Origin of the sequence: Pseudomonas crudilactis, assembly GCF_013433315.1 — a bacterium.
Taxonomy (GTDB): Bacteria; Pseudomonadota; Gammaproteobacteria; order Pseudomonadales; family Pseudomonadaceae; genus Aquipseudomonas; species Aquipseudomonas crudilactis.
Map to the genome: position 1 here is coordinate 1 of NZ_WXVV01000013.1, position 57309 is coordinate 57309.

Below are 57309 nucleotides of genomic sequence, written 5' to 3' on the forward strand. Positions count from 1 at the left end.
GTACTACGTGGCGGGCGATGCGCCGGTGAAGGGCAAGCCGATGCGTGATATCACCCCGGCTGCTCAGTAATTCAGTTACACCGCATCAAGGCTGATCGCGAGCAGGCTCACGCCTACATCGATCTCCAGTGAACACAAACTCTGTGGACACTGGAGATTAACTGTAGGAGTGAGCCTGCTCGCGAAGGGGCCCTCACATTCAGCACAAATTCCCGCGCTGCACAGTAAATCCCCCTACACCCCCTCTTCACTTGATCCTACCCCCACGCAGGCCTACTCTAGACCTCGCGCAACCGTTTCACCCCCTCCCCGCCGCTGCTCTACCGCTTCCCCCTGACAAGGAGGTTCCCGAATGTTCGATTTCCACCCCCAGCTCAAGCAGCGCTTCGCTGCCTTGCGCACGGGCGCCGAGTTTTTTTCCCTGCGATACGTACGCGAATCCGGTCAGTACCTGTCGGTGCGTAAAAACGTTGCCGAACCACCGAGCCTGAGCCGTGACGAAGGCGCGATGCTTACCGTGCGCGTCAATGGCGTTGAGGCCTATGCGGCAACCAACGACCTGTCGCAACAAGGTCTGCAAGCCGCCCTCGAACGCGCCGAGCAGCAAGCGCGCCGGCTCAAGCCGCACGCACTGCTCGACCTGCGCGATCAGCCAGTGTCCAGCGATCGCGCTGATTACTTTTCACCCAATCTCGAACAAGCCTTCCCGTCCCTGAGCGAATGTTTTGAGCTGCTCGGCGCAGAATCCGCCTCGGTGCCAAAGGATGAGCGCCTGGTGAACTGGCAAGTGAGCATTGGCATTACCCACGTCGAACAGATCTACCTGAGCAGCGCCGGGGCCGAGTTGCGCCAGGCCCAGCGCTTCGTCTATCCAGGCCTCGACGTCACCGCCTACGACGGCAACGACAGCCAGACCCGCAGCCTCGGCCGCGAGAACTTCGGCCAACAGGGCGGCGCTGATGTGATCAGCCGCTGCGGTCTGATCGGCGCCGGCCCGCAAGTCGCCGACCAGGCATTGCAACTGCTGCTCGCGCCGAACACCCCGCAAGGCCCGCGCGATCTGCTGTTGATGCCGGACCAGATGATGCTGCAGATCCACGAATCCATCGGTCACCCGTTGGAACTCGACCGCATCCTCGGCGACGAGCGCAATTACGCCGGCACCAGTTTCGTCAAAGCCAGCGACTTCGGCAGCCTGCAATACGGCTCGAAACTGCTCAACGTAACGTTCGATCCGGGTATTCCCGAAGAACTGGCCAGCTATGGCCACGATGACGACGGTACCAAGGCCAGCAAACAATTCCTGATCCGCGATGGCCTGTTGTTGCGTCCGCTGGGCGGGGCGCTGTCGCAGTTCCGCGCCGGTCTCGACGGCGTCGCCAACAGCCGCGCCTGTGGCTGGAACCGGCCGCCGATCGACCGCATGGCCAACCTCAATATCGAACCGGGCGATCAGCCGCTGAACAAGCTGATCGAAGGCATCGAGCACGGCATCCTGATGAGCACCAACCGTTCGTGGTCGATCGACGATGCGCGCAACAAATTCCAGTTCGGCTGTGAATGGGGCCAGTTGATCGAAAACGGTGAACTCAAAGGCGTGGTGAAAAACCCGAACTACCGGGCGATTTCCGCGCACTTCTGGAAAAGCCTGCGCGCCGTCGGCGACGCCAACACCGTCAAGGTGCTGGGCACGCCGAACTGCGGCAAGGGCGAACCGAACCAGGTGATCCGCGTCGGCCACGCTTCGCCGGCCTGCGTATTCAGCAACGTTGATGTGTTTGGGGGAGACGCCTGATGAGCATTTCGAAGAGTCAGTCCGACGCCTTCAAGGTCATGGTCGAGTGGCTGCGCGACAGCGTGCGCGAGCCGGAACAGTTCACCCTTAGCTATGCCGCCGAATCCTCGGCGTTTGTGCGTTTCAACCACGCCAAGGTGCGTCAGGCCGGGCAAGTGCAGCAGGCCAATATCGTCCTGAAGCTGATTAACGATGGTCGCCATGCCGATCTGCAAGTCACCCTGTCCGGTGATCAGGAAGGCGATCTGCAACGCCTCGCCGAAGGCCTACAACAACTGCGCGAAACCCTGCCGTTGCTGCCGCAGGATCCGTACCTGCTGCTCAATCACAACGGCTGGCAGAGCAAGAATGTGCAGGAACATCCGCTCCCGGACACTGAACAGGTTGTCGATGAGATCTGTACTGCCGCTGAAGGTCTGGACTTGGTTGGCTTCTATGCCGCCGGGCCGATCAGCCGTGGTTTTGCCAGTTCTTCGGGGGCGTTTGGCTGGCATCAGGCGAACAGTTTCAACTTTGACTTCAGCCTGTTCCACGACAACGGCGAAGCGGTGAAGGCCAGCTACGCCGGGCACGACTGGAGCAGCGAAGGCTTCGCCAAGCGCTTTGCTCAGGCGCGCGAGCAACTGGAATTTCTCGGTCGTCCGCTGCGCACCCTGGCACCGGGGCAATACCGCGCGTATCTGGCGCCAGCGGCGCTGGAAGAAATCATGGGCATGCTGAGCTGGGGCGGTTTCTCGGCGCAGTCGATCGCGAGCAAGAGCAGCCCATTGCAGAAGCTGTATGTCGGCGATCAGGCGTTCAGTCCGCTGGTGTCGCTGGATGAGAAAGTCAGCGAATCGTTGAGCCCGGCGTTTTCCGGCGAAGGTTATCCGCGCAGTGATTTGCGTTTGATCGTCGAAGGCAAGGCCGGTGATCAACTGGTTGGCTCGCGCAGTGCCGCCGAATATGGTTTGGCCGCCAACGGCGCTGGCGGCGGTGAAATGCCGAGTGCGTTGAACATGGCGGCGGGGGATCTGTCGCAAGCAGAGATCCTCAAGCAGTTGGGCACCGGGCTGTATATCAGCAACCTGTGGTACCTGAACTACTCGGATCAACCGGCCGCGCGCATGACCGGCATGACCCGCTTCGCGACCTTCTGGGTCGAGAACGGCGAGATCCAGGCGCCGGTCAGCACCATGCGTTTCGACGATAGCGCTTACAGCCTGCTGGGTTCGCAGCTGGAAGCGTTGACCGCCGAGCGTGAGTTGCTGCTGTCGGCGAGTACCTACAGCCAGCGCAATACTTCGTCGGCGTTGCTGCCGGGCGCGCTGGTCAGCCGTTTGACCTTGACCCTGTAAACGCAACACCTGTGGGAGCGAGCTTGCTCGCGAAGAGGCCATGTCATTCAACATTGATGGCGACTGACCTACCGCTTTCGCGAGCAAGCTCGCTCCCACACTGACCGCGCTCGACAATGGATATGCATTAACTCCAACGACAAGAGGTTCCATGCCCAACCGCCCGCCTCTCGACGCCATCACCGCCCGCTGGTTGCCGTGGGTCGTCGCTATCGCTTTCTTCATGCAGTCCCTCGACGGGACCATCCTCAACACCGCGCTGCCCGCCATGGCTCGCGATCTCGCCGAAGATCCGCTGCGCATGCAAGGCGTGGTCATCTCTTACATGCTCACCGTGGCATTGCTGATCCCGGCTTCAGGCTGGATCGCCGACCGCTTCGGCACCAAGAAAATCTTCTTCGGCGCGATTCTGCTGTTCAGTTTCGGCTCACTGCTCTGCGCGCTGTCGAGCAGCCTGAGCATGCTGATCGGCGCCCGGGTCATTCAGGGGCTGGGCGGTGCGCTGATGCTGCCGGTCGGGCGACTGGTGGTGCTGCGCGCCTATCCGCGCTCCGAACTGGTGCGGATCATGGGCTTCATCACCATCCCCGGCCTGCTCGGCCCGTTGATCGGCCCGACCATGGGCGGCTGGATGGTCGAATACCTGACGTGGCACTGGATCTTCCTGATCAACCTGCCGGTCGGCGTCATCGGTTGCTACGCGGTGTGGAAATTCATTCCCGACCTGCGCGGCACCGAGCGCACGCGCTTCGATAGTCTGGGTTTTCTGTTGTTCGGCGCGGCGATGATCCTGATCACCATCGCCATGGAAGGCCTTGGCGAGTTGCACTTGCCGCACCTGCGCGTGATGTTGCTACTGTTCGGCGGCATGGCCTGTCTGGCGGCATACTGGTTGCGCGCCGGGCACATCGAAAATCCGCTGTTCGCACCGTCACTGTTCAAGACCCGCACCTTTGCTGTGGGTATTCTCGGCAACCTTTTCGCCCGTCTGGGCAGCGGTGCACTGCCGTTTCTGGTGCCTTTGCTGCTGCAAGTGGCGCTGGGTTATTCACCGTCGCAAGCGGGAATGAGCATGCTGCCGCTGGCCGCTGCGGCGATGATCGCCAAGTGGGTGGCACGACCGCTGATCGAACGTCTCGGTTATCGCATCGTGCTGACCGGCAACACGCTGGCACTGGGGATCATGCTGGCGAGCATGGGTCTGGTCAGCGAGCAAACGCCGTATTGGCTGCTGCTGTGCCTGCTGGCGATTCTCGGCGCGATCAACTCGCTGCAATTTACCGCGATGAACACCGTGACGCTGATCGACCTCGACGATGCGAGCGCCAGCAGCGGCAACAGCTTGCTGTCGGTGGTGGCGCAGTTGTCATTGAGTCTGGGCGTTGCCTGCGCCGGTGCGTTGCTCGGCGGGTTCACCGCGGAGGTTGGTAACGATGGCGTCGAGACCGTGCTCGGTGCGTTCCAGCTGACCTTCGTCACCGTCGGCATCATGGCGATGCTGGCCGCGACGATCTTCTCGCAACTGTCGAAGGAAGACGGCCGCCGCGCCAAACGCCCGGAAGAACACATCGAACATTAACCACTGTTCGTCCAGAACTTTCGAAGAAAGTGGCACGGGGCTGCTACACTGCGCGACATTTTGTTTTGCAGGCCAGTCCCGTGACCACCATCGCCACCGCTTTTAATACTCTGCCGCTGTCCGCCGCCATGCTGGCTAACCTCGAATCCCTCGGTTATGCCCAGATGACGCCGATCCAGGCGCAGAGCTTGCCGGTGATCCTCAAGGGGATGGACCTGATCGCCCAGGCCAAGACCGGCAGCGGCAAGACCGCCGCGTTCGGCATCGGCCTGCTCAACCCGATCAACCCGCGCTACTTCGGTTGCCAGGCACTGGTGATCTGCCCGACGCGCGAGCTGGCCGACCAGGTCGCCAAGGAAATCCGTCGTCTGGCCCGTGCCGAAGACAACATCAAGGTCCTGACCCTGTGCGGCGGCGTGTCGTTTGGCCCGCAGATCGCTTCGCTGGAGCACGGCGCGCACATCATCGTCGGCACCCCGGGCCGCATCCAGCAGCACCTGCGCAAAGGTTCGCTGGTCCTTGATGGCCTGAACACTTTGATCCTCGACGAAGCCGACCGCATGCTCGACATGGGTTTCTACGACGCCATCGAAGACATCATCGTCAAGACCCCGGAGCGTCGTCAGACCCTGCTGTTCTCTGCCACGTACCCGGTGGGCATCAAGCAACTGGCGTCGAAATTCATGCGCGATCCGCAAACGGTGAAAGCCGAAGCGTTCCACGATGACACGCAGATCGAGCAGCGTTTCTACGAGATTTCCCCGGAAGACCGCATGAGCGCAGTGACCAAAGTCCTGCACCACTTCCGCCCGGCGTCCTGCGTGGCGTTCTGCTTCACCAAGCAGCAAGTGCAGGAAACCGTTGATCACCTGACCGCCAAAGGCATTTCCGCCGTCGGCCTGCACGGCGACCTGGAACAGCGTGACCGCGATCAGGTGCTGGCGATGTTCGCCAACCGCAGTACTTCGGTACTGGTCGCCACCGACGTGGCTGCCCGTGGTCTGGACATCGATGCGCTGGACATGGTGATCAACGTCGAACTCGCCCGCGATTCGGAAATCCACATTCACCGCGTTGGCCGTACCGGTCGTGCTGGCGAAAAAGGCATCGCGATCAGTCTGGTTGCTCCGGGTGAAGCGCACCGCGCGCAAGCCATCGAACAGCTGCAGAAATCACCGCTGAACTGGGATCAGGTCGATAACCTCAAGTCCCAGGGCCTCGCCCCATTGCAGCCGCCGATGACCACGCTGTGCATTGGTGCCGGTCGTAAAGACAAGGTTCGCCCGGGCGACATTCTGGGTGCATTGACTGGCGATGCCGGCATTCCCGGTGCACAGGTAGGCAAGATTGCGATTTTCGACTTCCAGGCTTATGTGGCCGTTGACCGCACCGTGGCCATGCAGGCCTTGCAGCGTTTGAACGACGGCAAGATCAAGGGCCGCTCGCTGCGCGTACGTATCTTGTAAGAACAACGTAACTCCCCTGTAGGAGCTGCCGCAGGCTGCGATCTTTTGACTTTGTTTTTTAAGAGCAAGATCAAAAGATCGCAGCCTGCGGCAGCTCCTACAGTTCGTTTTGTGGTGATATTTCAGAGGACACCGTTTTGCGCTCTACCGAAGTCGTGATCATTGGCGCTGGCGCCGCTGGGTTGATGTGTGCACTGACTGCCGCCGGGCGTGGGCGTCAGGTGTTGCTGCTCGACCACGCGAACAAGGCCGGCAAGAAAATCCTGATGTCGGGCGGTGGCCGCTGCAATTTCACCAACATGTACACCGAGCCGAACAATTTCCTCTCGCAGAACCCGCACTTCTGCAAATCCGCGCTGGCGCGCTACACCCAGTGGGATTTCATCGGCATGGTCGGCAAACACGCCGTGCCCTACCACGAGAAGAAACTCGGCCAGTTGTTCTGCGATAACAAATCCAGCGACATCCTCGAAATGCTCCTGACCGAGTGCGATCAGGCCGGTGTCGAACTGCATCTGGACACGTCGATCCAGACGATCGAGAAGGTCGAAAGCGGTTACCTGCTCGACACCACCCTCGGTCAGGTTCAATGCCAGTCGCTGGTGATCGCCACCGGCGGTCTGTCGATCCCGACGCTGGGTGCCACCGGTTTCGGTTATCAGGTCGCCAAACAGTTTGGCCATGAGTTGCTGCCGACCCGCGCCGGTCTGGTGCCGTTCACCATCACCGATCAGCTCAAGGAACTCTGCACCGAGCTGTCCGGGACGTCGGTGGATTGTCTGGTCAGCTGCAACGACCAGAGCTTTCGCGAGAACATCCTGTTTACTCACCGTGGCCTCAGTGGCCCGGCAATTTTGCAGATTTCTTCGTTCTGGGAACCCGGCGACACGGTGGAAATCAACCTGCTGCCAGATCACGACGCCGCGAGCTGGCTGCAACAGCAAGTGGCCGAGCGTCCGAACAGTGAACTGAAAACCCTGCTGGGTGAGATCTTCACCAAGAAGATGGCCAATCTGCTGGCGGACAACTGGTTCGTGTCCAAGCCGATGAAGCAGTACACCCACGCGGAACTGGCGGAAATCGCCGACAAACTCGGCAGCTGGAAAGTCGTGCCGGCGGGGACTGAGGGTTATCGCACGGCCGAAGTGACCCTCGGCGGCGTCGATACCCGCGAAGTTTCTTCCAAGACCATGGAATCACTGAAAAGCCCTGGTCTGTATTTCATCGGTGAAGTGCTCGACGTCACTGGCCATCTGGGCGGTTTCAACTTTCAGTGGGCCTGGGCCTCCGGTTACGCCGCCGCGCAGTACGCCTGACTCAGAGCCAAATACAAAACCCTGTATGAGTGAGCCTGCTCGCGATAGCGGTGAATCAGTCGATGAATTCATTGGCTGACACACCGCTATCGCGAGCAGGCTCACTCCTACAGTTGTTATGTGTGATGCAGTAAGGAACACTTTTTGCTGTCAGATGTGATCGGCGCCATTGCGTCGGCGTCATTACTGGCTCAATTTAGCGGCATCGCCTCGGAAGGCCTTCGCACTTCATGTCCTCGACCTCGTTTCGTCAGTCTTTGCGGCGCCTGTGGGCGCTGGATAAATTCAGCTACAGCGTGCGGGTGTTCATCGCCCTGACCGGCAGCATGGCGCTGTGTTGGTATCAGGATGAAATGGGCCTGCTGATCCCGTTATTCCTCGGCATTATCGCCAGCGCCCTGGCCGAAACCGACGACAGTTGGCAGGGCCGCCTCAACGCCCTCGCCGTGACACTGGTGTGTTTCAGCATCGCCGCGCTGTCGGTGGAATTGCTCTTCCCCTACCCGATCGTCTTTGCCATTGCCCTCGCGCTGGCCAGTTTTGGCCTGACCATGCTCGGTGCGCTCGGCGAGCGTTATGGCGCGATTGCTTCGGCGACGTTGATTTTGTCCGTATACACGATGATCGGCGTTGATCAACGCGGCGGCGCAGTCACTGATTTCTGGCACGAGCCGATGCTGCTGGTCGCCGGTGCGGCGTGGTACGGCTTGCTCTCGGTGTTGTGGCAGGCGATGTTTTCCAACCAGCCGGTGCAGCAGAGTCTGGCGCGGCTGTTCCGTGAACTGGGTTTTTACCTGAAGCTGAAATCGTCGCTGTTCGAGCCGATCCGACAGATGGACGTCGAAGCACGTCGCCTCGAACTGGCGCAGCAAAACGGCCGCGTGGTGGCTGCGCTGAACAGTGCCAAGGAAATCATCCTGCACCGCGTCGGCAATGGCCGCCCCGGCTCGAAGGTCAGCCGTTACCTGAAGCTGTACTTCCTCGCTCAGGACATCCACGAACGCGCCAGCTCCTCGCACTATCCGTACAACGCGCTGGCCGAAGCGTTCTTCCACAGCGACGTGCTGTTCCGCTGCCAGCGCCTGCTCCGTCAGCAGGGCAAGGCTTGCCGCGCACTGGCCGAATCGATCCAGATGCGCCAGCCATTTATTTATGACGCGAGTTTCGCCGAAGCCCTCAGTGACCTCGACGCCTCCCTCGAACACCTGCGCATCCAGAGCAACCCGGCGTGGCGCGGACTGCTGCGTTCGCTGCGCGCACTGGCCGCCAACCTCGGCACCCTCGACCGTTTGCTCAGCGACGCGAGCAATCCGGATGCCTTGGCCGATGCGACCGACAGCAGCCTGCTCGACCGTTCGCCGCGCAACCTCAAGGACGTCTGGATTCGCCTGCGCACGCAACTGACGCCGACTTCTCTGCTGTTCCGCCATGCCCTGCGCCTGCCATTGGCGCTGAGTATCGGCTACGGCATGGTGCACCTGATTCACCCGTCGCAGGGTTACTGGATCATCCTCACCACGCTGTTCGTCTGCCAGCCGAACTACGGCGCGACGCGGCGCAAACTCGGTCAGCGGATCTTCGGCACGGCCATCGGCCTGACCGTGGCGTGGGCGCTGTTCGATCTGTTCCCGAGCCCGTTGGTGCAGTCCTGCTTCGCCATCGCTGCCGGCGTGGTGTTCTTTACCAACCGCACCACCCGCTACACCCTGGCGACGGCGGCGATCACCATCATGGTGCTGTTCTGCTTCAACCAGGTCGGCGACGGTTACGGACTGTTCCTGCCACGCCTGTTCGATACGCTGCTGGGCAGCCTGATTGCCGGTCTGACGGTGTTCCTGTTCCTGCCGGACTGGCAGGGTCGACGCCTGAACAAAGTGCTGGCCAACACCCTGACCTGCAACAGCATCTACCTGCGCCAGATCATGCAGCAATACGCCGCCGGCAAGAGCGACGACCTCGCTTATCGTCTGGCCCGGCGTAATGCGCACAACGCCGATGCGGCACTGTCGACGACGTTGGCGAACATGCTCATGGAGCCGGGGCACTTCCGTAAGGAAGCGGATGTCGGATTCCGCTTTCTGGTGCTGTCGCACACCTTGCTGAGTTATCTGTCAGGGCTGGGCGCACATCGCGAGACGCAGTTGCCGGCGGATGTGCGTGAGCATTTGATTGATGGCGCCGGGGTGAAACTGGCGACGAGCATCGATGAAATCGCCCAAGGTCTGGCGAACAAGCAGCCGGTGGCGATTCAGAGTGACGAGGAAGAAGCGCTGGCCAATGAGCTGGAGCAGATGGCTGATGAGATTGATGAAGGACAGCGGTTGGTGCAAACGCAACTGGCGTTGATTTGCCGGCAGTTGGGGCCGTTGCGGACGTTGGCGGCGCATCTGATCAAGGACACCAATGAGGTTGGCGCTGGCTGAAAGGACGTCTTCGCGAGCAAGCTCGCTCCCACATGTGTTCTGTGTCGTTCACAAATCCAATGTGGGAGCGAGCTTGCTCGCGAAGAGGCCATCAGCCACACAAAAAATTCTGGATCAACCCTCACATGCCATGCTGGCGAAGCAACTTGTCATAACTCCCATCCGCCTTCATCGCCGCAATCGCCTTATCAAACCCTGCAACAATCTGCTCATGCTGCGGATTCTTCAGGCTCACCAGAATGTGCAGGCTGTTCTCACTCAACGGCTTGGGCAAAAACTCCACTGAATTGCGCACCTTGGCTGATTCGCGCGCCAGGTAATACTTCGCCACATACTCATCCTCCAGCGTCAGCTTGACCCGATCCGCCGCGAGCATGCGCACGGCCATGGCGAAGTTATGCACAGGGACTTTCTGCAACGCCGTGTCGGCATCGAACGGCGCCGAATAGGCGTAACCGCGCACCACCGCAATCGGATAGGTGTGCAACTGCTGCAGATTTGAGTAGTCGAGTGGTGTGTCTTTGCGCTTGAGAAAGCGAATGCGGTTGAGCAGGTATTCCCCGGAAAACTGGCCGAGCCTGGTCCGCTCGTCGTTGTACCAGGCGTTGACCAACACATCGTAGCGGCCCTCGCCAACGCCAAGCAGCGCCCGCGCCCAAGGCACCTGCTCGTAGCCGCTGGCATAACCGGCCCGGGCCAGCGCAGTTGTGACGATGTCGGTGGCCAGTCCGCCGTTGACCAGCGTGTCGTCGGTAAAGGGTGGCCAGATATCAAACACCAGCCGCAGCTTATCCGCTGCAGCGGTCTGAGCCAGCAAGAGCAATCCGGTCAAAGCAAAGGCTCGATGCAAACGCGGCATGCTTGAAAATCCTTAGCGGGCGAGTTGCCCAGCATGTTTTCAGTCAAAACCCCAAGGCCCCTTACCGGCAAAACCCAGGCCCTAACATTAGCTCATTGCAGCCAGTGCACAGGGCTCTCCAGCAGATTACACAAAGTCACCGCGGCTGCGAGAAAGGAATGATGGCATTTTGACCTTTGTCACAGACTCTTACGCCATAAAGACATCTTTGCCGCAGGCGCTTAGTATCGGGCGACACGTTCAAGGAATCGGCAAATGACAATCGAATGGGTCTGCAAACATCACAGTGATCTGGGCAAGGAACAGCTATACGCGCTGTTGAAGCTGCGCTCGGACGTGTTCGTAGTCGAACAGAAATGTGCTTATCCGGATCTCGACGGTCAGGATCTGGAAGGCGACACCTACCATCTGATGGGTTGGGAAGATGATCAGCTGATGGCGTACCTGCGCCTGCTGGATCCGGAATCTCAGGGAGGAGACGTGGTGATCGGCCGCGTGATTACCGCACCGCAAGGGCGGGGGAAAGGGCTGGGGCACGAGATGATGGAGCAGGCGTTGAAACAGGCCGAGAAGCATTGGCCGCAGGTGCCGATCTATCTGTCGGCGCAGGCGCATTTGCAGGGGTATTACGGTCGGTACGGGTTTGTTGTGGCGGGTGAGGAATATCTGGAGGATGACATTCCACATATCGGGATGCGTCGTGCCTGAAAAGCCCCTCACCCTAGCCCTCTCCCGGAGGGAGAGGGGACTGACCTTATCGTCTTGCTGCAGACATCGACCTGAAAAACAGTGTCGATTATGGATTCAACGGCGCTCGCTCACGTCGGCGTACCTCTCCAATATCCCCCAATCGGCCCCCTCTCCCTCCGGGAGAGGGCTGGGGTGAGGGCATTTAGGGATACTCAAGCACAGCCCTGATCTGCCGCAAATTACGCTCGATCCACCCGCGATCAATCGCCCCCCACTCGCGTATCCGATAGCGCCCCGCATGGTTGCGCGCGCCCTCTTCCTGCTCGAACTCACATACGATATCCAGATCCGCCAACGCCGCAATCGTGTCCTGCGCCGTGCGCCGGGGCATGCCGGTCACTTCGGTCAGCGCCGGCACACTCGGCGCCAGACCGCTGTCGATCAGGTACGCCACATACAAGCGGCGGTAGAAACTGCTTTTGGTCTTGCTGACGTCCATCCCCACCTTCCTGGTTGCGTACAGTTAAGCCTGCATATCGCGCCACGTCAGGTACACGCGCAGATCAAACTCGACCTGGTGATACCCCGGCAGCATGTGCTCGCACAATTTATAAAACGCCTTGTTGTGATCCGATTCCTTGAAGTGCGCCAGTTCATGCACGACGATCATTTTCAGAAAGTCCGGCGCGGCGTCCTTGAACAACGAGGCGATACGAATCTCTTTCTTGGCCTTGAGCTTGCCGCCCTGCACTCGCGACACCGTGGTGTGCAGACCCAGTGCCCGGTGGGTCAGGTCGAGGCGGTTGTCGAACAGCACCTTGTCGATGGCCGGGGCGTTGCGCAGGTATTCCTGCTTCAGGTCCAGCGCGTAGCTGTACAAGGCCTTGTCGTTCTGCACATCGTGGCGCCCCGAATAGCGTTGATTCAGGTATTCACCCAGCCGCCCTTCGGCGATCAATTGGCGTACCTGATCCTGTAATTGCGCGGGATAGGCCTGGAGGTACTTCAACACAGTCATGGACGGGCGACACGGTTCGAAAAAGGTCCGCCAGTGTAGCGAATTCAACCGGGCAGCGCGCTCCAGTCAAACGGTTCGGCAAAGCTTGCAGCGTCCTCGGCGATCAATGGCCGTGCGACGAGGAAGCCTTGCACGTACTCGCAGCCGTGGGCTTGCAGCCATTGGTATTGCTCGATGGTTTCCACCCCTTCGGCAATCACCAGTAAACCGTATTGCTTGCACAGACTGATCACTGTGCTGACCAGTGAGGCGTCGCGTTTCGAGTCCGGCAATCGCGCAATGAGATGGCGATCAAGCTTGAGCGTATCCAGCTCCAGATCGCGCAGATGTGCCAGTGAGCACGGCCCGGAACCGAAATCATCCAGCGCAACACGCACGCCAAGATTGCGCAGTAAGCGCAGTTGTTTGCGGGTTTCGTCGGGATTCTGCATCAGGGCTTCTTCGGTGACTTCAACCTCCAGTTGCCGAGGCTGCAAGGCGTGCCGCTCCATGACCTGGCGCAACTCGGTGACCAGATTCGGCAGGCTGAACTGGGTATTGCTCAAACTCACGCCGAGCACCAGATCTTCGGCAAACAGGGTTTCCCAGGCTTTGCGCTGGCCGGCGCCGCGATGATAAATCCAGCTGCCGAGTCGGCTGATCAGCCGCGCTTCCTCAAGCAGCGGCAAAAACAGCCCCGGCGGCACATCGCCAACGCTCGGGTGCTGCCAGCGCAACAACGCTTCGAAGCCACGAATCTGGCCAGTGTCGATGGCCACTTGCGGTTGATAGACCAGATTGAAATCGCGATTCTCGATGGCGGCACGCACGCTCTCTTCGAGCATCAACCGCGAGCGCGCCCGGCCATTCATTTCATGATCGTAGAAACGATATTGCTGACGTCCGGCACGTTTGGCCTCGTACATGGCGATGTCGGAAGCACGCAGCAATCCGTCGAGGTTCGAGCCGCAGTCCGGGTAAGTGGCGATGCCGATGCTGGCGCCGAGAGCGATGTCCAACCCTTCGATCTGCTGACAGATCGACACCCGCTCGATGAGTTTTTCGGCAATCTTCGCCGCTTGCTCGGGAAACTCCAGATCCAGCAGCGCGGTAAATTCATCGCCGCCCATGCGCGCGAGAATGTCGAACGGCCGCAGACAGGCTTTCAATTGCTCGGAGACCCAGCGCAGCACGCGATCACCAGCATCGTGGCCTAGCGAATCGTTGACCCGTTTGAAGCCATCAAGATCCAGATACAGCAAGACCCAACTGCTATCACTGCGCTCACCACGCAACAGCAGATTTTCAACGGTCTGGTAGAACCCGCGACGGTTGAGCAAACCCGTCAACGGATCGGTGACCGCTTGAAATTCCAGTTGCTGGTGCAAGTGTCGAACCACCGACATGTCCAGCACAGTCACCACCATCGCGTGTTGCTCGGCGGGCAACGCCGCACAGGACAGCGCCACCGGCACCTGCTGGCCGGGCGCGGTGCGCAGCAAGGCGTCGTGCAGTCTTAATGTTTCGCCACGCTTGTAGCTGGCATAAAACTCGGAATCGGCCCACAGCGGAATGTGCGGCTTCTGTAGAAAATCGAGAAACTCCTGACCTTCCAGCTCCTTCACCGGCGCATTCAACAACCGCGAAATCGCCGGATTGGCAAAGCGGATCAAACCGTCCTCACCTACCACCAATATCCCCTCGGCGGCGTTATCCAGCACCGAGGCATTGAAGGCGCGCGCCACTTCCAGGTCATGACTCAAACGCTGCAAGGCGCGGCGATTGCGCTGGTGCTCCAGCAACGCCTGCACTTTGGGCTTGAGAATCTGTGGGTCGAACGGCTTGAACAGGTAATCCACCGCGCCACTGGCGTAGCCCTTGATCACGGCGTCCTGGGATTGCTCGTTGGCGGTCAGAAAGATAATCGGCGTCAGGCGCGTGCGCTGGCTGCCGCGCATCAGCCGCGCGACTTCAAAGCCGTCCATACCCGGCATCTGCACATCCAGCAGCACCAGATCGACATCGTGGGAGAGCAGAATATTGAGCGCTTCGAAACCGGAGGCTGCGGTGAGGACGTGCCAATCCTGACGCTGCAGCAAAGCGCGCATGCTGATCAGATTTTCAGGGTAATCATCAACGATCAAAAGGACAGAGCTGCCTTCACCTGGCGGGGGTTGCGCGCATTCCATGCTGCTTCTCTTGTCGGGACTTCAGGGCGATTCCGGTAAAACCGTACATACATCGAGCCTTCACTCTAGTCGTGGATCCGAAAAAGCAGAAGCTGTCATCAGGCCATCATTTAACCAAAGCGTGAATTTGCCGACTAACGGTCATCGCTGAAGCCCCCGGAAACCGGCAGAGATGGCATTTCGACAGGATGTTGACGTCAATCATCTGCCAAACGGGCGTTAACAAATTTTCCCTCTACGCTTATAAAGGCCGCCCCAAAACGTGCGGGCTAGAGCTTCTGGCACGTACGTGCAGTGAAACTTGAGTGGAAGAACCGACATGATCGATCTCGCAACCTGGAACCTCAGCGTTCCCGTTGGCAGCCCGCCATACACCGTCGAAACCTCAAAACTGGTGAACGGCTTCAAAGATCAGTACTTCCATTCCGACACCGGCACCTTGTTCTTCTGGTCACCGGTTACCGGGTCAAAAACCGAAAACGCCATCTACCCGCGCACCGAACTAAGGGAAACCTACAGCAACGGCACGCTGCGCAACTGGTATTACCCGGATGCCGACAATTCATTGCGCGCGACCGTGACGGTGAACAAAGTGCCGAGCTCAGGCAAGATCGTCATTGGCCAGATTCACGCTTATGAAAGCCAGAAGCCAATGGTCAAACTTGAATATCAGTACAAGACAAAAACAGAAACCGGCAATCTGGTAATCAAAGTGCGCATGCACCCGGATGATGACGAAAGCCGTGTCATCACGCTGGCTACCGGGATCAAACTGGATCGCGAATTCAACTACCTCATCCACTTAAGCCCCGGCGGCGCATTGGGCATCAGTGCGGCGGGTTATCAGTGGGACTCACAGATCAGCGCGACATGGCGCAACAAGCCGCTGTATTTCAAGGCTGGGGTTTATGTGCAGGACAACACCGGGTATACGAGTGAGGGGGGGCAGGTGACTTTCAGCAAGCTAGATATCGATCACGACAAATAAATCTCCTAGTTCGCACTAACAGGTGATAACACCGATAAACCGGCAGACTATAGGAGTCTGCCGTACGGCATCAGGCCAATGTCAGCTGCGGTTTTTTTAGAACTCAAAATCACCTTTTACTTCAAAGACCCCTTCCTCAGAGAGATTAAAGACTCCTTTGGGACGGTCCCCGCCTCTGGTCAAACGAAAAGTACCACTAGCATTTTTATCACCGCTCACCCAATCAAATTCTAAATGAGCCCAAATCGGGCCATGATCATTTCCCTCTAGTTTATATTCCTCACCAACGACGAGACCTCTTTTAAATTTAACCCCCATATAATATTCATGACCTTCAAAAGTCCTATACTTTGGATTAAGATAAAAAAATTCTTTATCAGCGTACAAACCTTCATTGTTAAGTTTGAGCGAGTGAGAACCATACTCTGGATGTTTGTAAGTGATATTCAGGTCACCCGCAACTTGTTTTTCAACTTCCAATTCGATTTTCATTTCTTCGCCCTACAAAATAAGTGAGTTGAAAGCTTAATGTTCCGACTGGCCCGACACACCTGTCATATCTGACAGGTTTTTATATCAATAAGAAATATATTCAATACTTTTAATACCCAAAATCTCCACTGATCTACTATTGCCCGCCAACTCACTGCGCTCATTCAAGTACAGAAGAACCGTTTTACGGTGGAATATTCGTTCAGTTGAAACGCTCGGTGCTGGGTTGACCTGTTCTCCAAAACCTTTACTGAAAGTCACAGAACCCAACTGTGGGAGCTGCCGAAGGCTGCGATATTTTGACTTTGTCTGTTCAAGATCAAAAGATCGCAGCCTTCGGCAGCTCCTACATTTAAACGGGGTTGTTTAAATCGGTAGGCGGTTACTTCCAGATGCCTACAACAGCTTGCGTCGTTGCCTACGGGTACGCCAGAATCCGCCGGCTTGTGCGCCTGGCGGGCCATCGGTAACTTGATTCGCGTCACTGATTTCCAGTGATCGGGTTTAGTAGCCCGTGGTGTTTTTCAGTTTTGTGCAAAGCGCATCCGTCGGTCATTGCTGTCCGACTTGATGGTGGCTGTGTGCAGGGCGCTTCGGCGCGCCGGTCAATGCTGAATACTCCCCGGTCTACTAACCTGCGCACAGCTGCCACCCTTCTTTTAGTAGAGAAGACGAAGCGGCTCCATCAGGAGTTTTCAGCTAATGATCAAATCAACGCCACACCCGCCGGTCACTGACCCGGCCTCCCCGTACGAATCCCTCAATTCCAAAAAACTCAACGACGCCGCCGAGCGCGCCCTCGACCATTACCTCAAACCGTCCGCCTTCATCATGGCCAGCACGCATAAACCCGAGCCCATGTACCTCGCCAACCCGAAGTACAACACCGAATCCCTGCTGGCCAACGCCAGCGAAACCCTGGGTTCAGCCAGTGAAATGCTCAACAACTTCGCCGCCATGCTGAACACCTCACACCGCAAGACCGCGCTGGGGATCGCGCAGGTCGTCATGCTCGGTGAACTGGCAGTGAATCAGGCACTGGATCATGTCGAATTGAAGGAGTAGTTCTACTCCGGAAAAAACCCGCCTCTTGGCGGGTTTTTATAAGAACGATCTAAAAATATTTACCCCTTTTTACGCCCCCTAAACCTACCAAAAGTTATATACCAGGATAAGTTTATCGCCAATAAATATTAAAACCTGTCAGTTATTACAGGTTCAATTTACAAAACAACCGCCTAACATTCTTCAAGCCAAGAGCTATCACTGCAAAAACAATTGGCTGAACGTGCGTGTCTTATTTAGAAATCAGGTAAGACCCGACTCATATTACAAGGAGTAATAAACATGGCTAATGAAACAACTATCACATCCATCCGAAAAGACGTAAATGGCTTTTTTATTACCGGAAAATCCGTTCCTAACAGCAGGATTTACGTCACGCTATCTCCAAACGGCGCGACTCAGCTGGGATCAGGAGAGTCTTACGGAGACGGAAATTTTGGCTTTACAATTAGCTTCCCGGATAGAGGATTACAAAAAGTTGTTGCAACAGCCTTGGTAAATGGTGTCGCTGACAATACAAGATGGTCAGCGGTATATGCGTATGATGTTGCATAATTTAAACCCCGCAAACTTATGCCCTCTGCTTTAGCGAAAGAGTCATCCACAAAAAAACCCGCCTCACGGCGGGTTTCTTTTAAAGCAGTTTAACGCTCAGGCTTAGTTAACCTTGGCGTTCAACTCACCCTTCAGATAACGCTGGTACATCGCTTCCAGCGAGATCGGTTTGATCTTCGAAGCATTACCCGCAGTACCAAACGCTTCATAACGAGCGATACAAACATCGCGCATCGCAGTCACGGTGGCGCCGAAGAATTTACGCGGGTCGAATTCGCTCGGGTTGGTGGCCATCAGGCGACGCATTGCGCCGGTGGACGCCAGGCGCAGGTCGGTGTCGATGTTGACCTTGCGCACGCCGTGCTTGATGCCTTCGACGATTTCTTCAACTGGTACGCCGTAGGTTTCTTTGATGTCGCCGCCGTACTGGTTGATGATCGCCAGCCACTCTTGTGGCACCGACGAGGAACCGTGCATCACCAGGTGGGTGTTAGGGATGCGTTTGTGGATTTCCTTGATGCGGTCGATCGCCAGCACGTCACCGGTCGGTGGCTTGGTGAACTTGTAGGCGCCGTGGCTGGTGCCGATGGCGATGGCCAGGGCATCGACCTGGGTGCGTTTGACGAAGTCAGCGGCTTCTTCCGGGTCGGTCAGCATTTGGCTGTGATCCAGAACGCCTTCGGCGCCGATGCCGTCTTCTTCACCGGCCATGCCGGTTTCCAGCGAACCCAGGCAGCCCAGCTCGCCTTCTACCGAGACGCCGCAGGCGTGAGCCATGGCTACAGTCTGCTGAGTGACGCGGACGTTGTAGTCGTAGTCGGTCGGGGTCTTGCCGTCTTCGCCCAGCGAGCCGTCCATCATCACCGAGCTGAAGCCCAGTTGAATCGAACGCTGGCAAACGTCAGGGCTGGTGCCGTGGTCCTGGTGCATGCACACCGGGATGTGCGGGAATTCTTCGATCGCGGCGAGGATCAGGTGACGCAGGAATGGCGCGCCGGCGTATTTGCGAGCGCCGGCCGAAGCCTGGACGATCACCGGGGAGTCAGTCTTGTCAGCGGCTTCCATGATGGCGCGCATCTGCTCAAGGTTGTTGACGTTGAAAGCTGGAACGCCGTAGCCGAATTCGGCTGCGTGGTCCAACATCTGGCGCATGCTGATAAGTGCCATTGTGTGTGTCTCTCCCGGTTGAGGGTCGTTAATCGTGCCAGCCTGCCGGAGCGGCGGCGGCTATTCAAGTGATTGCAGATCGGGGGTTGAGGCCCGGTCTGGTGATTCGATAAAGCAAAATCCTGAGAGCTACACAGAACCCCTGTAGGAGTGAGCCTGTGGTGTTTCAATTACTGCGCCTTGCAGCCGCGGCCGATCAGGTCATTGGTGGCGACCCAGTACACCAGGCCTTCCTCTCCCTTGACGTGAAACGCCAGCATGCCGTCGCTGTACAGAGTGCCCGAGGCGCCCGGCTCTTCTTTCAGGCGATAGACCTGATCACCGCCACCCAGTCGCACATCGACTTCCTTCTGGCCGGCATCGGCGTAACGCCACAGCACTTTGGCCTGGCTGTCGCAGGTCCAGGTCGTCCAGTTGTCCGCCGGGGCGGACGACTGAAACAGGTTCAACTGCGCGCAACCGCCCAACAATGCCAGCGCCGCAATGGCGATCAAGCCTTTCATCCGTGTTCCTCGACTGACGGCGCACGCCGCCAGCCCTGAGTTAAAGAGTCAGACCCGTCAAGGACAACCATGTTCCTTGGCCGGGGTTTGCGTCTCGTATTTGTCCAGGCCGTCCGGTCCCGAGCGCTTGTTCAGCACCGGGTTGGTTTCGGCCTGCCAGTCGGCCTGATAACAGCCCTTCTGCGACTCGCTCGGCGCCGGCGTAGCTTCGGCCTTCGGGTTACTCCCGCAGGCCGCCAGCGTACCGGTCAGCAACAACAGCGCTAACGACTTGACCATGTAAACACTCCTTTGCCTGGCCAAACGGGCGGCCTCAGGCCTTGGCCCGGCTTTCCAGGACTTCAACGGCTGGCAGCACTTTGCCTTCGACGAATTCGAGGAACGCGCCACCACCGGTGGAAATGTAGGAGATTTGCTCAGCCACGCCATATTTATCGATCGCAGCCAGAGTGTCGCCACCGCCAGCGATGGAGAACGCGGAGCTTTCAGCGATGGCTTGCGCCAGTACTTTGGTGCCGTTACCGAACTGGTCGAATTCGAACACGCCAACCGGGCCGTTCCACAGGATGGTTTTCGACGATTTCAGCAGTTCGGCGAAGTTGGCTGCGGTTTGCGGGCCGATGTCCAGAATCATGTCGTCAGCAGCAACGTCAGCGATCAGCTTGACGGTGGCTTCTGCGGTTTCGGCGAATTCCTTGGCAACCACCACGTCAACCGGCAGCGGCACGCTGACTTTGGCGGCGATGGCGCGGGCGGTGTCGAGCAGGTCTGGTTCGTACAGCGACTTGCCCACCGGGTGACCGGCCGCCGCGAGGAAGGTGTTGGCGATGCCGCCGCCGACGATCAACTGATCGCAGATCTGGCTCAGGCTGTTCAGCACGTCGAGTTTGGTCGACACCTTGGAGCCGGCAACAATAGCCGCCATTGGCTGAGCCGGTGCGCCAAGGGCTTTGCCCAGTGCGTCCAGTTCAGCGGCCAGCAGCGGACCTGCGGCAGCGACTTTGGCGAACTTGGCCACACCGTGGGTCGAGCCTTCAGCGCGGTGAGCGGTGCCGAACGCGTCCATCACGAACACGTCGCACAGGGCGGCGTATTGCTGAGCCAGTTCGTCAGCGTTCTTTTTCTCGCCTTTGTTGAAGCGCACGTTTTCGAACAGCACGATGTCGCCGGCCTTGACGTCAACGCCGCCCAGGTAATCGGCCACCAGCGGCACTTCACGACCCAGCGCCTTGCTCAGGTAGTCAGCGACTGGCTTGAGGCTGTTCTCGGCGGAGAATTCGCCTTCGGTCGGACGGCCAAGGTGCGAGCAGACCATCACGGCCGCGCCTTTTTCCAGGGCCAGCTTGATGGTCGGCAGCGAAGCCAGGATACGCGCGTCGCTGGTGACAACACCGTCCTTGACTGGGACGTTGAGGTCTTCGCGGATCAATACGCGCTTACCTTGCAGATCGAGGTCGGACATCTTCAACACGGTCATGGGTCGCACTTCCTACGGTTTTTTTGAAGTTGCTGTTTGCAGATAGTGTTCTGCAACGTCCAGCATTCGGTTGGCAAAACCCCACTCGTTGTCGAACCAGGCCAGGATGTTCACCAGCTTGGGGCCGGAAACACGGGTCTGACTGGCATCGACGATGGCCGAATGTGGGTCATGGTTGAAATCACAACTGGCGTGCGGCAGCTCGGTATAGGCGAGCAGACCTTTGAGCGGGCCGCTGGTGGCGGCTTCGCGCAGGATCCGGTTGACCTCGTTGGCGTCGGTCGCCGTGGCGGTCTGCATCGTGATGTCGAGGCAGGACACGTTGACCGTCGGCACGCGTACGGCTTTGGCCTGAATTCGCCCGGCAAGTTCCGGCAGCAGGCGCTCGATACCACGCGCCAGACCAGTGGACACCGGGATCACCGACTGGAACGCCGAACGGGTGCGGCGCAGGTCTTCGTGGTGATAAGCGTCGATCACTGGCTGATCGTTCATCGCCGAGTGAATCGTGGTGATCGACACGTAATCCAGGCCGATGGCCTTGTCGAGCAAGCGCAACAGCGGCACACCGCAGTTGGTGGTGCAGGAGGCGTTGGACACCAGCAGTTCGTCGCCGGTCAGGCAGTCCTGATTGACGCCGTAAACGATAGTGGCGTCGACATCCGCCTCGCTGGCCATCGGCTGCGAGAACAACACGCGTGGCGCGCCGGCGTCGAGAAAGCGCTGGCCGTCGGCACGGGTGTTATAGGCACCGGAGCATTCCAGCACCAGATCGACGCCGAGTGACGCCCAATCGATGCCTTCGGGGGTGGCACTGCGCAGGACCTTCACGCAGTCGCCATTAATATGCAGACAATCGCCTTCTACTCGCACCTCGCCCGGAAAGCGGCCGTGGGTGGAGTCAAAGCGTGTCAGGTATTCGATGCTGGCCATGTCCGCCAGATCGTTGATCGCGACAATTTCAAACCCGGCTTTCTCGCCTCGCTCAAACAACGCACGCAAGACGCAACGACCAATCCGGCCGTAGCCGTTGAGTGCAACTTTGTAAGGACGCGGTTGAGGCATGGGGTTCTCGATTACCGTGGTGAATCAGGCAGTGCGATGTTGCCCGAACCAACGCTATCGCGAGCAAGCTCGCTCCCACATGGGCAGTGTATAACCCTGTGGGAGCGAGCTTGCTCGCGAAGGCGTCAGCTCAGACGACATCTTTTCTGGATCAGTCTTCCAGCAGCTCTTCAGCCTGACCCAGGATGTTTTCCAGGGTGAAGCCGAACTCTTCGAACAGTGCCGAAGCCGGAGCCGATTCGCCGTAGGTGGTCATGCCGATCACGCGACCTTCCAGACCCACGTACTTGAACCAGAAGTCGGCGTGAGCCGCTTCGATGGCGATACGTGCGCTGACCTGCAACGGCAGCACGGCTTGTTTGTAGCCGGCGTCTTGAGCGTCGAACACGCTGGTGCACGGCATGGAAACCACGCGCACCTTGCGACCTTGCTCGGTCAGCTTGTCGTAAGCCTGAACCGCCAGACCCACTTCCGAACCGGTCGAAATCAGGATCAGCTCAGGCTCGCCTGCGCAGTCCTTCAGTACATAACCGCCACGGCTGATGTCGGCAATCTGGCCGGCATCGCGCTCTTGGTGCTGCAGGTTCTGACGCGAGAAGATCAGCGCCGATGGGCCGTCCTTGCGCTCCAGAGCGTTTTTCCAGGCCACGGCCGATTCAACGGCATCGGCTGGACGCCAGGTGTCGAGGTTCGGTGTGGTACGCAGGCTGGTCAGTTGCTCGATCGGCTGATGCGTCGGGCCGTCTTCGCCCAGACCGATGGAGTCGTGGGTATAGACGTGGATCACTTGCTTCTTCATCAGCGCCGACATGCGCACCGCGTTGCGGGCGTATTCCATGAACATCAGGAAGGTCGCGCCGTAAGGCACCAGGCCGCCGTGCAGGGTCACGCCGTTCATGATTGCGGTCATGCCGAATTCGCGCACGCCGTAGTACATGTAGTTGCCGCTGGCATCTTCAGCGCTGACGCCTTTGCAACCTTTCCACAGGGTCAGGTTGGAACCGGCGAGGTCAGCGGAGCCGCCAAGCAGTTCCGGCAGCAGCGGGCCGAATGCGTTCAGGGTGTTCTGGCTGGCTTTACGGCTGGCAATGGTTTCGCCTTTGGCCGCGACTTCAGCGATGTAAGCCGAGGCTTTTTCGGAGAAATCGGCCGGCAGCTCACCGCTCAGACGACGCACCAGTTCGTTGGCTTCAGTCGGGAACGCAGCGGAGTAAGCAGCGAAACGCTGATCCCACTCGGCTTCGGCCGCACGACCTTTTTCCTTGGCATCCCACTCGGCATAGATGTCGGCCGGGATTTCGAACGGACCGTGGTTCCAGTTCAGCGCCTGACGGGTCAGCGCGATTTCCGCGTCACCCAGTGGAGCGCCGTGGCAGTCTTCTTTGCCTTGCTTGTTCGGCGAGCCGAAACCAATGGTGGTCTTGCAGCAGATCAGGGTCGGCAGCGGGCTCTTGCGCGCGGTCTCGATGGCGGTCTTGATCTCTTCCGGATCGTGACCGTCAACGTTGCGGATCACTTGCCAGTTGTAGGCTTCGAAACGCTTCGGCGTGTCATCGGTGAACCAGCCTTCGACTTCGCCGTCGATGGAGATGCCGTTGTCATCGTAGAAAGCGATCAGCTTGCCCAGACCCAGAGTACCGGCCAGGGAAGCGACTTCGTGGGAAATGCCTTCCATCATGCAGCCATCACCCAGGAACACGTAGGTGTGGTGGTCAACGATGTTGTGGTTTGGACGGTTGAACTGCGCAGCCAGAACTTTTTCTGCCAGAGCGAAACCGACGGCGTTGGCCAGACCCTGACCCAGCGGGCCGGTGGTGGTTTCAACGCCCGGGGTGTAACCGAATTCCGGGTGGCCCGGGGTGCGGCTGTGCAGTTGACGGAACTGCTTGAGGTCTTCGATCGACAGGTCGTAACCGGTCAGGTGCAGCAGCGAGTAGATCAACATCGAGCCGTGGCCGTTGGACAGCACAAAGCGGTCACGGTCGGCGAACGATGGATTGCTCGGGTTGTGCTTGAGGTAGTCGCGCCAAAGCACTTCGGCGATATCTGCCATACCCATAGGGGCACCGGGATGGCCGCTGTTGGCTTTTTGCACGGCATCCATGCTGAGGGCACGAATGGCGTTGGCACGCTCACGACGGCTAGGCATCGCTGATCTCCTGGGTTCTGGTAAGTCGAAACGGAAAAAAGGAGGGCATTTTCCCTCACCGGAGCGCCTCGGGGCAATGACAGATAGTCATCCGGGGGCGTTTTTCCAATGGATAGCGGCGCTTTCTGTTGGTGAAACCTTTCCGCTACTCGTTTGTAGAGTTAACCGCTTGGAGAGAAGTGCCATTTATCGAGCAATATCAAAACTTTTTGATATTGGCCTTGCGATGAATTCACCCCGTCTCTAGACTGCGGCCCTATGAATTTACGCGTGCCTTCCATTCGCCATGACGATTGCGACGAGCTGGCGGCCCTGTGCAAGGCCGGCGGCGATCCGCTGCGCCTGAATGTACTGCGCGCACTGGCCAACGATTCGTTCGGTGTTCTGGAACTGGCGCAGATTTTCGGCATCGGTCAGTCCGGCATGAGCCATCACCTTAAAGTGTTGGCGCAGGCTGATCTGGTGGCAACGCGCCGCGAAGGCAACGCGATCTTTTATCGCCGTGCCCTGCCCCACACCGAATTGCTCGGCGGCAAGTTGCACGCGGCATTGTTAGAAGAAGTCGACAATCTGGATCTGCCTGACGACGTGCAAGCGCGCATCGAGCAGGTACACGGCCAACGCGCCGCGGCCAGTCAGGACTTTTTCGCCCGGGTCGCGGAGAAATTTCGCGCCCAGCAAGACTTGATCGCAGGCCTGCCGCAATACCGTGACAGCGTGCTGGCCCTGCTCGACAAACTGAACTTCAATGGTGCTGCCACGGCCATTGAAGTCGGCCCCGGCGATGGTGCTTTTCTGCCGGAACTGGCCCGTCGCTTCGGCACCGTAACCGCGCTGGACAACAGCCCGGCGATGCTCGAACTGGCGCGTCAGGTATGTGAACGTGAACAGCTGGCTAACGTCAGCCTGCAGTTGGCCGATGCATTGAATGGCACAAGCCTTCAGGCCGATTGCGTGGTGTTGAACATGGTGTTGCACCATTTCGCCGCGCCGGCCGATGCGCTCAAGCACATGGCCGACCTGCTGCAACCGGGCGGTAGTCTGCTCGTGACAGAGTTATGTAGCCACAACCAGAGTTGGGCCAGGGAGGCCTGCGGTGATCTGTGGTTGGGGTTTGAACAGGACGATTTGGCCCGTTGGGCCACCGCTGCGGGACTCGTTCCCGGGGAAAGCCTCTATGTAGGCTTACGTAATGGTTTCCAGATCCAGGTCCGCCATTTTCAGCGACCGGCTGGCGACACTCACCATCGGTAAATTCAGGAAAACATCGAGATGAGCGAATACTCCCTCTTCACCTCCGAGTCCGTGTCCGAAGGACATCCGGACAAAATCGCCGACCAGATTTCCGATGCGGTGCTGGACGCCATCATTACCCAGGACAAACACGCACGCGTTGCCGTGGAAACTCTGGTCAAGACTGGCGTGGCTATCGTTGCCGGTGAAGTGACCACCAGCGCCTGGGTCGATCTGGAAGAGATCGTGCGTAACGTGATTCTCGACATCGGCTATAACAGCTCCGACGTCGGCTTCGACGGCGCGACCTGCGGTGTGATGAACATCATCGGCAAGCAGTCCCCAGACATCAACCAGGGTGTTGACCGTGCCAAGCCTGAAGATCAGGGCGCCGGCGACCAGGGCCTGATGTTCGGCTACGCCAGCAACGAAACCGACGTTTTGATGCCAGCGCCGATCACCTTCTCGCACCAACTGGTGCAGCGCCAGGCCGAAGCCCGTAAGTCGGGTCTGCTGCCTTGGCTGCGTCCGGACGCCAAGTCGCAAGTGACTTGCCGTTACGAAGGCGGCAAGGTTGTCGGTATCGACGCGGTTGTTCTGTCGACACAGCACAACCCTGAAGTGTCGTACAAAGACCTGCGCGAAGGCGTGATGGAGCTGATCGTCAAGCACGTGCTGCCTGCCGAACTGCTGAGCAAAGACACCCAGTTCCACATCAACCCGACCGGCCAGTTCATCATTGGCGGCCCGGTAGGTGACTGCGGTCTGACCGGTCGCAAGATCATCGTCGACAGCTACGGCGGCATGGCCCGTCACGGCGGCGGCGCGTTCTCCGGTAAAGATCCATCGAAGGTTGACCGTTCGGCTGCCTACGCTGGCCGTTATGTTGCCAAGAACATCGTCGCTGCCGGCCTGGCCGAGCGTTGCGAGATTCAGGTTTCCTACGCGATTGGTGTAGCTCAGCCTACGTCGATCTCGCTGAACACCTTCGGCACCGGCAAGATCAGCGATGACAAGATCGTCAAACTGGTGCGTGAAGTGTTCGACCTGCGTCCATACGCAATCACCACCATGCTCGATCTGCTGCACCCGATGTACCAGGAAACTGCAGCGTACGGCCACTTCGGTCGCACGCCAGAGACCAAGACCGTTGGCGAAGACACCTTCACCACGTTCACCTGGGAAAAAACCGACCGCGCCGACGCCCTGCGTTCCGCTGCTGGCCTGTAAGAACTTCCCGGCTGCACAAAAAAGCCCCGCACGGCTCACGCCCTGCGGGGCTTTTTCATGCCTGAAACCGGGAGTTCAACTCAGAACGTTCAGGTCGATGCATATCCAACAAACCACTCGGTCAGTCCCCTCTCCCCCGGGGAGAGGGTTAGGGTGAGGGGCTGTTTTTACTGCACAGAAACAAGCCGTAAAACACCCATCCGGCGGAGTAAATATCTTCGCCTAACCTTCAAGCATTCCCCCTGAGCAAGGACGCTCACAATGCTTGTCACGCTGCGCCTGTTGTTGGTTTTCCTCGCTGCCTGTACGGCCCTCAACGCCCACGCCGATTGCCCGAAATGGCCGGCCACTCAAGCACAAAGCGAAATCGCCGCCCTGCAAAAACAGATCGACCAATGGGACGACGCCTATCACCGCGAAGGCCGCTCACTGGTTGTCGATGAGCTCTACGACCAGTCACTCCAACGCCTGAGCGCATGGCGTGAATGCTTCAGGCTACCCTCGCCCGCCGAACCTTTGCGCACGGCTTCAGGCACAGTTACCCACCCCATCGCCCATACCGGTCTGGATAAAATCCATAAAGCCGAGGCCGTGCAAGCATGGCTACGGGATCGTCATGACGTCTGGGTTCAACCCAAAGTCGATGGCGTGGCAGTGACGCTGGTTTATCGCCAAGGGATGTTGCAACAGGCCATCAGTCGCGGTGACGGGATCAGCGGACAGGACTGGACGACTTCAGCGCAAAGAATCAACGCCATACCTCAACGCCTGAAACAACCGCTGGATCTGCAGGTGCAAGGCGAACTCTACTGGCGCTTGGACAAACACGTGCAAGCCCGATCCGGCAGCGTCAACGCCCGTGCCGCCGTTGCCGGACTGATGAACCGCAAATCCTTCACTGCAGAACAAGCCGCCGGTATCGGACTGTTCGTTTGGGACTGGCCACAAGGACCTGTGGACTTGCCCGAACGAATATCCAGATTGGCCGCACTGGGTTTCGCCACAATTGAACCGTACAGCCACCCCGCCAGCGATTTCGCAGAGGCACAAAAATGGCGCGACCACTGGTATCGCTCGCCTTTGCCATTTGCCACCGACGGCGTGGTGTTGCGCCAGAGTCAGCGCCCGCCCGCCGAACGCTGGCAGGCTCGCGCTCCGTATTGGGCAGTTGCGTGGAAGTATCCTTTTGCTCAAGCGCTGGCCGAAGTGCGCAAGGTCAACTTCAAGATCGGGCGCACTGGGCGTATCACGCCAGTACTCGAACTCAAACCCGTCATGCTCGATGACCGGGAGATCAAACGGGTCAGCGCCAGCTCGTTGAAACGCTGGCAAGAACTGGACATTCGCCCCGGCGATCAGGTTGCGATCAGCCTCGCCGGCCTGACCATTCCACGGCTCGACAGCGTGGTGCTGCGCGCCGCCGAACGCACAGACCTCAACATCCCCAACTCCGACGACTTCCACGTATTGAGCTGCTGGCAACCCTCGCCCGGTTGCGAAAGCCAGTTTCTCGCACGCCTGACCTGGCTCAGTGGCAAACAAGGGCTGGCGCTGCAACATGTCGGTCGTGGCACGTGGGAGAAACTTCTCGAAACACGCCGCGTGAACAACCTGCTGGATTGGTTGACCCTTGAGGGGCCGGAGCTTGCTAACATTGCCGGCTTCGGCGAGCGCAGCAGCGAACGCCTGATGCACAGTTTTCACAGCGCTCGCCAACGACCCTTCGCCCAATGGCTCAAGGCCCTGGGCTTACCACCCACAGGTCAGGCTCAACTGCCTGACTCATGGCAGGCGCTGGCACAACGCGACACCGAACAATGGCAGGCCGAAGCCGGTATCGGTCCGGGACGCGCAGCGCAATTGAGCGCATTCTTTCGCGATCCGCAGGTACTGGCTTTGAGCGAAACCTTACATGCCGCCGGAATCGACGGTTTCTGACTACGCAATCCCGGCGCGCCGGGAACCCATCGGCCACCGAGGCGCTCCAACAGCGCAGTGCCGCCCCGACCCGATTGCCTTTGCACATGGAGCTTTTATGAAATTTCTCGCACCGCTCGCCTTGCTGACCCTTTGCGGCGTAATGGCCGCCCCTGTGATGGCCGACGAAGACGCCCCGGGCCTGACCGGCTGCGCCGCCAAGAAGCAGGGCATCATCAATCAGATCGAACAGGCCAAGTCGCGCGGCAACGCCGATCAGCAGGCGGGCCTGGAAACTGCCCTGCGTGAGGTGACCGAAAACTGCACCGATGCCGGCCTGAAAAAAGAACGCGAAAACAAGGTCCTCGAAGCCAAACACGAAGTGAGCAAGCGTCAGGCTGATCTCGACAAGGCCATGAAGAAAGGCGATCCAGAGAAGATCAACAAGCGCAAAGACAAACTCGCCGAATCACGCAAAGAACTGCAGGACGCGCTGGACGAGATCGATAAGTAAGCATTGATGCAGTGAGTTTGATGGCCTCTTCGTCAGCTCAAACAATAGAAATCAATGATCGCGAAACTGTTTATGGCAAGCGCTGCAGGCATCTTCAACTTTCTGCACCGCAGGCCCGAGGTTGCTGGCCTTGTACGGCTGAACCTGGCTGGCGATCACCAATTCACCGGTGGCCGCTTCCAGGGTGCGGGCCATTTCCTGAAACTGCGCCTGCTTCTGCCAGACATCGTCCTTGGCGCTGGTGTGATCTTCTTCGCGAACCTGCGGAAAATGCTTCCAGGGTTCATGGGACAACGCATCGAGTTTGACTGCGCCTTCGGCAAACTTCGGCCCGTCGAACGGAATGCGCCCGCGCAGCATGCCGCCGAGGTCTTCGCCGGTCTTGAGCATTTGTTTGAAGATCGCCTTGCGTTGACCCAGCGGGGAATTCGGATCGACACCGCCACAAGCGGACAAGGTCAGACAGGCCAGCAATACAACAGAAATGCTTTTAAGAGTCATGGTGGCTTCAGGTCACGGATTTCGGCGGCCAGTATCCTCGCGTCACCGCCAAACACCAATAGCCCTATTAAAAATACGGGTTGCCCGAGCGCATGGAGCACGCGGGCAACCGGCACAGGAATCACTCCATGAACAGCCGTTTCAAGGCCTGGCGTCACCCGCTGATCGCAACCCTGCCTCTAATGGCGATTCTCGCTGGCTGCACCGGCGGTGATAGCGCCAAACCAAAAACCCACGCACTGGCCACTTATTCCAGCGCCACTTGGGAAGCACTGCCGGCAGTATCCGATAGCGATCTGGTCGCCGGTTTCGGTTCGTGGCGTAGCGCCTGCACCCGACTCAAAGCTGATGCCGTATGGGGCTCCACCTGCGCCGCTGCAGCCAAAGTGCCGCAAAGTGCTGGCGAGATTCGCGCCTTCCTCAAACAAAATCTCGACGTCTACGGCCTGCGCGCTGAAAACGACAACCCCAACGGCTTGATCACCGGCTACTACGAACCGGTCTACCCCGGCAGCCTGACGCCCACCGACGCGGCCAATGTACCCGTGTATGGCGTGCCGGAAGACATGATCATCGTCTCGCTGGACAGCATTTATCCCGAACTCAAAGGCAAACGCCTGCGCGGTCGCCTTGAAGGTCGGGTACTCAAACCGTACGACGATGCCGCAACTATCGAATCGAAGGGCGTTAAAGCCCCAGTGGTGGCTTATCTGACCGACCCGATGAACCTGCAATTCCTGCAGATCCAGGGCTCCGGGCGGATCCAGACCGAGGACGGCAAACAGCTGCGCATCGCCTACGCCGATCAGAACGGCCACCCGTACCGCCCAATCGGCCGCTGGCTGGTCGAGCAAGGTGAGCTGAAGAAAGAAGATGTGACCATGAACGCGATCAGCAACTGGGCAAAGGCCAATCCTTCGCGCATCCCCGAACTGTTGGGTAGCAACCCGAGCTATGTGTTCTTCACCCGCAACCCCGACAGCAACGAAGGCCCGCGCGGCTCGCTGAACGTGCCGCTGACTGCCGGCTATAGCGCGGCGGTGGATCGCAAGGTGATTCCGTTGGGTAGTCTGTTGTGGCTGTCGACCACTCGTCCTGATGGCACGGCGCTGGTGCGTCCGGTGGCGGCGCAGGATACCGGCGGCGCGATTGCCGGCGAGGTACGTGCGGATCTGTTCTGGGGCACGGGCGACGCGGCCGGGCAACTGGCCGGGGACATGAAACAGCAAGGGCAGATCTGGATGCTCTGGCCAAAAGGTGCCGCGTTGCCGCAAGTGCCGCAGGTGGCGGATACAGAGAAGAAGTAAGCCTTGGGATCTGCTGAGGCAGGCAAATAGCTATCGCGAGCAGGCTCACTCCTACAGGGGAACGCATTCCAAATGTAGGAGTGAGCCTGCTCGCGATGAGGCCATCAGCGACACCAAAAAATAATCAGACCGACACAAAGAAGAACGAAGCAATCAACCCCATTCCCACAAACCACACCAGCGAGCGCAGGATCGCCCAGTCCGCCAGGTAGCAGATGATGTACAGCAGGCGACTGGTAATAAACATCACCGCCAGCACATTGACCGTCACCAACTGCGCGGTTCCCACCAGGTGCGCAACGATCACCGCCGCTGCAAACGCCGGCATCACTTCAAAACTGTTCAGTTGCGCCGCGTGCGCCCGACGGGCCACACCGTTGAGACTTTCAAGAAAGTCGCGCGGATCGTGGTTATCACTCAACCGGTAGCCGCCCACGGCTTTCGCTACGCCGGTGCAGATATACGGCAGAAAAATTGCGATCAACACACACCACAGAGCCACCGTCATAACGCCGTCCTTTTTTCGAGTTATAGAATTCGCGGGCGGTCAGAACTTCATCACCAGCATGCCGATCAGCACCAGCCCACAGGCTAAGAGCCGCGGACGGCCGAAAGGTTCTTTCAAGTAGCGCATACCGAACAGCACCACCAGAATCACGCTGATCTCGCGCAATGCCGCCGCTTCAGCAATCGAACCCAACTGCATCGCCCACAGCACCAGAGCGTAGCTGGCCAATACGCAGAAGCCCACCGCCAGGCCCAGCCTCCATTGCTCACGCCAGAACAACATGAACGCCGGACGCTTGGCGACCCACGCCAGCAGTGGAAACGGCCACGCGCTGAACAACGTGACCCAGACCAGGTAATCAAGCGGATGCGACCAGCGCCGCAATGCCTGGCCGTCGATGTAGGTGTAGCAACCAATACACAGGCCGATCAACGCCACCACCGGCAGCATCGACCATGGCAAATGCTTGCCACCACCGCCCTGCCACAATAGACAAACCATGCCCAACGGAATCAGCATGATGCCGAAGATCTGCTGGGTGGTGAGCACTTCACCGGCGAAGATCAGGGTCAGCGCCAGCACCACCAGCGGCGACAATCCGCGCATCAGTGGATACACCAGGCCCAGATCGCCGACCCGATACGCCTGAATCAGCAGGTAGCGATACAGCAGCTCAAAAGCTGCCGAAGCGAGAATCCATGGCCAGATTTCCATGGGCGGCAAGCTCACGAATGGAAACGCGATGGCCACGACCAGCAGCGCCACGGTGTCCATGCACGCCACCACCAGCAGCCGCTCGGCGCTGAACTTGATTAACGTATTCCACGTCGCATGCAACAGCGCCGCCATCAATACCAAAGCCGTCGCCAGCACGTTCCACTCCTTATTGTTGTTAGCGAGCCAATTAGTCAGATTATTGATTCGCGATGTGTCAGCAGCTGTTTATACTGCAAGCGACCACGCCGTACTCAGTTGCGCACAGAAAAATACCAATAATTCCCGCCCGCACCGCCCTCCTTCGAGATCGGTCTTCGGCCTGCGTATGCCTGATCAAAGCGTCAAGACTACCGACAGAGACCTTGCGCATGCCACTCGCCTTGCTTGCCCTCGCTGTTGCCGCATTCGGCATCGGCACCACCGAATTCGTCATCATGGGCTTGCTGCCCGATGTTGCCCGCGACCTTGCCGTGAGCATTCCCGATGCTGGTCTGTTGATCACCGGTTACGCGCTGGGCGTAGTGTTCGGTGCGCCGATCCTAGCGATCGGCACCGCCAACATGCCACGCAAAGCGACATTGCTGGGAATGACGCTGATGTTCATCCTAGGCAACGTGCTCTGTGCACTGGCACCGAACTACGCGACGCTGATGGCTGCTCGTGTGGTCACAGCGCTGTGCCACGGCGCGTTCTTCGGCATTGGCTCGGTGGTCGCCGCCGGGCTGGTCGCGCCGAACAAACGCGCGCAGGCGATTGCGATGATGTTCACCGGCCTGACCTTGGCCAACGTCCTCGGCGTACCGCTGGGCACGGCGCTCGGGCAATACGCCGGCTGGCGTTCGACCTTCTGGGCGGTCTCGGTGATCGGCGTAATCGCAGCCTTGGCGCAGTGGCTGTGGCTGCCAAAACACATCCCGATGGACAAGGCCAACCTCGCCAGCGAGCTCAAGGTGCTGGGCAAGGTCAATGTGTTGCTGGCGCTGGGCATGAGCGTGTTGGCCTCGACCAGCCTGTTCAGTGTGTTCACCTACATCGCACCGATCCTGCAGGACATCACCGGCGTCAGCCCGCACGGCGTGACGGTGATGCTGCTGTTGTTCGGCGTCGGTCTGACCGGCGGCAGCATGCTCGGCGGGCGTCTGGCCGATAGCCGTTTGTTGCCGTCGCTGGTCGGTGTGGCCCTGGCCGTGGTGGTGATTCTGGCGGCGTTCAGTCAGACCAGCCGTTCGGTGGTGCCGGCGGCAATCACGCTGGTGCTGTGGGGGATCTTTGCTTTTGCGCTGTGCCCGATTCTGCAATTGCTGATCATCGATCAGGCCCATGAAGCGCCGAACCTCGGTTCGACTTTGAATCAGAGCGCTTTCAATCTCGGTAACGCGGCGGGTGCGTGGATCGGCGGGCTGGTGGTGGCCAGTGGCGCGGATCTGGCGGACTTGCCGTGGACCGGTGCGCTTGTTGGCGTATTGACCGTGCTGACAGCGCTGTTTTTCATCTATCTGCAACGTCGCGAAGCGGCTGCGGTCAATGTGTCCGGCTAATCGGGTTTAGCCTGAGAGCCCTCACCCTAGCCCTCTCCCAGAGGGAGAGGGGACTGAACGGGGGGCGCTTCAGAAGTACGCCGACCTGAACGCGCATTGCCGAATCCATAATCGACTCGGTTATTCAGGTCGATGTATGCCACAAGACAATAAGGTCGGCCCCCTCTCCCTCCGGGAGAGGGCTGGGGTGAGGGAAGCTTGTGCCCTCTGTCGCTCTCAGCCCATCAAACCCCTGCGCCCAAGCATCGGGCGCGCTCCACTCACCCCTCATCCAAAGGACCCCGGATGCTTGAACTTGTCGCCGCTTTCATCTGCCTCACCACCCTCCTGACCTTCGTCAACTTCCGCTTCATCGGCCTGCCGCCGACCATCGGCGTGATGGTGACCGCACTGCTGTTCTCTCTGCTGCTGCAAGGCCTGAGTGTGCTCGGCTACCCCGGCCTCGAAGAACGCGTGCAGCAACTGATCGGCCAGATCGACTTCGGCGATCTGCTGATGAACTGGATGCTGTCGTTCCTGCTGTTCGCTGGCGCTTTGCACGTCAACCTCAATGACCTGCGCAGCTACCGTTGGCCCATCGGCCTATTGGCGACCTTCGGCGTGTTGATTGCCACCACGGTGATCGGCAGCCTCGCCTATTACATTTTTGCCTTGTTCGGCTGGCACGTGAGCTTCTTGTATTGCTTGCTGTTCGGCGCATTGATTTCGCCGACCGACCCGATTGCGGTGCTCGGCGTGTTGCGTACCGCCAATGCCTCGAAGCCGCTGAAAACCACCATCGTCGGCGAGTCACTGTTCAACGACGGTACAGCCGTTGTGGTATTCACCGTGCTGCTGGGCATCGCCCAACTCGGCGAAACCCCGACCATCAGCGCCACCGCGATGTTGTTCGTTCATGAAGCCATCGGCGGTGTGCTGTTCGGCGGCCTGATCGGTTATCTGGTCTATCGAATGATCAAGAGCGTCGAGCAACACCAGATCACCGTGATGCTGACACTGGCCTTGGTTATCGGTGGTTCGGCGATGGCCACCGAGATTCACGTCTCCGCGCCGATTGCGATGGTGGTCGCCGGTCTGATCATCGGTAACGTCGGACGCAATCTGGCGATGAATGACATGACCCGCCGCTATCTCGACGGCTTCTGGGAATTGCTCGATGACATGCTCAACGCGCTGCTGTTCGCGCTGATCGGCATGGAGCTGTTGCTGCTGCCGTTCAACTGGCTGCATATGGCGGCGGCAGGTTTGCTGGCGGTGGCGATTCTGCTGTCGCGCCTGCTCACTGTGGCCCCGGCGATTCTTCTGCTACGCCGCTGGCGCACGGTGCCCGCCGGCACCATCCGCATCCTGACCTGGGGCGGTTTGCGCGGCGGTGTCTCGGTGGCACTGGCGCTGGCGCTGCCGTTGGGCCCGGAGCGCGATCTGCTGCTGAGCATCACCTACATCGTGGTGCTGTCGTCAATCCTGTTGCAGGGTCTGACCATCGGCAAACTGGTCAAGCACGCGACTCGCAACGAGCCCGCGACCACCAGCGAACCTGCTCACCACTGATCATTTTTTGATCTGCTGCGGATCAGGCTTCTCGGCCTGATCCGCAGTTTCCTTCGGCGCCCCGCTTTCACTGCGAATCTGCGCATGGCTGATCAGCGCAAAGATGAAGCTGCCGCCAATGATGTTCCCCGCCAGCGTGGGACCTGCGAACACCATCCAGAAATCACTCCACGGCAGCTCGCCGGCAAACACCAGGTATGACACCTCAGCCGAACCCACCACGATGTGCGTGAAATCGCCGAGCGCCATGAGGTAGGTGATAAGGATGATGATCCACATCTTCGCGCTCTCCATGGACGGGATCATCCAGACCATGGTGGCGATCATCCAGCCAGACACGATGCCTTTGGCGAACATCTGGCTGGCATGGTTTTCCATGACCTTGCGACCGATTTCGAGAAAGGCGTGGTCAGTCTTGGTGTCGAAGATCGGCAGTTCGAGCATCACGTACGCGACCAGAATCGTGCCGCACAGGTTGCCGACCAGCACCACCGTCCACAGTCGGATCAGCCGGCCGAAGTTTTGCAGGGTCGGCTTGGTCATGACCGGCAGCACGGCGGTCAGGGTGTTTTCGGTGAACAGTTGCTGACGGGCGAGGATCACCGCAAGGAAACCGGCGCAGTAGCCGAAGCTGGCGATTACCTTGAATTCATCACCGTCGGGCAGGCGTGAATTGAGCAGGCCCATGCCCATCAGCGACAGGCCCATGGTCAACCCGGCTGCCAATGCCGACCACCAGAGCGCGGCGATGCTGCGCTCCAGTTCCTGATCGCCTTGGCTGCGGATGATTTCATGCAGGACGGCCGCGCGGGGCGGCTGGTTTTTCTCGACTTCGTGCTGTTCTTTGGCCGAGAGGTCGGGGGTTTTGCCGTCGGTGGGGGTCGTCATGGCGTGGGGACCGTGGGGGGTGGTGTTTACCTACGACTCCCGCGGCTCACGACTGTTCAGTGGCCAGATGATTCTTCGCTGACAGGACAACCGCTTTCGCGAGCAAGCTCGCTCCCACAGGTACAGCGTGATCCTTGTGGGAGCGAGCTTGCTCGCGAAGAAAGCACCGCCAATGTCACTTGGTGACCAATTCATCTTCCTGAAACTGATCTTTCACATATTTGATTTCAGTGCGCCCGTGCGGCGCCGGCAAACCGTCTTCACCGAGGTTCACAAACACCATCTTCTCAACCGTCAGAATGCTCTTGCGAGTGATCTTGTTGCGCACTTCGCAGGTCAGGGTGATCGAGGTGCGGCCGAACTCGGTGGCGGTGATGCCCAGTTCGATGATGTCGCCCTGGCGCGAGGCGCTGACGAAGTTGATTTCGGAAATGTACTTGGTCACCACGCGCTGGTTGCCCAACTGGACGATGGCGTAAATCGCCGCTTCTTCGTCGATCCAGCGCAGCAGGCTGCCGCCGAACAGGGTGCCGTTGGGGTTGAGGTCTTCGGGTTTTACCCATTTGCGGGTGTGGAAATTCATCTTCACTCCTGAGTGTCTTGCCGAACGATGGACGGTATCTTGGCAGACTGAGCGGTCAGGCTCCATGCGGCTTCGACTATGGTCGTCATTAACGATCTTCATCTGGCCGACAGAAACCCTTTGGAAGATCAGTCTAGACGGCTATAATCGCCCCCGTTTCAAAACGGTAACGTTCACTTGCTACCGTTTTCCCGCCACCTGTCCGAGGGGCGCTGCAGCAGGTTCAACCTGTCAGGCTCGGATGGGGCGTTGACTGGCTCAGGCCGGACACTAAACGCACAACGGCGCCCATTCGCATACATTACGAATGGAGGCTCTTCATGAGCGCTGTTATCACGCCTGCAGATTTTAACGATTACAAAGTTGCCGACATGTCCCTGGCTGCCTGGGGCCGTCGCGAAACCATCATCGCCGAATCGGAAATGCCGGCCCTGATGGGTCTGCGTCGCAAGTACTCCGGCGAACAGCCGTTGAAAGGCGCCAAGATCCTCGGCTGCATCCACATGACCATTCAGACTGCCGTGCTGATCGAAACCCTGGTTGCCCTGGGTGCCGAAGTACGCTGGTCGTCGTGCAACATTTTCTCCACTCAGGATCAGGCCGCTGCCGCTATCGCTGCTGCCGGCATCCCGGTTTTCGCCTGGAAAGGCGAAACTGAAGAAGAGTACGAGTGGTGCCTGGAACAAACCATCCTGAAGGATGGCGCGCCATGGGACGCCAACATGATCCTCGACGACGGCGGCGACCTGACTCAGCTGCTGCACGACAAGTACCCACAAGTACTGGATCGCGTTCACGGCGTGACCGAAGAAACCACCACCGGCGTACACCGTCTGCTGGACATGCTGGCCAAGGGCGAGCTGAAAATCCCGGCCATCAACGTCAACGACTCGGTGACCAAGTCCAAGAACGACAACAAGTACGGCTGCCGTCACAGCCTGAACGACGCGATCAAGCGCGGTACCGACCACCTGCTGTCCGGCAAGCAAGCGCTGGTCATCGGTTACGGTGACGTGGGCAAGGGCTCCGCTCAGTCCCTGCGTCAGGAAGGCATGATCGTTAAGGTTTCCGAAGTTGACCCGATCTGCGCCATGCAAGCGTGCATGGACGGTTTCGAACTGGTGTCGCCGTTCATCGACGGTATCAACAACGGCACCGAAGCAAGCATCGACAAAGCGCTGCTGGGCAAGATCGACCTGATCGTGACCACCACCGGTAACGTCAATGTTTGCGACGCGAACATGCTCAAAGCTCTGAAGAAGCGCGCTGTTGTCTGCAACATCGGTCACTTCGACAACGAAATCGACACCGCTTTCATGCGCAAGAACTGGGCATGGGAAGAAGTGAAGCCACAAGTACACAAGATCCACCGTACCGGCCCGGGCGCTTTCGACGCTCAGAACGACGACTACCTGATCCTGCTGGCCGAAGGCCGTCTGGTAAACCTGGGTAACGCCACTGGCCACCCGAGCCGCATCATGGACGGTTCGTTCGCCAACCAGGTTCTGGCGCAGATCTTCCTGTTCGGCCAGAAGTACGCCGACCTGTCGCCAGCCCAGAAAGCCGAGCGTCTGACCGTTGAAGTACTGCCGAAGAAACTCGACGAAGAAGTGGCTCTGGAAATGGTTCGCGGCTTCGGCGGCGTGGTCACTCAACTGACCAAGCAACAGGCTGACTACATCGGCGTCACCGTCGAAGGCCCGTTCAAGCCGCACGCTTACCGCTACTAACAGGCGCTGACTGCTCGCTCCCACACGGGATTGCAGCGCCTCGAAGGTTCTTGTTTCCAAGGGTATGACCATGTCCCAAGACCGTCGCTACAGCTTCGAGTTCTTCCCGACCAAGACCGATGCTGGGCATGAAAAACTGCTCGCCACTGCCCGTCAGCTGGCCACATACAATCCTGACTTCTTTTCCTGCACCTATGGCGCTGGTGGTTCGACCCGTGATCGCACCCTCAACACCGTTCTGCAACTGGAAAGCGAAGTCAAAATCCCGGCCGCACCGCACCTGTCGTGCGTCGGCGACAGCAAGGACGACCTGCGCGGCCTGCTGAACGAGTACAAGGCTGCCGGCATCAAGCGCATCGTCGCCCTGCGTGGTGACCTGCCGTCCGGCATGGGCATGACCAGCGGCGAGCTGCGTCACGCCAATGAACTGGTTGAATTCATTCGTGAAGAAACCGGTGACCATTTCCACATCGAAGTTGCCGCTTACCCGGAGATGCATCCGCAAGCACGCAACTACGAAGACGATCTGGCCAACTTCGTGCGCAAGGCTCGCGCCGGCGCCGACAGCGCGATCACCCAGTACTTCTTCAACGCCGACAGCTATTTCTACTTTGTCGACCGTTTGCAGGCGCAGGGTGTCGATCTGCCGATCGTCCCGGGGATCATGCCGATCACCAACTACAGCAAACTCGCGCGCTTCTCTGATGCCTGCGGTGCGGAAATCCCGCGCTGGATCCGCAAGCAACTGGAAGCCTATGGCGATGACACTCAGAGCATTCAGCGCTTTGGTGAGCAAGTCGTCAGCGAGATGTGCGAACGCCTGTTGCAGGGCGGCGCACCGGGCCTGCACTTCTATTCCATGAATCAGGCTGAGCCTAGTCTGGCGATCTGGAATAACCTGAAGTTGCCTCGTTAAGTTTCAAAGAAAGATCAAGAGATCGCAGCCTTCGGCAGCTCCTACAGGGGTTGTCGGCGCTGCGTTTTTTTGCGTTTGAATCCCCGAATTAGAGCTTGTGCAGGCACTTTCTGGCTCTTTCGCGTTTCTCGTCGTAATCTCAAGCCATGCCTTTGATCACGCAGTTATTCGCCGTGCTGGTTTTTGCTTGCCTGAGCTTCGCCGCTCGAGGCGAGAAGCTGCGTATTGTCACCGAACCGTGGGCGCCTTACGTCTACGAAGAAAACGGTAAAAACCTCGGGCTGGACTACGAAACCACGGCCATCGTCTTCAAACGTCTGGGCATTGAAGTCGAATGGCAATTCCTGCCGTGGAAGCGTTGCCTGTCGATGCTTGAGACGGGACTGGCCGACGGCGCGCTGGATATCTTCCATAGCAATGAGCGCGACGCCACCCTGCTCTACCCGAGCGAACCACTGTCGGACGTCGAGTTCGTGATGTTTTACGCCAACGACCGGCCGCACCCGTTCAGCAAACTCGAAGAACTCAAAGGCCTGACCATCGGCACCTCGCCCGGTTATCTGTACAGCCCGGATTTCCGTGAATCGACGCTGTTCACCCGCGAACCGGCGCCGACCCACGAAGCCAACTTCGGCAAATTGGTGCGTGGCCGAATTGATTTGTTGATCACCGATCGCCGCGTTGGTCAGCATTTGCTCGATGAATTGAATATTCGCGATCAGATCACCGAAAACCCCACTGTTATTAGCCGTCAGAGCCAGTTTCTCGCAGTTCGGCGCAATGCCGGCATGGATCTTCTGGTGCAGCGATTTGGCGCCGAACTCAAACGCTTCAAGCGCGAACCGGCTTATGCCGAGCTGAGCGCCCGTTATGGCGCGGCTCCCGCTATTAACGCGCCGCTGGGCAATGCCACGGCCAACAGCAAAACCGTTGAGCAGCAGGAAAGCAGCGCGCAGTGATTGCTCTGTTATACTCCGGCGTTCCCGCCAGGCTCACGCCCGGACGCCCGGAACCGTAACAGGCCTCTCGACCCGCTACAGCGCAGCTTTGCAGCCCGCGCGAGCGCTCCAGACGTGCCTTCGGAACCGCAGCAGGACCGGACGGGATTGCGTCCTCTTAAACGTGATTCGCGCCAGGCAAGACTCCCATTGGGCCAAGCCCTAACTAAAACAGGATTACTCATGTCCTTTGCTTCCCTCGGTCTCTCCGAGGCTTTAGTCCGCGCCATCGAAGATGCGGGCTATACCGAGCCTACTCCGGTGCAACAGCGGGCCATTCCCGCCGTGTTGCAAGGTCGCGACCTGATGGTTGCGGCACAGACAGGTACCGGTAAAACCGGCGGTTTCGCCCTTCCGATCCTGGAGCGGTTGTTCCCCAACGGTCACCCGGACAAATCCCAGCGTCATGGCCCGCGCCAACCGCGCGTACTGGTCCTGACCCCGACCCGCGAACTCGCGGCCCAGGTTCACGAGAGCTTCAAGATCTACGCCCGTGACCTGAAATTCGTCAGCGCCTGCATCTTCGGCGGCGTCGGCATGAACCCGCAGGTTCAGGCCATGTCCCGTGGTGTCGACGTGCTCGTTGCCTGCCCGGGTCGTTTGCTCGATCTGTGTGGCCAGGGCAGCGTTGACCTGTCCCACGTGGAAATCCTCGTCCTCGACGAAGCCGACCGCATGCTCGACATGGGTTTCGTGCACGACGTGAAGAAAGTCCTCGCGCGTCTACCGTCCAAGCGTCAGAACCTGCTGTTCTCGGCGACGTTCTCCAAGGACATCACCGACCTCGCCGGCAAGCTGCTGCACAACCCGGAACGTATCGAAGTGACGCCGCCGAACACCACGGTCGAGCGCATCGAACAACGCGTATTCCGTCTGCCGGCCAGCCACAAGCGTGCGCTGCTGGCCCACCTGATCACCGCCGGCGCGTGGGAACAGGTATTGGTGTTCACCCGCACCAAGCACGGCGCCAACCGTCTGGCCGAATACCTGGACAAACACGGCCTGCCGGCTGTGGCGATCCACGGTAACAAGAGCCAGAACGCGCGCACCAAAGCGCTGGCCGACTTCAAGGCCAACCAGGTGCGCATCCTGGTGGCTACCGACATCGCTGCTCGCGGTCTGGACATCGATCAGTTGCCACATGTGGTCAACTTCGAACTGCCGAACGTCGATGAAGATTACGTGCACCGTATCGGCCGTACTGGCCGTGCCGGTCGTTCGGGCGAGGCGATTTCGCTGGTCGCGCCGGACGAAGAGAAGCTGCTGAAAAGCATCGAACGCATGACCAAGCAGAAAATCGCCGACGGCGACCTGATGGGCTTCGATTCGAGCACCATTGAAGCCGAGAAGCCGGAAGTACGTGAGCGTCCGGACGTGCGTAACCCGCGCAATTCACGTGGCCCACGCGGCGACGGGCCGAATGGCGGCGGCGGTGGCGGCGGTCGTAAAGACAAAGGCAAGGACAAGGGTAAAGAGAAGCCGGCCGGTGAACGTGGCGAGCGTCCTGCCCGTCAGCAGAAACCGCGCGAAGGCACCCCAGCCCGCGAACAGCGTCCGAGCCAGCCGCCACGTGCGGCAGCTGATCGTGCACCGGACGAGTTCCTCGACGACGATATCGATAACTTCGGTAACCGCGTTGACTACGTGCCGAAGCCGGCTCCTGCCGGCGGCCGTGGTCGTCGTCCAGGCGCACCGGCTCAAGGTGCTGGCGCAGGTTCGGGCGCACCACGCGGAGGTCAGTCGCAGGGTCGTCAGAACGGTCCGCGCAACAGCAACGGTTCGAGCACCGGCACCCCGCCAGCCAAACGTAGCGGCCCACGCAACGGCGCACCGCGGGATGGTCAGTCGGGTCGTCGCGACGATTCCACCTCGTCCTCGCGCAACCGCCGCCCGGCCCGTGACGATCAGCCTCGTAGCGAGCCAGCCGTGCAGAACCCGCGCAGCAACGGCCCGAAGATCATGCACAAGGAATCGAAAGCCGACCGCTTCCCGACGCCAGAGCAGCTTGATCAACTGCCAAGCCGCCCGCGTGGCGAAAAACCAGCGCTGCTGACCCGCAATCGCTGAGTTAACGCTGCAATGAAAAATGCCCCGCCTCGAAAGAGCCGGGGCATTTTTTTGCTGCCGCGAATCCCTGCATCACCACAATCCCCCTGTGGGAGCGAGCTTGCTCGCGAAAGCGTCGGATCAGTCGAGACCTCTGGTGAATGACACACCGCATTCGTCGGATCGCCGCCCGGAGCAAGCTCGCTCCCACAGTGGATATGCGCTGGTCTCAAGTCATGTGACGGGCAATAAAAAACGCCCCCGGTCTTTCAACCGGTGGCGTTTTTATGTGGCGGGGCGAAAGTTACTGAACTTTCACGCCTTCCAGCGAGATGTCCAGATCCGCAGTTTGCGAGGAAGGACCTGGGCCCTTGATCCCGAAATCGTTCAGGTTCAGGGTGGTCTTGGCGTTGAAGCCAGCACGCTCGCCGCCCCATGGATCCTTGCCTTCGCCGTTGAACGTGGCTTTGAAGGTCACAGGCTTGGTCACGCCGTGCAGGGTCAGGTCGCCGGTCACGTCAGCGGTCTTTTCGCCGGTCGATTTAACGGCGGTGGAGACGAACTTGGCATCAGCAAACTTGCCCACGTCGAGAAAGTCTTTGCTGGCGATGTGCTTGTCACGCTCAGCGTGGTTCGACCACAGGCTGGCGGTTTTAACGTCTACAGCGATCTTGCTGGCTTCAGGCTTGGCCGAATCCCACGAGAACGTACCGTCGAAATCTTTGAAAGTACCGTGGATGAAGCTGTAACCCAGGTGGCTGATTTTCCAGTCAACGAAGGCGTGCTGACCTTCCTTGTCGATTTTGTAGTCCGCTGCCATGGCCTGGGCCGAGAGCAGTGCAGAACCGATTGCCAGAGCGGCCAGAGTCTTTTTCAACATGCTTTCTTTTCCTTTGAGTCGAGGTTGAATTTCAGGCTTTGCGACCGAGCATTCGCGTCAGGGTCGCATCACGATCGATAAAGTGGTGCTTCAATGCTGCCAACGCATGGAGACCGGAAAAAATTACCAGCGCCCACGCCAGCCAGAGATGAATCACCCCGGCGGTATCTGCCTGATCCGGTAGTCCGGAAACCAGTGCAGGAACTTCAAACAGGCCAAACACCGGGATCCCGACACCGTCTGCGGTGGAAATCAGGTAACCGGCAAGCATCACAGCGAACAGCGCCAGATACAGAAACCCGTGGCCGAACTTGGCGCCGATGCGGGTCATCCGGCTGTAGCTCTGCAGCGTCGGCGGTGGTGGGCTGATAAAGCGCCACAGCACCCGCAACACCATAACGGCCAGCAACACCAGGCCAATACTCTTGTGCAGATCCGGCGCCTCTTTGCGCCAGCTGCTGTAGTAATCCAGCCCGACCATCCACAGGCCCAGCGCGAACAGCCCGAAGACCACCAGCGCCACGCCCCAGTGCATGAAGATGCTGACCCAACCATAGCGCGAAGAAGAATTGCGTAGCTGCATTGCCCAAATCCTGTGAGAACTGCGAACCAAGACTAGCGAGTTATCTATCGAATTAAAGCGGAAAATTTCGCTTTGAAATATCGAGAAATACGATCAAGAGTCTGGAAGTGGCGTGTTAAGGAAAGATTAAAGGCGATTTGTCCGCACAGCGCTCGGGCCATGCTGCTCGATTTCGCTGGCAATCCGACGCTCCCCGGAGCAGGTGGCGATCACAGGAAGGTCGTCGCTAGAGAAATTCTCAATCGATAACTATGTATCGCTAGTTGTACGTCTGCACCTGATCAAATGATGACTCAATCATTCTTTGAAAAGGTCAACAACATGGCTCTTCGTTACACCCCCTTTCAAGCAAGTGGTACTTCCGAGTTACCGCCAAACCAAACCCTGACCCCAGGCCAATATCTGCAATCCGAAAACGGCCGATTCCGCCTGATATTGCAGAGCGATGGAATTCTTGTGATCAAAGACGGTGAAACGGTAGTGTGGATTGCCGATAACCATCAACCTTACAGTTTAACTTTGCATCCAAAAAAGATGCGTGAACCACTGCAGTTTGTCATCAGCAATAACGGTTTTCTCTACGATCCTTCCCGACGGCGCCTATGGATTGCTGAAAGCACTCACAGCCTCGACAAATCGCTCTGGTACAACACGTATATGACGCTCCAGGACGATGGGAACCTGGTCATCTACGATCAGCGCAACGGGAATCTGCGCTGGGCCCGCTCCGGATTTGTCCCCGGGCGCATTCGAAAACCCAAGCAACGATGGCTCCGAAAATTACCGAACGGCACGGAGTTCTTCAAATGGGACTTTTAACAAGCGTTAGTTAGTTTTATTGATTAGTTGGTGAACACCGCCGGCGGCTGCAAGCAATCCGCGCTATATGGATCTATCTTGCATTGATGGGCAAGTTCAGCGCCATAACCCCCAGGAAAGAAACGCCCATTGGCACAACCGGAAAGTGTCATCAACAAAAGTATTACCGTAAGTCTTTTCATCTAGCGCCTCCAATTTTTTCAAGCATAAAGTTGGAGGTCAGGCACCCGCTATCATTTCGTTCTGATTGTTTTGTGGGAAGTGTCCTGCGCAGCGGTAAGCCATGAGACTGCTCAGGGAAGGATTGCAGTGCACGCTTCTGGCAAAAAAAACGCGGCCCGAATGGCCGCGTTTTTTATTGAAGCAAAGGCTTACTGCGCCTTCGTCTCAGTCGTGGCTGCCGGCTTGGCTGCTGGCTTCTTCGCCGGTTCAGCCTTTTTCGCCGCCGGTTTGGCCGCAGGCTTTTTCGCCTCGGTTTTCGCAGCCGGCTTCTTCGCCGCTGGCTTGGCCGCTGCTTTCTTCGCCGGTTCAGCTTTCACCGGGGTCGCTGGTTTCGGTGCTTCCACCGGCGCTGGCGCGGGTGCCGGGGTCGGCGCAGGCGCTGGAGCGACCGGTGCAGGAGCCGGCTCTGGCGCCTTCACAGGCTCAGGCTTCTTCTCGTCATCCGAACCGCCGAACAGATTAGTGAAGAAGTTGCCCTTCTTCGCCGCCACGGCACCCGCCGCGCCTGCCGCTGCTGCAGCCGGAACCACTTTGACCGGCTCGAACGATTTGCCTGCCGCCAGATCTTCAACCTGACTGGCCGCACGCTGGCCGGTGCGCAGTGCGCCTTCCAGGGTGCCGGGGTACAAGGTGTCGGTGTGTTCGCCAGCGAACGTCACGCGTTGCAGCGGACGTTCCCACAGGCGCCAGAACTTGCTGATCTGGCCTGGGCCGTAAGCCAGATACGCGCCGCCCATCGACGGGTCGGTGCTGTAGCGACGGATTTCATAACCGGTGAACGAGCCACGGGCCTGTGGATAAAACGCGTGCAGACGGATCAGCACCTGATCGACCATCTGTTTGTCGCCGAACGCCTGCATCACGCGGGCATTGTCGCCGGACAGGTTGATCACCACGTTGGCGCCGCCCTTCAGCGCAGGCTCGATCCACAACATGCCCAGACCAGTGTTGCTATAGATCTCGCCGGACATGCGCGCCTTGCTTTCCCACACTGGCGTCTTGAACTTCAGCATGATCTGGTCGCGCCAGCCGTAGTTGGTGCCCTTGATCGCAGCCATGTGCTGGGCATCCAGCGCCGGCGTCAGGGCAATCTTGTTCAGTGCACGCAGCGGCACGGCCAGCACAACGTAGTCAGCCTGGTAGCCAACACTACCGACCTTGACGGTCACGCCGTCCTTGTCCTGATTGATCGCCGACACTGGCGAATTGGTCTTGATGGTCTTGATCTGTTTGACGAACGCCTGCGCCAGCACCTGGCTGCCGCCGACCAGACGCGAAGCGCGCAGGTCACGGTCGGAAACGCCGCGATAGACGCGGTTCTGCTGCGCGAAGTACAGCAGCGACAGACGCGAAGGTTCGTCGTAGTGGGTGCGGATGTCCTGGTTGATCAACTGGCGCGCGGTGGCCGGCAGATTCTGCTTGTCGAGCCAGCTCGATACGGTGATCTGGTCCAGCGCGTGCAGGGTGCTGGTCGCCGCCGGGTTCTGCGGGTCGTCGATCGAACGCGCCAGATCGTCGAGGGTTTTCTGGTAGCGCTTCAAGGCGTCGGCGGTGGCCGGTTGCTTGGTCGCCAGATCGGCAGCGGAGAAATACTCGCCGTCGATCAGGTAGCCCGGCGTACGCACGAATTCCGGAGCCGGCGTGGTACCGAGCTTGAAGGTCGACACGTACTTGTTCAGCACCGGCTGGGTCTTGTCGTTGCCGATCCACTCGCTGGTGGCCATGCCGGAGCGACCGCCCATGCTCGGCTTGGCTTCCAGCAGGGTGACCTGCCAGCCCTTGTTTTGCAGTTCATAAGCGGCAGTCAGGCCCGAGAGGCCGCCGCCGATCACGATTGCGGTTTTATCCTTGGCCAGCGCTGTAACGCTGAACAGCCCCAACATCACCAGCGCACAGGCGCGCAGCCAACCGACAGACATTCAGCGAACTCCGGAAATACACGTAGGAAAAAGCAGTTTTGCGGATCAGACGACCCAAAGAACCGCGAAGAATACGTTAGCCATCAAAACGCCGCCAGCGACGTCTATCGGCTCATACAAAGTAGCTCAATCGACACAATGGGTTGTCCCCGCGCGACGCATTGCATAGGCTTGCGCGATTGTTTGCCCGCGCCTGTCGCGAGCCGCCTCGAGGAGACTGTAAATGGGCCTGAATAACCAGTGGATGCAACGCGACCTCGCGGTGTTGTGGCATCCCTGCACCCAGATGAAAGACCACGAACAGCTGCCGCTGATCCCGATCAAGCGCGGCGAAGGCGTCTGGCTCGAAGACTTCGAAGGCAAGCGCTACCTCGACGCGGTCAGCTCCTGGTGGGTCAACGTGTTCGGCCACGCCAACCCGCGCATCAATCAGCGCATCAAGGATCAGGTCGATCAGCTGGAACACGTGATTCTGGCCGGTTTCAGCCATCAACCGGTGATTGAGTTGTCCGAGCGTCTGGTGAAGATGACACCGGAAGGCCTGAATCGGGTGTTCTACGCCGATAACGGTTCGTCCTGCATCGAAGTCGCGCTGAAAATGAGCTTTCACTACTGGCTCAATCGCGGTCAACCGAACAAGAAGCGCTTCGTCACCCTGACCAACAGTTACCACGGCGAAACCATGGCGGCGATGGCGGTCGGCGACGTGCCGCTGTTCACCGAAACCTACAAAGCACTGCTGATGGACACCATCAAGGTGCCGAGCCCGGATTGCTACGGGCGCCCCGAGGGCATGAGCTGGGAAGAACATTCGCGCAATATGTTCGCCGCCATGGAACAGACCTTGGCAGAAAATCATGACAGCGTCGCGGCAGTGATCGTCGAGCCGTTGATTCAGGGCGCCGGCGGCATGCGCATGTATCACCCGGTTTATCTCAAGCTGCTGCGCGAGGCCTGCGACCGTTACGGCGTGCACCTGATTCTCGACGAAATCGCCGTTGGCTTTGGCCGCACCGGTACCATGTTTGCCTGTGAACAGGCCGGCATTCGTCCGGACTTCCTCTGCCTGTCGAAAGCCTTGACCGGCGGCTATCTGCCGCTGGCCGCGTGCCTGACCACCGATGAGGTCTACAGCGCGTTCTACGACGACTATCCGACCTTGCGCGCGTTCCTGCATTCGCACAGCTACACCGGCAACCCGCTGGCGTGCGCGGCGGCGCTGGCGACGCTGGATATCTTCGAGCAGGACAACGTCATCGAGAACAACAAGGCCCTGGCGCAGCGCATGGCCTCGGCGACGGCGCATCTGGTCGATCACCCGAACGTCTCCGAAGTGCGCCAGACCGGCATGGTCCTGGCCATCGAGATGGTCAAGGATAAAGCCACCAAAGAGGCCTACCCTTGGCAGGAACGTCGCGGCTTGAAAGTGTTCCAGCATGCGCTGGAGCGTGGCGCGTTGCTGCGGCCGCTGGGCAGCGTGGTGTATTTCCTGCCGCCGTACGTGATCACCCCGGAGCAGATCGACTTCCTCGCCGAAGTCGCCAGCGAAGGCATCGACATCGCCACCCGTGACAGCGTCAGCGTCGCGGTGCCAAAAGACTTCCATCCCGGCTTCCGCGATCCGGGCTGATTCAAAATTTTTGGCGCCTGAACTGCCGCTTTCGCGAGCAGGCTCGCTCCCACAGGGGAATGCATTGCAAATGCGGGAGCGAGCTTGCTCGCGAATGAAGTCGACACCGATCCACCTGATTCACATCTTTCCAGAGACCCGAAATGAGACTGTCCCGCTTCTTTATCGACGCCCCCCTGAGCACCGGCGAACACGAATTGCCGGAGGCCCAGGCGCATTACATCAGCCGCGTGCTGCGCATGGCCGAGGGCGATGCGGTGCAGCTGTTCGACGGTTCCGGCCATGAGTTTCGCGGCGCCCTGCTGGAAGTCGGCAAGAAGCGCGTGACCGTGCAGATCGACGAGCAACTCGCCGGCCAGGTCGAATCGCCGCTGCACATCCACCTCGGCCAGGGGCTGTCCCGTGGCGAGCGGATGGATTGGGCGATTCAGAAAGCCACCGAGCTGGGCGTGAATGAAATTACGCCGATCTTCAGTGATCGCTGCGAAGTCCGCCTGAAGGACGAACGCGCCGACAAACGCCTGCTGCACTGGCGCCAAGTGGCGATCAGCGCTTGCGAGCAATGCGGGCGCTCGCGGGTGCCAGTGATTCATCCGCCGGTGTTGTTGGCGGACTGGATCAAGCAGACTGAAGCCGAGTTGAAACTGGTGCTGCACCCGGTGGCGGAGCCGTTGGTGAGTCATGCCAAACCGGCGACGCTGGCGTTCCTGATCGGACCTGAGGGTGGGTTGACGGATGCCGAGGTTGAACAGGCCAAGGGCAACGGCTTCCACGCCGCCCGCCTCGGCCCGCGCGTGTTGCGTACCGAGACGGCGCCGGTGGTGGCACTGGCGGTGGCCCAGCAGCTTTGGGGGGATTTCTAAAGCCTCTTCGCGAGCAAGCTCGCTCCCACAGCAGGTCTACAGTGAACACAAAATTCGTGCATAACCGAGATCCAATGTGGGAGCGAGCTTGCTCGCGAATGGCGGCGTCTCGGTCTGAAATTTACTGCACCGGATCACTGATCGGCCTGGCAATAATCGCTTTCAACTCGCTGGTCATCGGGAACTCCAGGTTCAGCCCCTTCGGCGGAATCGGCTGTTCAAACCAGCGCTGATAAATCCCGTTGATCTCACCCGAACGGTACAGATCCGCCAACGCGCCATTCACCAGCGCCAGAAACTGCGGATCGTCCTTGCGCACCATGCAGCTGTAGATTTCCCGCGACTGCTCCTCCCCCACCACCACCCAGTTATGCGGGTCGCGAGCCTTGGCCCTTTCGCCGTACAACAACGCATCATCCATATAGAACGCCGCTGCACGTCCCGACTCAAGCATCTGGAACGCCTCGCCATGATCCTTGGCGCTGATCACCGACATGTCGAGTTCGTGATCGTGGTTGTAGCTCTTCAGGTAGCGCTCGTTGGTCGTGCCCGCCGTGGTCACTACGTTCTTGCCGCGCAGGTCGTCGAAGCTTTTGATGCCGCTGTCCTTGGCCGTCAGCAACTGGCCTTTGACGTAGATGAAACCGTAGGAAAACGACACCTGTTTCTGTCGCTCGGCCGTCACCCCGGTGGAGCCGCATTCAAGGTCGACCGTGCCGTTTTGTACCAGTGGAATTCGCGTCTGCGAAGTGACGAGGTTGTACTTCACCTTCAGATCCGTCAGCGCCAGCTTCTGCTGAATTCGCTCGACAATCTTGCCCGCCAGATCCACCGAATAGCCCATCGGTTTACCGGTGTTATCGCCCACGTAAGAGAACGGCACCGAGGCATCGCGATAGCCCAGGGTGATGCTGTTGGCACCGGCGATCTTGCCAAGCGTGCCGATCAATGGCGCCTCACTGGCATGGGCCTGACCGCCGATCAGCAGTCCCAACGTACAGGCAAGCAACGTGATTTTTTGCATTGTTATTCTCCGTTGTCGATGTGGTTGTTTTGAACGGTAGAGCGTTGATCATTCACGCCGCACGGGGATTGAAACCGTGCAGATCAATCGACGTGTGTTGTTGGCCGATCAGCTCGCCGAGCAACTGTGCGCTGCCGCAGGCCAAGGTAAAACCGAGCGCACCGTGGCCGAGATTCAGCCATAGATTGCGATAGACCGTGGCACCTAACAGTGGCACACCGGTTGGCGTCGCCGGGCGCATGCCAGCCCACTCGACAGCGGCGTCGTAGCTTCCGGCGTCGGGGAAGGTGTCGCGAGCCTGACGTTTGATCAGCACCAATCGTTGTGGATCAACTGCCGGATCGAAGCCGACAATATCGACCATCGCCGCCACGCGCAGCTGTTCGCCGATACGCGCGTAGACGATCTTGCGGTCGTAGTCGGTGATGCTCACGTCGGGCGCGCGGTGCTTGCTGCCGATCGGCACGGTCAGGCTGTAGCCCTTCAGCGGGTAGAGCGGTAAACGTAAACCGGGCAACGCCAGAAATGAACTGCGATGGCCGGCGGCGATGACCAATTGCTCGACCGGCAGCGTTTCACTGCCCAACTCGATAGCGGTGACCGCGCCGTTGCTGTGCCGAATCGCAGTCACCGCTTGGCCGAGGCGAAACTCGCAGCGCCCGGACGCTCTCAATCGCGCCGCCAGTTGCTGACAGAAACCGTGGCAATCGCCAACCTCTTCATCCGGCGTATAGATCGCGCCCACAAACGGCGCATCGGTCAGCGCCGGTTCCAGTTGCGCGCATTCGCTGGCGGACAACACCTGCTGTTGCTGCGGATCGGCCAGGCCTTTGCGTGCATGCTCAAAACTGCTGGCATTGCGGAAGGTCACCAGTTTGCCGTTGCGCCGCCAGTTGAATCCGTCCAGCCCATCGTCCTCGCGCCAGCGCTTGAGCGTGCTCTGGCTGAACAGCGCCAGACGCAGCAGGTGCGCGGCATTTTCACGGTTGACCGAAGTGCGGCAGGCAGCGAGAAACGCCGCCATCCAGCGCCATTGCGCAGGATCCAGACGCGGACGCAGCTTGAGCGGTGAGTCGCCACGCAGCATCCAGCCTATCGCCTGCACCGGCACGCCGGCGTCGGCCAGCGGCGCGACGTAGCGATAGGACAACTGGCCGCCGTTGGCAAAACTGGTCTCGGTGCCGAGCGACTGCCGCGCCTCGATCACCGTCACCTCAAAGCCGTCGCGCACCAGCGCATAGGCCGTCGCCAGACCGATCACGCCACCGCCGATGATGCACACACGCTGAGCCATTGCTGCCTCTGAATCCTGGTAAAGACGAATCCGAGGTTAGAGCCAGGTGACAGCCGCCGAACAATGAATAAAGATGCCTGGACCATAAACAAAGGTTATGGAATCGCCATGCGTCTACGTCACATCGAGATTTTCCAGGCCATCCGCCAGACCGGCTCGGTCAGCGGCGCCGCGCAGCTGCTGCACGTTTCGCAACCGGCGGTGAGCAAAGTGTTGCAGCACGCCGAACAGCAACTGGGGTTTCCGTTATTCCTGCGCGTGCGTGGCAAGTTGCAGGCGACCCCGGAAGCGCTGGAGCTGGAGCGTGAGGTCGACAAGGTCACGGAAAGCCTGCAAGGCGTGCGACGTCTGGCGCAGAGCCTGCGTCGCGAGCCGGGGCACAGTTTGCGCATCGGTGCGACACCGGCGCTGGCCTTGTCGTTGTTGCCGCCGGCGATTCATCAGTGGACGACGCGTTACCCGGACATCGCCTGTGAACTGTCCAGCGCCCACAGCCGTGAGCTGATGCAGAACTTGTTGATGCGCGAGGTGGATGTCGCGCTGACGTTGCAGTTGCCCGATCACCCGGCCCTGAAAGCGCAGGCACTGGCATCAGGGGTGTTGGTGGCGTTGGCGCCGAAAGATTTCTGGCCGGTTGAAGAAGCGGGAAAACCATTGCCATTGATGGCGCTGGCGGGAGCGTCGTTGATTGGGTTGTCGAGTGCCGATCCGTTGGCGGCGCGGCTCGACAGTTATCTGGAAGCGGTCGAGCCGCCACCGCTGGTGCGGATCGCCGTGCAGACGTATTCACTGGCGCGAGCGATGGTGGAATCGGGTGCGGGGGTGGCGGTGATTGATCCGTTTACTGCACTCGGCGCGTCTACGGCGACCACCACGATTCGCCCGTTGGCCCCGCCTTTGCCGATCACGCTGTACGCCGTGACCCGCGCCAGCGAACCGCCGCCGCATACCCTGAATGGTCTGCTGAAAATCTTCAGTGATCGTGCACAGAAGCAACTGGAAGAACTGGTTCCCCTGTAGGAGTGAGCCTGCTCGCGATAGCGGTGCATCAGCCATATACGCTGTCGACTGACAGGACGCCATCGCGAGCAGGCTCACTCCCACAGCGGGATGGTGGTGTCTCTAGAGGACATAAAACAGAATCGCCACAAAGTGCAGCAAACTCCCGGCGATCACGAACAGATGCCAGATCCCGTGCGCATGTCGCAACCGGTGATCGAGGGCAAAAAAGATAATCCCCACCGTGTACAAAATCCCGCCCGACGCCAGCCAGGCAAACCCTGTAGTGCCCAGCGCCGCAATCAAAGGCTTGACCGCCACCAACACAATCCAGCCCATCACCGCGTAAATCACGATCGACAGAATCCGCGCTTCCGAACGCGGTTTGATCTCTTGCAGGATGCCGATCAGCGCCAGCCCCCAGACAATCCCGAACAACGTCCAGCCCCACGGACCGCGCAGGGTCACCAGGCAGAACGGCGTGTAACTGCCGGCAATCAACAGGTAGATCGAAAAGTGATCGACCTTCTTCATGATCGCTTTCTTGCGCCCGCGCACGCTGTGGTACACGGTCGAAGCGCTGTAGAGCACCAGCAAGGTAAATGCGTAAATCGCCACACTGACAATCTTCCACGGGCTGCCGTCGAGGCAGGCGATCACCAACATCCACACGCCACCAATAAATGCCGCCACCGCCCCGACCAGATGGGTCCAGGCGTTCAATCGTTCTCCGTGATACATGTATTGCTCACCTCACATTCGTTACCGCAGCGCGCAAGGCTCGGGCCTTCAGCGTAAAAGCGCAATGTTTCTGTTCAACATCAGCCTGCGCGCGTCGTGGTAATTGGGCACAATCGGCCGATACCAAAAAGAGTCCGCGCCATGCTGATCGACGAAGAATTGACCCTGAAAAAACTCGAGGTGTTCCTCGCTTTCATGCGCACCGGCAACCTCGCCCGTGCCGCTGCCGAGTTGCAGACCAGCAACGTCAGCGTGCACCGCGCCATTCATTCGCTGGAAAGTGCCCTGCGCTGCCCACTGTTCAAACATGAAGGCCGAAACCTGACGCCGCTGGAAAGTGCCTATGTATTGGAGGAGCGCGCGCAGAAGCTGATCAACGACGTTGTCGAAAGCGTACGCCTGACCCGCGAAGCCGCCGGGTTCTCTGCCGAACGCTTCAAACTCGGCTCGCTGTACTCACTGACCGTGAAAACCGTGCCGCAACTGATCATGGGCCTGAAGATTCGCCGCAGTGAACTCAACATCGATCTGATCCTCGGCTCGAACATCGACCTGCTCTACAAGCTGAAAAACATGGAAGTCGACGCGATTCTGGTATCGCTGGACGACAGCGTCAACGACCCGGATTGCGAGCAGATCGCGCTGTTTTCCGACGATATCTTCCTCGCCACCCCGGCGGACTCAAAGTTCGCGCAACGCAGTGAAGTGGATCTGGCCGAGGTGCGCGATGAAACGTTTATCACGCTGACCCAGGGCTTTGCCACGCATCAGGACGGTAACCGGGTATTCAAGCAGGCGGGGTTCGAGCCGAAGGTGGCGATGCAGGTGAATGACATCTTCACGCTGCTGAGCATGGTCAGCTCGGGGGTGGGTTATGCGTTGCTGCCTGGAAGGATTGCGGCGGTGTATGAGAATCGGGTGAAGTTGATTCCGTTGCAGGAGAAATACCGGTTGCAGCAGCACATTGGTGTGGTGTTCTTGAAGGCCAAGGAAAGGGACCCGAATTTGCTGGCGCTGTTGGCGGAGTGTCGGATGTATGCGAATCGGCAGGTTGGGGTTTAGATCAAGATCAAAATCAAGAGCTACCCCCTCACCCCAGCCCTCTCCCCCAAGGGGTAGAGGGGAAAGGGAGCAGATCTTCATGGGTTTCAAGACCTGAGTTCGACTCAGGACTTTCAAGTCGGCGTACCTCCAACATCCAACGCGGTCAGTCCCCTCTCCCCCAAGGGTTAGAGGGGGAAAGGGAGCAGACTTCATGGGTTTCAAGACCTGAGTTCGACTCAGGACTTTCAGGTCGACGTACCTCCAACATCCAGCTCGGTCAGTCCCCTCTCCCCCAAGGGTTAGAGGGGTAAAGGGAGCAGATCTTCATGGGTTTCAAGACCTGAGTTCGACGCAGGAATTTCAGGTCGATGTATAGCGCCAAAACAACTCGGTCAGTCCCCTCTCCCTCCGGGAGAGGGCTAGGGTGAGGGCAGCCTTTAGCGATTACCCCACCAACCCGCGCATCGCCAAGAACAACAGCGAAGGCCCAAGCAAACACCCGAGCGCGGTATAAAACGCCGCCGTCAGACACCCATAAGGCACCAGTTTCGGATCCGTCGCCGCCAACCCGCCGGCCACACCGCTGGACGTGCCCATCAGCCCGCCAAAAATCACCGCACTGCGCGGGTTGTTCAAACCGATCATTGGCGCTACGAACGGCGTCATCACCATCACCAGAATCGCCTTGATCAGCCCCGCCGCAATCGACAGCGCCATCACCTCGGAACTCGCGCCAATCGCCGCGCCGGTCACCGGGCCGACGATGTAAGTTACCGCGCCCGCGCCAATCGTGGTCAGGCTCACCGCGTCGGTATAACCGAACGCCATCGCCACACCGACCCCGGCGACAAACGACGTGCCGACCCCCACAAACAGCGCCAGCACTCCGACGAACCCGGCACGCTTGAGTTCATCGACACTCACGCCAAACGCCGTGGCGACAATCGCGAAATCGCGCAGCATCGCCCCACCGAGCAAGCCGATGCCCGACAACAACGGAATATCCACCACGCCCTTCTGCCCACCGGTCAGCGCACCGCCGACATACGACAGCACCAGCCCGAGCAAAATGGCGATGGCCGAGCCGTGCAGGCGGCCCTTGGTAAAGGTGTTGGACATCCAGTAGGACACCCACATGGTCAGGCCGACAATCAGGAAACCGCTGATCAAACCGTAACCGGTGATCACTTTCATCATTGATTCGTACATGGCGCTTACCCCGCAGTCTTGGCTGGAGCGATCGGGGTCTGCTCCTTGTTGCCCATGCGCGTCAGCACGGGCACCAGGGCAAAAGCGATCACCACGGCAAGTGTGCCGGCGAGAATAGCCATTGGCCCGCCCTTGAGCGCGCCATACACGTTCTGCTGCGCTGCCATCGCCACGACGATCGGAATGTAGATAGCGCTCCAGAACTCGACGCCCTGCTCGGTCTTGCCCTTGAGCCAGCCGCTTTTGTTCAGATAACTGCCCAGACCGATCAACAGCAGCATGGCAATGCCGACGCCGCCGACGTTGGCCGGCACGCCGATCAGCTTGCCGAGCAGTTCACCGACCCAGATACCCACCAACGTACAAAAGGCGAGAAACGCCACACCGTAAATAATCATTGTTGTAGTCCTCAAAGTGCATCGTCGAATGTTGTTTTTGTTGTTCGAAGCTTGAGTCGGCGGTTTTAGAGTTGGTGGCCACCCTCCTCACGCAACAGCGCCTGCAAGGTGTCGAGACGCGCACTGTCGAAGGCAGTGACCGTGCCCTGTTCGAACACCCGGCGCGCCAGCCCGGTCAGCACCGCACCGGGCGGCAGTTCGATCTGTAAACGCACGCCGCGCTCGTAGGCGCTTTGTACGGTGCCGCGCCAATCCACCACGCGGCACATGTTGAAGGTGAGGTCGTCGCGCAGGGCTTCTACTTTGCTCACAGGGCGTGCGCGGCTGCCGCTCAAGTAAGCGATTTTCGCGGTTTTCAGTTCGACCTTGGCGAAGGCTAAGGCGAGGGTTTGCGCCGGTTTTTCCAGCAACGGGCAGTGCGACGGCACGCTTACCGCCAGACGTTTTGCCAGACCGGCGCCACGACTGCGCGCCAGTTCGGCCACGGCTTGCATGGCCTTGTCACTGCCGGCGATCACCACCTGATTGTCAGCGTTGATGTTGGCCAGATACACCGGCGAATCCTCGCTGTGCACCTGCGTCACCAGTGTTTCGACTGTGGATAACTGCAGGCCGATGATCGCGGTCATGCCGTAGCCCTGTGGATAAGCCTGTTGCATCAACTCACCGCGCAGGCTGACCAGATGCAACGCGTCGCTGAAGCTCAATGCACCCGCAACCACCGCTGCCGGGTAGGCGCCGATGGACAGGCCGGCGACGTAGTCCGCCGTGAGTCCGTCCAGCAATAACTGCCGAGAAGCAGCGACGCCAGCGATCAGCAAACAGAGTTGAACCGCCCTTGTCGTGCGCAACGCGTCGCTGGAATCCAAGAGCAAGACATCTTCGCCAAGCACATCGCTGGCCTCGACCAAGGTCTCGCGGGGCAAGCGCTGAAGCATGCCCGCTTGCTGCGCGCCCTGGCCGGGGAACACCAGCAGACTGCTCACGCTGCCTGCTCCTGCGGGTTCCATGGATCGATCACCAGGCAAGCCTGATGAGCATTCTTCAGCAGCACACGCGCCGAACCGCTGGCCCATTCACGCAATGCCACAGCACCGAACGGCGTCTGCAATTGCAGGTCGACCCGGCATACAGCCTGATCAAAAAGCTCGACCAGTTTGCGTGCCTGATTACGCGTGATCATCTGCGGCGTACGCAGAATCAGATCGAGATCGCTGGCCGCGTGCATCGCGGTAAAACCGCTGGCCAATTCAAACCCGACACTGCCGCTGACACCCCAGACCCAACCGCAGTCATCGAGCATCGGCCGCAGTTGTTTGAGCGCCTGCATGACTGGCAGATCGCGCTCGCACTCAACATGACAAAGCGCTTCAGGGCTGACCCGACAGGCAATCG

The 57309-nt window shown here is 59.2% G+C and carries 52 protein-coding genes and 1 riboswitch (1 of these 53 only partly in view); of the genes, 26 read left to right on the forward strand and 26 right to left on the reverse strand.

Annotated features, from left to right (window positions below):
- Positions 1–352 precede the first annotated feature (352 nt).
- From GTU76_RS15690 to yccS, 6 genes are all read left to right on the forward strand, one after another.
- Complete coding sequence (locus GTU76_RS15690) at positions 353–1795, forward strand: TldD/PmbA family protein (protein WP_180699027.1); 1443 nt, start codon at positions 353–355, stop codon at positions 1793–1795.
- Positions 1795–3132, forward strand: coding sequence for a TldD/PmbA family protein (locus tag GTU76_RS15695; protein WP_180699028.1), 1338 nt, complete (start codon positions 1795–1797; stop codon positions 3130–3132). The genes GTU76_RS15690 and GTU76_RS15695 overlap by 1 nt, the downstream gene beginning before the upstream one ends.
- A 151-nt stretch (positions 3133–3283) precedes the next feature.
- Positions 3284–4711, forward strand: a complete 1428-nt coding sequence (gene mdtD, locus GTU76_RS15700; protein ID WP_129395854.1) for a multidrug transporter subunit MdtD — start codon at positions 3284–3286, stop codon at positions 4709–4711.
- Positions 4712–4839: 128 nt separating this feature from the next.
- Positions 4840–6177 (forward strand): ATP-dependent RNA helicase DbpA, encoded by a 1338-nt coding sequence (gene dbpA, locus GTU76_RS15705; protein ID WP_230669476.1) that lies wholly within the window; start codon positions 4840–4842, stop codon positions 6175–6177.
- Positions 6178–6314: 137 nt separating this feature from the next.
- Positions 6315–7493 (forward strand): BaiN/RdsA family NAD(P)/FAD-dependent oxidoreductase, encoded by a 1179-nt coding sequence (locus tag GTU76_RS15710; RefSeq protein WP_175555522.1) that lies wholly within the window; start codon positions 6315–6317, stop codon positions 7491–7493.
- A gap of 230 nt (positions 7494–7723) precedes the next feature.
- Positions 7724–9916, forward strand: coding sequence for a YccS family putative transporter (yccS, locus tag GTU76_RS15715; protein WP_016987245.1), 2193 nt, complete (start codon positions 7724–7726; stop codon positions 9914–9916).
- Between the two features lie 121 nt (positions 9917–10037).
- Here the strand turns inward: yccS and GTU76_RS15720 are convergent, their stop codons facing one another.
- Positions 10038–10775 (reverse strand): substrate-binding periplasmic protein, encoded by a 738-nt coding sequence (locus tag GTU76_RS15720; RefSeq protein ID WP_016987244.1) that lies wholly within the window; start codon positions 10773–10775, stop codon positions 10038–10040.
- A 255-nt stretch (positions 10776–11030) separates the two neighbouring features.
- On the opposite strand from GTU76_RS15720, the gene GTU76_RS15725 reads away from it, so the two are divergent.
- Positions 11031–11483 (forward strand): GNAT family N-acetyltransferase, encoded by a 453-nt coding sequence (locus GTU76_RS15725; protein ID WP_034153611.1) that lies wholly within the window; start codon positions 11031–11033, stop codon positions 11481–11483.
- A gap of 184 nt (positions 11484–11667) precedes the next feature.
- Here the strand turns inward: GTU76_RS15725 and GTU76_RS15730 are convergent, their stop codons facing one another.
- From GTU76_RS15730 to GTU76_RS15740, 3 genes are read right to left on the reverse strand one after another with little or no spacing between them, the layout of a single operon-like run.
- Positions 11668–11964, reverse strand: a complete 297-nt coding sequence (locus tag GTU76_RS15730; RefSeq protein WP_180699029.1) for a winged helix-turn-helix domain-containing protein — start codon at positions 11962–11964, stop codon at positions 11668–11670.
- A 24-nt stretch (positions 11965–11988) separates the two neighbouring features.
- Positions 11989–12483: a M48 metallopeptidase family protein gene (locus tag GTU76_RS15735; protein WP_016987241.1), complete on the reverse strand. Its 495-nt coding sequence runs from the start codon at positions 12481–12483 to the stop codon at positions 11989–11991.
- A gap of 44 nt (positions 12484–12527) precedes the next feature.
- Positions 12528–14651: a putative bifunctional diguanylate cyclase/phosphodiesterase gene (locus GTU76_RS15740; RefSeq protein ID WP_180699030.1), complete on the reverse strand. Its 2124-nt coding sequence runs from the start codon at positions 14649–14651 to the stop codon at positions 12528–12530.
- Between the two features lie 319 nt (positions 14652–14970).
- Here GTU76_RS15740 and GTU76_RS15745 point away from each other — a divergent pair, with 319 nt between their 5' ends.
- Positions 14971–15639, forward strand: a complete 669-nt coding sequence (locus GTU76_RS15745; RefSeq protein WP_137217412.1) for a polysaccharide lyase family 7 protein — start codon at positions 14971–14973, stop codon at positions 15637–15639.
- Positions 15640–15735: 96 nt separating this feature from the next.
- On the opposite strand, the gene GTU76_RS15750 is transcribed toward GTU76_RS15745, so the two are convergent.
- Positions 15736–16131, reverse strand: a complete 396-nt coding sequence (locus GTU76_RS15750) for a hypothetical protein (protein WP_180699031.1) — start codon at positions 16129–16131, stop codon at positions 15736–15738.
- Positions 16132–16833: 702 nt separating this feature from the next.
- Here GTU76_RS15750 and GTU76_RS15755 point away from each other — a divergent pair.
- Together GTU76_RS15755 and GTU76_RS15760 are read left to right on the forward strand one after the other, a co-directional pair.
- Entirely contained in the window at positions 16834–17196 is a 363-nt protein-coding gene (locus tag GTU76_RS15755; RefSeq protein ID WP_016987236.1) for a DUF6124 family protein, read from the forward strand.
- 282 nt (positions 17197–17478) lie between these two features.
- Positions 17479–17751, forward strand: coding sequence for a hypothetical protein (locus GTU76_RS15760; RefSeq protein WP_180699032.1), 273 nt, complete (start codon positions 17479–17481; stop codon positions 17749–17751).
- A 102-nt stretch (positions 17752–17853) separates the two neighbouring features.
- Here GTU76_RS15760 and fba read toward each other — a convergent pair whose 3' ends face one another.
- The 6 genes from fba to tkt all read right to left on the reverse strand — a co-directional run bounded on the left by fba (position 17854) and on the right by tkt (position 24112).
- Positions 17854–18918, reverse strand: a complete 1065-nt coding sequence (gene fba, locus GTU76_RS15765) for a class II fructose-bisphosphate aldolase (RefSeq protein WP_008081027.1) — start codon at positions 18916–18918, stop codon at positions 17854–17856.
- Between the two features lie 170 nt (positions 18919–19088).
- On the reverse strand, positions 19089–19421 hold the full coding sequence (locus tag GTU76_RS15770) for an MliC family protein (protein ID WP_016987235.1): 333 nt from the start codon (positions 19419–19421) through the stop codon (positions 19089–19091).
- Between the two features lie 57 nt (positions 19422–19478).
- The gene (locus GTU76_RS15775) at positions 19479–19700 is read right to left on the reverse strand and encodes a hypothetical protein (RefSeq protein ID WP_007913756.1); all 222 of its coding nucleotides are present in this window, start codon (positions 19698–19700) and stop codon (positions 19479–19481) included.
- A 34-nt stretch (positions 19701–19734) separates the two neighbouring features.
- Positions 19735–20898, reverse strand: coding sequence for a phosphoglycerate kinase (locus GTU76_RS15780; protein ID WP_007913753.1), 1164 nt, complete (start codon positions 20896–20898; stop codon positions 19735–19737).
- Between the two features lie 12 nt (positions 20899–20910).
- Positions 20911–21963, reverse strand: a complete 1053-nt coding sequence (gene epd, locus GTU76_RS15785; protein ID WP_180699033.1) for an erythrose-4-phosphate dehydrogenase — start codon at positions 21961–21963, stop codon at positions 20911–20913.
- 151 nt (positions 21964–22114) lie between these two features.
- A complete protein-coding gene (gene tkt / locus GTU76_RS15790) occupies positions 22115–24112 on the reverse strand; it encodes a transketolase (RefSeq protein WP_016987233.1) in 1998 nt (665 codons plus the stop codon).
- Between the two features lie 258 nt (positions 24113–24370).
- Between tkt and GTU76_RS15795 the strand changes: the two genes are divergently transcribed.
- From GTU76_RS15795 to GTU76_RS15810, 4 genes are all read left to right on the forward strand, one after another.
- A complete protein-coding gene (locus GTU76_RS15795; RefSeq protein WP_016987232.1) occupies positions 24371–25366 on the forward strand; it encodes an ArsR/SmtB family transcription factor in 996 nt (331 codons plus the stop codon).
- Positions 25367–25384: 18 nt separating this feature from the next.
- Positions 25385–26575, forward strand: a complete 1191-nt coding sequence (gene metK / locus GTU76_RS15800; protein ID WP_016987231.1) for a methionine adenosyltransferase — start codon at positions 25385–25387, stop codon at positions 26573–26575.
- A gap of 261 nt (positions 26576–26836) precedes the next feature.
- Entirely contained in the window at positions 26837–28513 is a 1677-nt protein-coding gene (ligB, locus tag GTU76_RS15805) for an NAD-dependent DNA ligase LigB (protein ID WP_175555528.1), read from the forward strand.
- A 97-nt stretch (positions 28514–28610) separates the two neighbouring features.
- Entirely contained in the window at positions 28611–29006 is a 396-nt protein-coding gene (locus GTU76_RS15810; protein ID WP_016987229.1) for a DUF1090 domain-containing protein, read from the forward strand.
- A 51-nt stretch (positions 29007–29057) separates the two neighbouring features.
- On the opposite strand, the gene GTU76_RS15815 is transcribed toward GTU76_RS15810, so the two are convergent.
- On the reverse strand, positions 29058–29507 hold the full coding sequence (locus GTU76_RS15815) for a c-type cytochrome (RefSeq protein ID WP_016987228.1): 450 nt from the start codon (positions 29505–29507) through the stop codon (positions 29058–29060).
- Between the two features lie 128 nt (positions 29508–29635).
- Here GTU76_RS15815 and mltA point away from each other — a divergent pair, with 128 nt between their 5' ends.
- Positions 29636–30814, forward strand: coding sequence for a murein transglycosylase A (mltA, locus tag GTU76_RS15820; protein WP_016987226.1), 1179 nt, complete (start codon positions 29636–29638; stop codon positions 30812–30814).
- 124 nt (positions 30815–30938) lie between these two features.
- Here the strand turns inward: mltA and GTU76_RS15825 are convergent, their stop codons facing one another.
- A complete protein-coding gene (locus GTU76_RS15825; protein ID WP_016987225.1) occupies positions 30939–31322 on the reverse strand; it encodes an MAPEG family protein in 384 nt (127 codons plus the stop codon).
- A 39-nt stretch (positions 31323–31361) separates the two neighbouring features.
- Positions 31362–32195: an EamA family transporter gene (locus GTU76_RS15830; protein WP_180699034.1), complete on the reverse strand. Its 834-nt coding sequence runs from the start codon at positions 32193–32195 to the stop codon at positions 31362–31364.
- 212 nt (positions 32196–32407) lie between these two features.
- Between GTU76_RS15830 and GTU76_RS15835 the strand changes: the two genes are divergently transcribed.
- Positions 32408–33577 (forward strand): MFS transporter, encoded by a 1170-nt coding sequence (locus GTU76_RS15835; RefSeq protein ID WP_180699035.1) that lies wholly within the window; start codon positions 32408–32410, stop codon positions 33575–33577.
- A gap of 285 nt (positions 33578–33862) precedes the next feature.
- The gene (locus tag GTU76_RS15840) at positions 33863–35128 is read left to right on the forward strand and encodes a cation:proton antiporter (protein ID WP_016984778.1); all 1266 of its coding nucleotides are present in this window, start codon (positions 33863–33865) and stop codon (positions 35126–35128) included.
- Here the strand turns inward: GTU76_RS15840 and GTU76_RS15845 are convergent, their stop codons facing one another.
- Both GTU76_RS15845 and GTU76_RS15850 read right to left on the reverse strand, forming a co-directional pair.
- Positions 35129–36016, reverse strand: a complete 888-nt coding sequence (locus tag GTU76_RS15845; RefSeq protein ID WP_016984777.1) for a formate/nitrite transporter family protein — start codon at positions 36014–36016, stop codon at positions 35129–35131.
- A 175-nt stretch (positions 36017–36191) separates the two neighbouring features.
- Positions 36192–36599, reverse strand: a complete 408-nt coding sequence (locus GTU76_RS15850) for an acyl-CoA thioesterase (protein ID WP_016984776.1) — start codon at positions 36597–36599, stop codon at positions 36192–36194.
- Positions 36600–36797: 198 nt separating this feature from the next.
- Positions 36798–36896: riboswitch (S-adenosyl-L-homocysteine riboswitch) on the forward strand.
- 23 nt (positions 36897–36919) lie between these two features.
- On the opposite strand from GTU76_RS15850, the gene ahcY reads away from it, so the two are divergent.
- The 4 genes from ahcY to rhlE2 all read left to right on the forward strand — a co-directional run bounded on the left by ahcY (position 36920) and on the right by rhlE2 (position 42310).
- On the forward strand, positions 36920–38329 hold the full coding sequence (gene ahcY / locus GTU76_RS15855; protein WP_123532525.1) for an adenosylhomocysteinase: 1410 nt from the start codon (positions 36920–36922) through the stop codon (positions 38327–38329).
- Positions 38330–38399: 70 nt separating this feature from the next.
- Entirely contained in the window at positions 38400–39245 is an 846-nt protein-coding gene (gene metF / locus GTU76_RS15860; protein WP_007913720.1) for a methylenetetrahydrofolate reductase [NAD(P)H], read from the forward strand.
- A gap of 146 nt (positions 39246–39391) precedes the next feature.
- Positions 39392–40204, forward strand: a complete 813-nt coding sequence (locus GTU76_RS15865) for a substrate-binding periplasmic protein (protein WP_016984774.1) — start codon at positions 39392–39394, stop codon at positions 40202–40204.
- Positions 40205–40426: 222 nt separating this feature from the next.
- On the forward strand, positions 40427–42310 hold the full coding sequence (rhlE2, locus tag GTU76_RS15870; RefSeq protein WP_016984773.1) for an RNA helicase RhlE2: 1884 nt from the start codon (positions 40427–40429) through the stop codon (positions 42308–42310).
- Between the two features lie 283 nt (positions 42311–42593).
- Here the strand turns inward: rhlE2 and GTU76_RS15875 are convergent, their stop codons facing one another.
- Positions 42594–43169 carry a YceI family protein gene (locus tag GTU76_RS15875; RefSeq protein WP_016984772.1) on the reverse strand — a complete coding sequence of 192 codons (576 nt, stop codon included), beginning with the start codon at positions 43167–43169 and terminating at the stop codon, positions 42594–42596.
- A gap of 31 nt (positions 43170–43200) precedes the next feature.
- The gene (locus tag GTU76_RS15880; RefSeq protein ID WP_007913713.1) at positions 43201–43752 is read right to left on the reverse strand and encodes a cytochrome b; all 552 of its coding nucleotides are present in this window, start codon (positions 43750–43752) and stop codon (positions 43201–43203) included.
- 288 nt (positions 43753–44040) lie between these two features.
- Between GTU76_RS15880 and GTU76_RS15885 the strand changes: the two genes are divergently transcribed.
- Positions 44041–44571 carry a hypothetical protein gene (locus GTU76_RS15885; protein ID WP_246376050.1) on the forward strand — a complete coding sequence of 177 codons (531 nt, stop codon included), beginning with the start codon at positions 44041–44043 and terminating at the stop codon, positions 44569–44571.
- A gap of 371 nt (positions 44572–44942) precedes the next feature.
- Here GTU76_RS15885 and GTU76_RS15890 read toward each other — a convergent pair whose 3' ends face one another.
- Complete coding sequence (locus GTU76_RS15890; protein WP_180699036.1) at positions 44943–46712, reverse strand: flavin monoamine oxidase family protein; 1770 nt, start codon at positions 46710–46712, stop codon at positions 44943–44945.
- A gap of 223 nt (positions 46713–46935) precedes the next feature.
- Between GTU76_RS15890 and GTU76_RS15895 the strand changes: the two genes are divergently transcribed.
- Positions 46936–48342 carry an adenosylmethionine--8-amino-7-oxononanoate transaminase gene (locus GTU76_RS15895; RefSeq protein ID WP_007913711.1) on the forward strand — a complete coding sequence of 469 codons (1407 nt, stop codon included), beginning with the start codon at positions 46936–46938 and terminating at the stop codon, positions 48340–48342.
- Between the two features lie 143 nt (positions 48343–48485).
- Positions 48486–49205, forward strand: a complete 720-nt coding sequence (locus tag GTU76_RS15900; protein ID WP_016984768.1) for a 16S rRNA (uracil(1498)-N(3))-methyltransferase — start codon at positions 48486–48488, stop codon at positions 49203–49205.
- 121 nt (positions 49206–49326) lie between these two features.
- Here the strand turns inward: GTU76_RS15900 and GTU76_RS15905 are convergent, their stop codons facing one another.
- Both GTU76_RS15905 and GTU76_RS15910 read right to left on the reverse strand, forming a co-directional pair.
- Positions 49327–50229, reverse strand: a complete 903-nt coding sequence (locus GTU76_RS15905; protein WP_180699037.1) for a transporter substrate-binding domain-containing protein — start codon at positions 50227–50229, stop codon at positions 49327–49329.
- A gap of 52 nt (positions 50230–50281) precedes the next feature.
- Positions 50282–51523 carry a D-amino acid dehydrogenase gene (locus GTU76_RS15910; RefSeq protein ID WP_180699038.1) on the reverse strand — a complete coding sequence of 414 codons (1242 nt, stop codon included), beginning with the start codon at positions 51521–51523 and terminating at the stop codon, positions 50282–50284.
- A gap of 108 nt (positions 51524–51631) precedes the next feature.
- On the opposite strand from GTU76_RS15910, the gene GTU76_RS15915 reads away from it, so the two are divergent.
- Positions 51632–52543, forward strand: coding sequence for a LysR family transcriptional regulator (locus GTU76_RS15915; protein WP_016984765.1), 912 nt, complete (start codon positions 51632–51634; stop codon positions 52541–52543).
- 102 nt (positions 52544–52645) lie between these two features.
- Here the strand turns inward: GTU76_RS15915 and trhA are convergent, their stop codons facing one another.
- A complete protein-coding gene (gene trhA / locus GTU76_RS15920) occupies positions 52646–53263 on the reverse strand; it encodes a PAQR family membrane homeostasis protein TrhA (RefSeq protein ID WP_016984764.1) in 618 nt (205 codons plus the stop codon).
- A 141-nt stretch (positions 53264–53404) separates the two neighbouring features.
- Between trhA and GTU76_RS15925 the strand changes: the two genes are divergently transcribed.
- Positions 53405–54325: a LysR family transcriptional regulator gene (locus tag GTU76_RS15925; protein ID WP_016984762.1), complete on the forward strand. Its 921-nt coding sequence runs from the start codon at positions 53405–53407 to the stop codon at positions 54323–54325.
- A 426-nt stretch (positions 54326–54751) separates the two neighbouring features.
- Here GTU76_RS15925 and madM read toward each other — a convergent pair whose 3' ends face one another.
- The 4 genes from madM to GTU76_RS15945 form a co-directional block, all read right to left on the reverse strand.
- Positions 54752–55516 carry a malonate transporter subunit MadM gene (gene madM, locus GTU76_RS15930; RefSeq protein WP_016984761.1) on the reverse strand — a complete coding sequence of 255 codons (765 nt, stop codon included), beginning with the start codon at positions 55514–55516 and terminating at the stop codon, positions 54752–54754.
- A gap of 5 nt (positions 55517–55521) precedes the next feature.
- Complete coding sequence (madL, locus tag GTU76_RS15935) at positions 55522–55914, reverse strand: malonate transporter subunit MadL (protein ID WP_016984760.1); 393 nt, start codon at positions 55912–55914, stop codon at positions 55522–55524.
- Between the two features lie 65 nt (positions 55915–55979).
- Positions 55980–56900 (reverse strand): malonate decarboxylase subunit epsilon, encoded by a 921-nt coding sequence (mdcH, locus tag GTU76_RS15940; protein WP_180699039.1) that lies wholly within the window; start codon positions 56898–56900, stop codon positions 55980–55982.
- Positions 56897–57309: the 3' portion of a malonate decarboxylase holo-ACP synthase gene (locus GTU76_RS15945; RefSeq protein WP_180699040.1), read on the reverse strand. 208 nt of this gene lie beyond the right edge of the window; only the last 413 of its 621 coding nucleotides appear in the window; its start codon lies beyond the right edge, outside the window; its stop codon occupies positions 56897–56899. The genes mdcH and GTU76_RS15945 overlap by 4 nt, the downstream gene beginning before the upstream one ends.

Excerpts from the sequence above, each read along its gene's own strand:
- GTU76_RS15690 (WP_180699027.1), top strand. The coding sequence starts at position 353 with ATGTTCGATTTCCACCCCCAGCTCAAGCAGCGCTTCGCTGCCTTGCGC.
- GTU76_RS15695 (WP_180699028.1), top strand. The coding sequence starts at position 1,795 with ATGAGCATTTCGAAGAGTCAGTCCGACGCCTTCAAGGTCATGGTCGAG.
- mdtD (WP_129395854.1), top strand. The coding sequence starts at position 3,284 with ATGCCCAACCGCCCGCCTCTCGACGCCATCACCGCCCGCTGGTTGCCG.
- dbpA (WP_230669476.1), top strand. The coding sequence starts at position 4,840 with ATGCTGGCTAACCTCGAATCCCTCGGTTATGCCCAGATGACGCCGATC.
- yccS (WP_016987245.1), top strand. The coding sequence starts at position 7,724 with ATGTCCTCGACCTCGTTTCGTCAGTCTTTGCGGCGCCTGTGGGCGCTG.
- GTU76_RS15720 (WP_016987244.1), bottom strand. The coding sequence starts at position 10,775 with ATGCCGCGTTTGCATCGAGCCTTTGCTTTGACCGGATTGCTCTTGCTG.
- GTU76_RS15725 (WP_034153611.1), top strand. The coding sequence starts at position 11,031 with ATGACAATCGAATGGGTCTGCAAACATCACAGTGATCTGGGCAAGGAA.
- GTU76_RS15730 (WP_180699029.1), bottom strand. The coding sequence starts at position 11,964 with ATGGACGTCAGCAAGACCAAAAGCAGTTTCTACCGCCGCTTGTATGTG.
- GTU76_RS15735 (WP_016987241.1), bottom strand. The coding sequence starts at position 12,483 with ATGACTGTGTTGAAGTACCTCCAGGCCTATCCCGCGCAATTACAGGAT.
- GTU76_RS15740 (WP_180699030.1), bottom strand. The coding sequence starts at position 14,651 with ATGGAATGCGCGCAACCCCCGCCAGGTGAAGGCAGCTCTGTCCTTTTG.
- GTU76_RS15745 (WP_137217412.1), top strand. The coding sequence starts at position 14,971 with ATGATCGATCTCGCAACCTGGAACCTCAGCGTTCCCGTTGGCAGCCCG.
- GTU76_RS15750 (WP_180699031.1), bottom strand. The coding sequence starts at position 16,131 with ATGAAAATCGAATTGGAAGTTGAAAAACAAGTTGCGGGTGACCTGAAT.
- GTU76_RS15755 (WP_016987236.1), top strand. The coding sequence starts at position 16,834 with ATGATCAAATCAACGCCACACCCGCCGGTCACTGACCCGGCCTCCCCG.
- GTU76_RS15760 (WP_180699032.1), top strand. The coding sequence starts at position 17,479 with ATGGCTAATGAAACAACTATCACATCCATCCGAAAAGACGTAAATGGC.
- fba (WP_008081027.1), bottom strand. The coding sequence starts at position 18,918 with ATGGCACTTATCAGCATGCGCCAGATGTTGGACCACGCAGCCGAATTC.
- GTU76_RS15770 (WP_016987235.1), bottom strand. The coding sequence starts at position 19,421 with ATGAAAGGCTTGATCGCCATTGCGGCGCTGGCATTGTTGGGCGGTTGC.
- GTU76_RS15775 (WP_007913756.1), bottom strand. The coding sequence starts at position 19,700 with ATGGTCAAGTCGTTAGCGCTGTTGTTGCTGACCGGTACGCTGGCGGCC.
- GTU76_RS15780 (WP_007913753.1), bottom strand. The coding sequence starts at position 20,898 with ATGACCGTGTTGAAGATGTCCGACCTCGATCTGCAAGGTAAGCGCGTA.
- epd (WP_180699033.1), bottom strand. The coding sequence starts at position 21,963 with ATGCCTCAACCGCGTCCTTACAAAGTTGCACTCAACGGCTACGGCCGG.
- tkt (WP_016987233.1), bottom strand. The coding sequence starts at position 24,112 with ATGCCTAGCCGTCGTGAGCGTGCCAACGCCATTCGTGCCCTCAGCATG.
- GTU76_RS15795 (WP_016987232.1), top strand. The coding sequence starts at position 24,371 with ATGAATTTACGCGTGCCTTCCATTCGCCATGACGATTGCGACGAGCTG.
- metK (WP_016987231.1), top strand. The coding sequence starts at position 25,385 with ATGAGCGAATACTCCCTCTTCACCTCCGAGTCCGTGTCCGAAGGACAT.
- ligB (WP_175555528.1), top strand. The coding sequence starts at position 26,837 with ATGCTTGTCACGCTGCGCCTGTTGTTGGTTTTCCTCGCTGCCTGTACG.
- GTU76_RS15810 (WP_016987229.1), top strand. The coding sequence starts at position 28,611 with ATGAAATTTCTCGCACCGCTCGCCTTGCTGACCCTTTGCGGCGTAATG.
- GTU76_RS15815 (WP_016987228.1), bottom strand. The coding sequence starts at position 29,507 with ATGACTCTTAAAAGCATTTCTGTTGTATTGCTGGCCTGTCTGACCTTG.
- mltA (WP_016987226.1), top strand. The coding sequence starts at position 29,636 with ATGAACAGCCGTTTCAAGGCCTGGCGTCACCCGCTGATCGCAACCCTG.
- GTU76_RS15825 (WP_016987225.1), bottom strand. The coding sequence starts at position 31,322 with ATGACGGTGGCTCTGTGGTGTGTGTTGATCGCAATTTTTCTGCCGTAT.
- GTU76_RS15835 (WP_180699035.1), top strand. The coding sequence starts at position 32,408 with ATGCCACTCGCCTTGCTTGCCCTCGCTGTTGCCGCATTCGGCATCGGC.
- GTU76_RS15840 (WP_016984778.1), top strand. The coding sequence starts at position 33,863 with ATGCTTGAACTTGTCGCCGCTTTCATCTGCCTCACCACCCTCCTGACC.
- GTU76_RS15845 (WP_016984777.1), bottom strand. The coding sequence starts at position 36,016 with ATGACGACCCCCACCGACGGCAAAACCCCCGACCTCTCGGCCAAAGAA.
- GTU76_RS15850 (WP_016984776.1), bottom strand. The coding sequence starts at position 36,599 with ATGAATTTCCACACCCGCAAATGGGTAAAACCCGAAGACCTCAACCCC.
- ahcY (WP_123532525.1), top strand. The coding sequence starts at position 36,920 with ATGAGCGCTGTTATCACGCCTGCAGATTTTAACGATTACAAAGTTGCC.
- metF (WP_007913720.1), top strand. The coding sequence starts at position 38,400 with ATGTCCCAAGACCGTCGCTACAGCTTCGAGTTCTTCCCGACCAAGACC.
- GTU76_RS15865 (WP_016984774.1), top strand. The coding sequence starts at position 39,392 with ATGCCTTTGATCACGCAGTTATTCGCCGTGCTGGTTTTTGCTTGCCTG.
- rhlE2 (WP_016984773.1), top strand. The coding sequence starts at position 40,427 with ATGTCCTTTGCTTCCCTCGGTCTCTCCGAGGCTTTAGTCCGCGCCATC.
- GTU76_RS15875 (WP_016984772.1), bottom strand. The coding sequence starts at position 43,169 with ATGTTGAAAAAGACTCTGGCCGCTCTGGCAATCGGTTCTGCACTGCTC.
- GTU76_RS15880 (WP_007913713.1), bottom strand. The coding sequence starts at position 43,752 with ATGCAGCTACGCAATTCTTCTTCGCGCTATGGTTGGGTCAGCATCTTC.
- GTU76_RS15885 (WP_246376050.1), top strand. The coding sequence starts at position 44,041 with ATGACTCAATCATTCTTTGAAAAGGTCAACAACATGGCTCTTCGTTAC.
- GTU76_RS15890 (WP_180699036.1), bottom strand. The coding sequence starts at position 46,712 with ATGTCTGTCGGTTGGCTGCGCGCCTGTGCGCTGGTGATGTTGGGGCTG.
- GTU76_RS15895 (WP_007913711.1), top strand. The coding sequence starts at position 46,936 with ATGGGCCTGAATAACCAGTGGATGCAACGCGACCTCGCGGTGTTGTGG.
- GTU76_RS15900 (WP_016984768.1), top strand. The coding sequence starts at position 48,486 with ATGAGACTGTCCCGCTTCTTTATCGACGCCCCCCTGAGCACCGGCGAA.
- GTU76_RS15905 (WP_180699037.1), bottom strand. The coding sequence starts at position 50,229 with ATGCAAAAAATCACGTTGCTTGCCTGTACGTTGGGACTGCTGATCGGC.
- GTU76_RS15910 (WP_180699038.1), bottom strand. The coding sequence starts at position 51,523 with ATGGCTCAGCGTGTGTGCATCATCGGCGGTGGCGTGATCGGTCTGGCG.
- GTU76_RS15915 (WP_016984765.1), top strand. The coding sequence starts at position 51,632 with ATGCGTCTACGTCACATCGAGATTTTCCAGGCCATCCGCCAGACCGGC.
- trhA (WP_016984764.1), bottom strand. The coding sequence starts at position 53,263 with ATGTATCACGGAGAACGATTGAACGCCTGGACCCATCTGGTCGGGGCG.
- GTU76_RS15925 (WP_016984762.1), top strand. The coding sequence starts at position 53,405 with ATGCTGATCGACGAAGAATTGACCCTGAAAAAACTCGAGGTGTTCCTC.
- madM (WP_016984761.1), bottom strand. The coding sequence starts at position 55,516 with ATGTACGAATCAATGATGAAAGTGATCACCGGTTACGGTTTGATCAGC.
- madL (WP_016984760.1), bottom strand. The coding sequence starts at position 55,914 with ATGATTATTTACGGTGTGGCGTTTCTCGCCTTTTGTACGTTGGTGGGT.